General features: G+C 53.3%; 44 protein-coding genes and 1 tRNA gene. 33 read left to right on the forward strand and 12 right to left on the reverse strand.

Annotated elements, in window-relative coordinates:
- Positions 1 to 283 precede the first annotated feature (283 nt).
- The 3 genes from ACEQ15_RS05255 to ACEQ15_RS05265 are packed head-to-tail and all read right to left on the reverse strand — an operon-like array spanning position 284 to position 3,177.
- Complete coding sequence (locus ACEQ15_RS05255) at positions 284 to 949, reverse strand: lactate utilization protein C (RefSeq protein ID WP_370278042.1); 666 nt, start codon at positions 947 to 949, stop codon at positions 284 to 286.
- 12 nt (positions 950 to 961) lie between these two features.
- Positions 962 to 2,365 (reverse strand): LutB/LldF family L-lactate oxidation iron-sulfur protein, encoded by a 1,404-nt coding sequence (locus tag ACEQ15_RS05260; protein ID WP_370278043.1) that lies wholly within the window; start codon positions 2,363 to 2,365, stop codon positions 962 to 964.
- 14 nt (positions 2,366 to 2,379) lie between these two features.
- Positions 2,380 to 3,177, reverse strand: a complete 798-nt coding sequence (locus tag ACEQ15_RS05265; protein ID WP_370278044.1) for a (Fe-S)-binding protein — start codon at positions 3,175 to 3,177, stop codon at positions 2,380 to 2,382.
- Between the two features lie 176 nt (positions 3,178 to 3,353).
- On the opposite strand from ACEQ15_RS05265, the gene ACEQ15_RS05270 reads away from it, so the two are divergent.
- The 3 genes from ACEQ15_RS05270 (at position 3,354) to ACEQ15_RS05280 (ending at position 5,902) form a co-directional block, all read left to right on the forward strand.
- A complete protein-coding gene (locus ACEQ15_RS05270; RefSeq protein ID WP_370278045.1) occupies positions 3,354 to 4,049 on the forward strand; it encodes a FadR/GntR family transcriptional regulator in 696 nt (231 codons plus the stop codon).
- A gap of 25 nt (positions 4,050 to 4,074) precedes the next feature.
- Positions 4,075 to 5,019, forward strand: a complete 945-nt coding sequence (locus ACEQ15_RS05275; RefSeq protein ID WP_370278046.1) for a LysR substrate-binding domain-containing protein — start codon at positions 4,075 to 4,077, stop codon at positions 5,017 to 5,019.
- An 85-nt stretch (positions 5,020 to 5,104) separates the two neighbouring features.
- On the forward strand, positions 5,105 to 5,902 hold the full coding sequence (locus ACEQ15_RS05280; protein WP_370278047.1) for a DUF1338 domain-containing protein: 798 nt from the start codon (positions 5,105 to 5,107) through the stop codon (positions 5,900 to 5,902).
- Between the two features lie 60 nt (positions 5,903 to 5,962).
- Here the strand turns inward: ACEQ15_RS05280 and ACEQ15_RS05285 are convergent, their stop codons facing one another.
- Positions 5,963 to 7,024, reverse strand: coding sequence for an arginine N-succinyltransferase (locus ACEQ15_RS05285; protein ID WP_370278048.1), 1,062 nt, complete (start codon positions 7,022 to 7,024; stop codon positions 5,963 to 5,965).
- 256 nt (positions 7,025 to 7,280) lie between these two features.
- Between ACEQ15_RS05285 and ACEQ15_RS05290 the strand changes: the two genes are divergently transcribed.
- Together ACEQ15_RS05290 and ACEQ15_RS05295 are read left to right on the forward strand one after the other, a co-directional pair.
- Entirely contained in the window at positions 7,281 to 7,757 is a 477-nt protein-coding gene (locus tag ACEQ15_RS05290; protein WP_370278049.1) for an Lrp/AsnC family transcriptional regulator, read from the forward strand.
- A gap of 17 nt (positions 7,758 to 7,774) precedes the next feature.
- A complete protein-coding gene (locus ACEQ15_RS05295; protein WP_370278050.1) occupies positions 7,775 to 8,218 on the forward strand; it encodes an Lrp/AsnC family transcriptional regulator in 444 nt (147 codons plus the stop codon).
- A gap of 14 nt (positions 8,219 to 8,232) precedes the next feature.
- Here the strand turns inward: ACEQ15_RS05295 and ACEQ15_RS05300 are convergent, their stop codons facing one another.
- Together ACEQ15_RS05300 and ACEQ15_RS05305 are read right to left on the reverse strand one after the other, a co-directional pair.
- Positions 8,233 to 9,111 (reverse strand): DMT family transporter, encoded by an 879-nt coding sequence (locus ACEQ15_RS05300; RefSeq protein WP_370278051.1) that lies wholly within the window; start codon positions 9,109 to 9,111, stop codon positions 8,233 to 8,235.
- Positions 9,112 to 9,373: 262 nt separating this feature from the next.
- The gene (locus ACEQ15_RS05305) at positions 9,374 to 10,006 is read right to left on the reverse strand and encodes a LysE family translocator (RefSeq protein ID WP_370278052.1); all 633 of its coding nucleotides are present in this window, start codon (positions 10,004 to 10,006) and stop codon (positions 9,374 to 9,376) included.
- Between the two features lie 202 nt (positions 10,007 to 10,208).
- Between ACEQ15_RS05305 and ACEQ15_RS05310 the strand changes: the two genes are divergently transcribed.
- Positions 10,209 to 10,586, forward strand: coding sequence for a 5-carboxymethyl-2-hydroxymuconate Delta-isomerase (locus ACEQ15_RS05310; protein ID WP_370278053.1), 378 nt, complete (start codon positions 10,209 to 10,211; stop codon positions 10,584 to 10,586).
- Positions 10,587 to 10,898: 312 nt separating this feature from the next.
- Here ACEQ15_RS05310 and astB read toward each other — a convergent pair whose 3' ends face one another.
- The 6 genes from astB to ACEQ15_RS05340 all read right to left on the reverse strand — a co-directional run bounded on the left by astB (position 10,899) and on the right by ACEQ15_RS05340 (position 18,541).
- A complete protein-coding gene (gene astB, locus ACEQ15_RS05315) occupies positions 10,899 to 12,233 on the reverse strand; it encodes an N-succinylarginine dihydrolase (RefSeq protein WP_370278054.1) in 1,335 nt (444 codons plus the stop codon).
- A gap of 12 nt (positions 12,234 to 12,245) precedes the next feature.
- The gene (gene astD / locus ACEQ15_RS05320) at positions 12,246 to 13,715 is read right to left on the reverse strand and encodes a succinylglutamate-semialdehyde dehydrogenase (RefSeq protein ID WP_370278055.1); all 1,470 of its coding nucleotides are present in this window, start codon (positions 13,713 to 13,715) and stop codon (positions 12,246 to 12,248) included.
- Position 13,716: 1 nt separating this feature from the next.
- Positions 13,717 to 14,745: an arginine N-succinyltransferase gene (gene astA / locus ACEQ15_RS05325; protein WP_370278056.1), complete on the reverse strand. Its 1,029-nt coding sequence runs from the start codon at positions 14,743 to 14,745 to the stop codon at positions 13,717 to 13,719.
- A gap of 105 nt (positions 14,746 to 14,850) precedes the next feature.
- The gene (gene astA / locus ACEQ15_RS05330) at positions 14,851 to 15,882 is read right to left on the reverse strand and encodes an arginine N-succinyltransferase (protein ID WP_370278057.1); all 1,032 of its coding nucleotides are present in this window, start codon (positions 15,880 to 15,882) and stop codon (positions 14,851 to 14,853) included.
- Positions 15,873 to 17,114 carry a hydrolase gene (locus ACEQ15_RS05335; protein WP_370278058.1) on the reverse strand — a complete coding sequence of 414 codons (1,242 nt, stop codon included), beginning with the start codon at positions 17,112 to 17,114 and terminating at the stop codon, positions 15,873 to 15,875. Before ACEQ15_RS05335 ends, astA (ACEQ15_RS05330) begins: the two co-directional genes overlap by 10 nt.
- 197 nt (positions 17,115 to 17,311) lie before the next feature.
- Positions 17,312 to 18,541 (reverse strand): aspartate aminotransferase family protein, encoded by a 1,230-nt coding sequence (locus ACEQ15_RS05340; RefSeq protein WP_370278060.1) that lies wholly within the window; start codon positions 18,539 to 18,541, stop codon positions 17,312 to 17,314.
- Positions 18,542 to 18,861: 320 nt separating this feature from the next.
- Here ACEQ15_RS05340 and ACEQ15_RS05345 point away from each other — a divergent pair, with 320 nt between their 5' ends.
- The 27 genes from ACEQ15_RS05345 to ACEQ15_RS05475 all read left to right on the forward strand — a co-directional run bounded on the left by ACEQ15_RS05345 (position 18,862) and on the right by ACEQ15_RS05475 (position 52,600).
- Positions 18,862 to 19,902 (forward strand): GlxA family transcriptional regulator, encoded by a 1,041-nt coding sequence (locus tag ACEQ15_RS05345; RefSeq protein WP_370278061.1) that lies wholly within the window; start codon positions 18,862 to 18,864, stop codon positions 19,900 to 19,902.
- Between the two features lie 284 nt (positions 19,903 to 20,186).
- Complete coding sequence (locus ACEQ15_RS05350; protein ID WP_370278062.1) at positions 20,187 to 20,957, forward strand: ABC transporter ATP-binding protein; 771 nt, start codon at positions 20,187 to 20,189, stop codon at positions 20,955 to 20,957.
- Positions 20,958 to 21,035: 78 nt separating this feature from the next.
- Entirely contained in the window at positions 21,036 to 21,794 is a 759-nt protein-coding gene (locus ACEQ15_RS05355) for an ABC transporter substrate-binding protein (protein WP_370278063.1), read from the forward strand.
- Between the two features lie 130 nt (positions 21,795 to 21,924).
- Complete coding sequence (locus tag ACEQ15_RS05360) at positions 21,925 to 22,614, forward strand: ABC transporter permease (protein ID WP_370278064.1); 690 nt, start codon at positions 21,925 to 21,927, stop codon at positions 22,612 to 22,614.
- Positions 22,614 to 23,312, forward strand: coding sequence for an ABC transporter permease (locus ACEQ15_RS05365; protein ID WP_370278065.1), 699 nt, complete (start codon positions 22,614 to 22,616; stop codon positions 23,310 to 23,312). The genes ACEQ15_RS05360 and ACEQ15_RS05365 overlap by 1 nt, the downstream gene beginning before the upstream one ends.
- A gap of 207 nt (positions 23,313 to 23,519) precedes the next feature.
- Entirely contained in the window at positions 23,520 to 28,343 is a 4,824-nt protein-coding gene (locus tag ACEQ15_RS05370) for an NAD-glutamate dehydrogenase (protein WP_370278066.1), read from the forward strand.
- Between the two features lie 82 nt (positions 28,344 to 28,425).
- Positions 28,426 to 28,641, forward strand: coding sequence for a hypothetical protein (locus ACEQ15_RS05375; protein WP_370278068.1), 216 nt, complete (start codon positions 28,426 to 28,428; stop codon positions 28,639 to 28,641).
- A gap of 204 nt (positions 28,642 to 28,845) precedes the next feature.
- Complete coding sequence (thrS, locus tag ACEQ15_RS05380) at positions 28,846 to 30,762, forward strand: threonine--tRNA ligase (RefSeq protein WP_370278069.1); 1,917 nt, start codon at positions 28,846 to 28,848, stop codon at positions 30,760 to 30,762.
- A gap of 21 nt (positions 30,763 to 30,783) precedes the next feature.
- Positions 30,784 to 31,326 carry a translation initiation factor IF-3 gene (infC, locus tag ACEQ15_RS05385; RefSeq protein WP_370278086.1) on the forward strand — a complete coding sequence of 181 codons (543 nt, stop codon included), beginning with the start codon at positions 30,784 to 30,786 and terminating at the stop codon, positions 31,324 to 31,326.
- 100 nt (positions 31,327 to 31,426) lie between these two features.
- Positions 31,427 to 31,621 carry a 50S ribosomal protein L35 gene (gene rpmI, locus ACEQ15_RS05390; protein WP_282350722.1) on the forward strand — a complete coding sequence of 65 codons (195 nt, stop codon included), beginning with the start codon at positions 31,427 to 31,429 and terminating at the stop codon, positions 31,619 to 31,621.
- 51 nt (positions 31,622 to 31,672) lie between these two features.
- Positions 31,673 to 32,029, forward strand: coding sequence for a 50S ribosomal protein L20 (gene rplT / locus ACEQ15_RS05395; RefSeq protein ID WP_282350724.1), 357 nt, complete (start codon positions 31,673 to 31,675; stop codon positions 32,027 to 32,029).
- Between the two features lie 200 nt (positions 32,030 to 32,229).
- A complete protein-coding gene (gene pheS / locus ACEQ15_RS05400) occupies positions 32,230 to 33,213 on the forward strand; it encodes a phenylalanine--tRNA ligase subunit alpha (RefSeq protein WP_370278071.1) in 984 nt (327 codons plus the stop codon).
- A 52-nt stretch (positions 33,214 to 33,265) separates the two neighbouring features.
- On the forward strand, positions 33,266 to 35,665 hold the full coding sequence (pheT, locus tag ACEQ15_RS05405; protein WP_370278073.1) for a phenylalanine--tRNA ligase subunit beta: 2,400 nt from the start codon (positions 33,266 to 33,268) through the stop codon (positions 35,663 to 35,665).
- Positions 35,666 to 35,683: 18 nt separating this feature from the next.
- Positions 35,684 to 35,989, forward strand: coding sequence for an integration host factor subunit alpha (gene ihfA, locus ACEQ15_RS05410; protein ID WP_282350729.1), 306 nt, complete (start codon positions 35,684 to 35,686; stop codon positions 35,987 to 35,989).
- Positions 35,967 to 36,329 (forward strand): MerR family transcriptional regulator, encoded by a 363-nt coding sequence (locus ACEQ15_RS05415; protein WP_370278074.1) that lies wholly within the window; start codon positions 35,967 to 35,969, stop codon positions 36,327 to 36,329. Before ihfA ends, ACEQ15_RS05415 begins: the two co-directional genes overlap by 23 nt.
- 72 nt (positions 36,330 to 36,401) lie before the next feature.
- Positions 36,402 to 36,478 (forward strand) — tRNA-Pro (locus tag ACEQ15_RS05420).
- A 244-nt stretch (positions 36,479 to 36,722) separates the two neighbouring features.
- The gene (locus ACEQ15_RS05425) at positions 36,723 to 38,225 is read left to right on the forward strand and encodes a sigma 54-interacting transcriptional regulator (protein WP_370278075.1); all 1,503 of its coding nucleotides are present in this window, start codon (positions 36,723 to 36,725) and stop codon (positions 38,223 to 38,225) included.
- 64 nt (positions 38,226 to 38,289) lie between these two features.
- Entirely contained in the window at positions 38,290 to 41,736 is a 3,447-nt protein-coding gene (locus tag ACEQ15_RS05430; protein ID WP_370278076.1) for a DEAD/DEAH box helicase family protein, read from the forward strand.
- A 32-nt stretch (positions 41,737 to 41,768) separates the two neighbouring features.
- A complete protein-coding gene (locus tag ACEQ15_RS05435) occupies positions 41,769 to 43,310 on the forward strand; it encodes an N-6 DNA methylase (protein WP_370278077.1) in 1,542 nt (513 codons plus the stop codon).
- The gene (locus ACEQ15_RS05440) at positions 43,307 to 44,482 is read left to right on the forward strand and encodes a restriction endonuclease subunit S (protein WP_370278078.1); all 1,176 of its coding nucleotides are present in this window, start codon (positions 43,307 to 43,309) and stop codon (positions 44,480 to 44,482) included. Before ACEQ15_RS05435 ends, ACEQ15_RS05440 begins: the two co-directional genes overlap by 4 nt.
- A 57-nt stretch (positions 44,483 to 44,539) precedes the next feature.
- Positions 44,540 to 45,970: a P-loop NTPase fold protein gene (locus tag ACEQ15_RS05445; RefSeq protein ID WP_370278079.1), complete on the forward strand. Its 1,431-nt coding sequence runs from the start codon at positions 44,540 to 44,542 to the stop codon at positions 45,968 to 45,970.
- 36 nt (positions 45,971 to 46,006) lie between these two features.
- On the forward strand, positions 46,007 to 47,083 hold the full coding sequence (locus tag ACEQ15_RS05450; protein WP_370278080.1) for a hypothetical protein: 1,077 nt from the start codon (positions 46,007 to 46,009) through the stop codon (positions 47,081 to 47,083).
- A 148-nt stretch (positions 47,084 to 47,231) separates the two neighbouring features.
- Complete coding sequence (locus ACEQ15_RS05455; protein WP_370278081.1) at positions 47,232 to 48,311, forward strand: ComEC/Rec2 family competence protein; 1,080 nt, start codon at positions 47,232 to 47,234, stop codon at positions 48,309 to 48,311.
- Positions 48,312 to 48,316: 5 nt separating this feature from the next.
- Entirely contained in the window at positions 48,317 to 48,976 is a 660-nt protein-coding gene (locus ACEQ15_RS05460; RefSeq protein ID WP_370278082.1) for a hypothetical protein, read from the forward strand.
- Positions 48,977 to 48,990: 14 nt separating this feature from the next.
- Positions 48,991 to 50,514 (forward strand): AAA family ATPase, encoded by a 1,524-nt coding sequence (locus ACEQ15_RS05465; protein WP_370278083.1) that lies wholly within the window; start codon positions 48,991 to 48,993, stop codon positions 50,512 to 50,514.
- Positions 50,507 to 52,063, forward strand: a complete 1,557-nt coding sequence (locus ACEQ15_RS05470; RefSeq protein WP_370278084.1) for a VWA domain-containing protein — start codon at positions 50,507 to 50,509, stop codon at positions 52,061 to 52,063. The genes ACEQ15_RS05465 and ACEQ15_RS05470 overlap by 8 nt, the downstream gene beginning before the upstream one ends.
- Positions 52,064 to 52,093: 30 nt before the next feature.
- A complete protein-coding gene (locus tag ACEQ15_RS05475) occupies positions 52,094 to 52,600 on the forward strand; it encodes a HEPN domain-containing protein (RefSeq protein ID WP_370278085.1) in 507 nt (168 codons plus the stop codon).
- Positions 52,601 to 52,693: the final 93 nt, after the last annotated feature.

Below are 52,693 nucleotides of genomic sequence, written 5' to 3' on the forward strand. Positions count from 1 at the left end.
AGATAGACATGGAGCCAATCACCGTCCTGGTGATGTGAATCCACGGAAAAACCTTTCCATAGGCAGCTGCTGAAGGCAGAATCCTGAAGCATAAACGACGATTTGGTTTTGATGATTGTTTGGCGACTTCACCATAAACCATTTCGTCGTTTTTTTTGTAGGCTCCACGCTATCCGACGAAGAACCTAAAAAAAGGGGGTCTTTCAGACATAAAAAAGCCGCCAGGAGAGGCGGCTAAAGAGGTTGGAGCGAGGTTGAAAGCTCCACATCAACCAATCAACGATTAATCGTTAACCAGCAGAATCACTAAAGTACGTGGACCGTGTGCACCCATCTGCAGTTTCTGCTCGATATCGGCACTACGGGAAGGTCCGGTGATCATGTTTACGGTACGTGGCATCACGCCGTTGTGCGTGGTACGCAGCTGTTTCCAGGCATCCTCGTACGGCCCCACGATGGTGGAGGCGTGCAACACGACCATGTGAACGTCTGGCAGGAAGTTCAGGGTGGTTGGGCTATCGGAGCTGGAGTGCAGCATCAGGGTACCGGTCTCGGCGATACCGGCGAAGCTGCTGGTGATGCTGGCCATATCGCCTACCTGACCGACACGTTCGCTCAGCTGGATATCACCCAGGGCAGACCAGTCCAAACCTTTCAGCTCTGGGCTGCTGGCTGTAACCAATTCCTGGATATTTGCCTTGTGCAGCCATTCGCTGGCGGCCATCGGCACTTCTGCGATGCTGTCCAGTTCGATGATCTCAGCGGCCGCTTCGATCGCCATATCCTTGAACAGTTTTACCTGTTCCGCCTGCGGCAGCTGCGCGCGCTTAGGAATCAGGTTGTTGTCTTTTGCCGCCAAACGGCTTTCAGCCGCTGTGCGTTGCTTGGCATTTGGTTCACCGCGACCCAGACCGCGGCGGATGTTGCCCAGAATTTCTGCTTTGCTCATCGTTCGCTCCTGTTATCGCTTGCCCTGTTTCCACTGATCCATAAAGGTCTGGCCTTCTGGTGCCGGCATATCACGCCAGTCGGTCCAGCCGCCCGCCAGTGGCAACTTGTTGATACGGCCTTTCTTACCCGCCATCTTCTTCATAAACCAGGCAGAGCTGCGCGATACCCAACGGTAGAGGGCAGGGCGCTTGGCAAAGAAGCCCCAACCGGCAAGGCCGTAACGCACTGATTTTGGACTCAGGTGCTTCTCGAATTCATTTTCACGCCAGTGACGCATCAGTTTCGGCAGCGGGATACGTACCGGACATACTGACTCACACTTACCGCAGGCGGTGGAGGCGTTTGGCAGCAGGCCCGCATTTTCGATACCGATCATCTGTGGGGTCAGGACAGAACCCATCGGGCCCGGGTACACCCACCCGTAGCTGTGACCGCCCACAGCGCCGTATACCGGACAGTGGTTCATGCATGCCGAGCAGCGGATACAACGCAGCATATCCTGCAGTTCGGTACCCACCATATCGGAGCGACCGTTATCGACCAGTACCACGTGGAAGTTTTCCGGACCGTCCTGATCCCCTTCACGGCGCGGGCCGGTGGAAAGGGTGTTGTAGACCGTGAACTCCTGACCGGTTGCAGAACGTGCCAGCAGACGCTGGAACAGGGTCATATCTTCCAGGGTCGGAACCACTTTCTCGATGGAGGTGATCACGATGTGGGTCTTCGGCAGCGTCTGGGTCAGGTCACCGTTACCTTCGTTGGTCACGATGATGGTAGAACCGGTTTCCGCTACACAGAAGTTGGCGCCGGTGATACCTACGTCGGCAGCCACAAACTTCTTACGCAGCATCTCACGCGCTTCCTGCATCAGTACCGCCGGGTCGTCGGACTTCGGGCGGTGGTGGTGCTTGTGGAACGCTTCGGACACATCTTCCAGATTCAGGTGGATCGCTGGAGCGATGATGTGGCTCGGGTGATCCTCACGCAGCTGCAGGATGTACTCACCCAAGTCTGTTTCCACCGGTTCGATGCCGTTCTTTTCCAAGTACTCGTTCAGGTTGACCTCTTCCGACACCATGGACTTACCCTTGGTGACGGTCTTGGCGCCGACCTGCTGGCAGATATCCAGAATGGTCTTGCAGGCGTCCTCGGAGGTGCGTGCCCAGTGCACGTGACCGCCGTTCTCAACCACCTTGGATTCGAACTGCTCCAGGTAGATGTCGAGATTTTCCAGAATGTGGTTTTTCAGGTCGCGGGCCTGATCGCGCAGGTCTTCAAACTCCGGCATGCGCTCAACTGCAGCGGCACGCTTGGTTGGGAAGCCAGCTTTCAGGTTACCCAACGCTTTCTGCAGGCCAACGTCTTTCAGGGCGATGCGGGCGTTTTCTTTAAACTCAGGACTTTTGATTTGCATGTCTGTTTCCCCGCTTAAACCTGTTTCGCCAGTGCGTATTTGTCCGCATCGGCTTCACCGATCGCAGGCTGATCCAGCATACCGGCCAGAATCTCTACCACGTGGCGTGCTTCCACGGTTTTGCCTTCGCGCTTCAGTTTGCCCGCCATATTGAGTAGGCAACCCAGATCGCCACCCACCAGGGTGTCAGCGCCGGATGCGGAGATAAACTCAGACTTGTTGGAGACCATGCGGTTGGAGATGTCTGGGTACTTCACGCAGAAGGTACCGCCGAAACCACAGCAGGTTTCCGCTTCTTCCATCTCTTCCAGCTCTAGGTTGTCCACTTTGCTCAGCAGCTTGCGTGGCTGCTGCTTAACACCCAACTGGCGCAGGCCGGAGCAGGAGTCGTGATAGGTGATGGTGCCGTCGTACTGAGCGCTGATCTTGTCGAAATCCAGCTTATCCACCAGGAAGGAAGTGATCTCAAACGCGCGGGCTTTCAGGTCTTCCGCACGGGCTTTCCAAGGATCACCTTCGTCAAACAGATCGGCGTAGTAATGCAGCATGCCGATGCAGGAACCGGATGGCCCCACCACGTACTCGTAACCATCAAAAGCTTCGATGGTCATCTTGGCAATGTCCTGGGTGGTTTTGCGGTCGCCGGAGTTAAAAGCAGGCTGACCACAGCAGGTCTGTTTCTCAGGGACTTCGACGATACAACCGGCCTGTTCCAGCAGGCGCACGGTTGCAAAAGCAACTGTAGGTCTGAACATGTCGGCCAGACAGGTCACAAACAGGCCAACAAGTGGTTGGTGTTCAGCGTTTGGCATTGGGGCTCACCTTGTCATTGCGGGCCTTGCTCACGTCTGGCCCATTTATTATTCGTTGTGATGCCTGAAAGATAGGTGAGGGCGAGGATAAAATAAATGCTACACTAGTAACTGGTCTGACCAAGGGGCGGCACCGTAATCTGGGGTATTGAACGGGAATAAGAGGGCAGGATAGCGTGTCGGAAGAGCGGTTACTCAGCCAGTCGCTGATGCGGGATCTGCGTGATCAGATACTGTTTGGTGAGATCGTGCCCGGGCAGAAAATTCCCTCCCAGCGTGTGCTCGCATCCGAGCATCAGGTTTCCCGTGCCACCGTGCGTGAAGCCTTCACTATGCTGGAACAGCAGGGCCTGATCGAGACCAGTCAGGGCGCGGCCAGCCGTTGCTGCAATCTGCTCGAACCGCACTTCAAACTGACCCTGGAAGGGGTGGGCGACAACTTTGAATTTCAGCGCCAGGTGATGGAAGCCCGTGCCGCACTGGAAGGTGAAGCCGCTTTTTATGCCGCCCAGCGTGCCAGCGATGATCAATTGCAGAAGCTCGACGAAGAGTTCCATCGTATGCAGGCGCGCAGTGAAGACACCACGTTGGCTAAAGCCAAGGCCGATCTTACCTTCCATATGCAGATCGCCGAATCCAGCCACAACCTGCTGATCATCTCCTTCAGCCAGATCTTCTACAGCCGTTACTTCAACGCGATCTATGGTGTACTGTCGCGCACCCTGAAGAAGTTTGGCCGCTATCCGGATGGGATCTCCAAGCAGCATGCGCAGATCCACAAAGCGCTGATGAACCGCGATGCGGAAACCGCGCGCCGGGTGGCGCAGGACCATATCCTTTATACATTACGATCCCTGGAGAAGACCGAGTGAATAAACCCGCCGTGCGAGAGTGCCTGTGAACAACCGACCGCTGCCACCGCTGCGCAGCCTCAGTGTATTTATGGTTGCCGCCCGTTGTGGCAGCTTTAAGCGTGCCGCCGACGCGCTATGCGTAACGCCGCAGGCCGTCAGCCTGCAGGTGCGCACCCTGGAAGAACAACTTGAACTTGAGCTGTTCCAACGCCTGCCCGCCGGGATCAAACTGACCGCATCCGGCGAGCAACTGCTGGACTACGTGCAGCGGGGTATCGACCTGATCCAGCACGGTATCAAGGATGTGCAGCAGCGCCAGCAACGTCGACAGCTTAAGATCAGCGCCTCGCCCTGGTTTGCGATCCACTGCCTCCTGCCCAGGTTGGATGAGTTTGAGCAGCTGCACCCTGATGTGGATGTGGTGATCAACACCTCCGTTCGTTTTCCTGACTTCACTGCTCAAAGGCTGGATCTGGCGATCCAGTGGGGTTTTGGCCAATGGCCGTTCAGCCACAAACAACTGCTGCTCACCGACGACAAGCTGTTGGTGTGTGCGCCCAGCCTGCTGGAGAAGGACAAGCCGCTTAACGATTACAAGGATCTGGCCCATCACCGCCTGCTCTGTACCGAACTCTCCGTGGAGTTGTGGCGCAAGGTGCTGAACACCCTCGGCGTCGATACGCTGGTGGAACGTCAGGTGCTGCCGCTGGACAGTCAGGCGGGGCAGATCGAAGCCACCGTCAAAGGTCTGGGTGTCGCCCTGATCTCCGTCGACGAAGCGCGTAACGGCTGTGAAGACGGTCGCTTTATAGCGCCGCTGGGGGATTCACTGGTGAGCGAACTGAACCCTGCACTGATGCCGGGCTACTGGCTGGTGGAGCGGGAAGGGGCAGAACGCGATCCACTGCTGGCTGAATTTATCCACTGGATGAAGGGCTGGCTGTCTGAACATCCACGTGCTCACAGGCCAAGTTTTTCTTACCCTTGACACAAAGTTTTATCGTTTGCTCACAGTCATAGCGAAGCGCACACTCCAGCTCTAATTCCAACAAGAACAGAGTGCTGTGACTTCGATGAATACTGAGACTTTTTTTGCTGAACTGTGGCGCGACTACACCTCCATCACCCCGCAGGCTGAGCCGATCAAGCAGATCTTTGCCAAGACCGATGGTGAGGTGATCAACGACCACGTGGCGTTCCGTACCTTCGCCAGCACCCCGTTGCAGCTGGATAACCTGGAACCGCTGATCCTGTCTCTGGGTTACGAGCGCCAGGACAGCTACAACTTTGAAGCCAAGAAGCTGCGTGCCTACAGCTTTATCCACACCGATCCGAAAGCACCGAAGATCTTTGTCTCCGAGCTGCTGACCGATCAGCTGAGCGAAGCGAGCCAGGCAATCATCCACAAATACACCAAACAGATTGAAGCCAAAGCGCTGGATCTGTCCGTGTTCTGGTCAGGCCGTCACTGGCAGATGCCAAGCTTTGAGGAGTACCAGACCCTGATGGCGGAAACCGAATACGGTGCCTGGTTGCTGGCGATCGGTGTACGCGTAAACCACTTCACCGTCAGCGTGAACCACCTGACAAGCAGCGATACCCTCCAGGATGTTCTGCGTCGTGTGAAAGAAGCCGGCTTTGCAGTGAACACTGTAGGTGGTGAAGTGAAAGGCACCCCGGCAGACTTGCTGGAGCAGGGTTCAACCATGGCCGACCGTCAGGCATTTGAGTTTGCTGGGGGCAAAACTCATGAGATCCCAACCTGCTTCTACGAGTTCGCCCTGCGTCATGCTGATATCGAGAAGAATCTGTATCAGGGTTTTATTGCGGCGAATGCGGATAAGATCTTTGAGTCGACCAATGCGGCTTAAGGATTGATGAGATAACAAAAAGCCGGCATCTGCCGGCTTTTTTGCGCGTTTACTATGTACTTAAGCCGCCCGACTGGTTGGCATCGCTTTTTGCGCTTTGCTGTAGGCATGCACGTAACGCAAGGTTTCCCCTTCCCTCACATTCAGTGCTTTGGCTGCTTCCGGTGTGATCAGCAGCTCATCATCCTCACCGATGCGGGCGTGGGTGAGGGCAGAACGGTAGTTCTCCAGCTGGCCGTTGCTGAGCAGCAGCTGTGGATCGTCGTCGCTGATATCGTGCGTCAGTTTGCAGCGGGCCAGACGGCTGTCACGCACCGTGTGGATCTCGCTGGTGGCCGACTGTACGGATGGACCGCCGTCGAACAGGTCGATGTAACCGGTGAACTGAAAACCCTCCTTCTTCAGCATATTCAACGCCGGGGCAGAGGAGTCGTGCGGTTTACCGATCACGTCACGGGCAGCCGCAGGCAGCAGGTCGGTGTAGATCGGGTATTTTGGCATCAGGTCCGAGATAAACTGTGTACCTTTCAGCGCTGCTGTGTTCACCGCGTCCTGGAAATCGATACCGAAGAATGTTCGGCCCAGGTGTTCCCAAAGTGGTGAAGTGCCGTTCTGGTCCTGCCAGCCACGTAGCTCAGCGATCACGAGGTCGTTGAAGCATTGCGGGAAATCGGCCATCAGCAGATAACGGGCACGCGCCAGGAACTGACCCACACCCGGACGGCGGAACTCAGGCAGCACAAACAGCGAACCCACCTCGGTGGTGCCGGTGTAGTCGTTTACCATGCTGAGCACTTTGGTCTGACGGGTCACGTCCAGATCGTTGCTGCTGCTCACCAGTGTGGAGAGTTTGTAGTGATAAAACGGCTTGTTGAGGCCAACACCGGTGTAGATCGCGCTGGTTCCCACAACGCGGCCGGTTTCACTGTCTTCCAACACCATAAAATAGGTGTTGCTCTGGGCTGGATTGCAGCCGTTGGAAAAGGCTTTTTGTGAGGTCTCGATCTTTTCACACCATGCCGCTTCGTCAGCTGGCATTGAGGTCATGCCGTTACCGACAGCATGGGAGATCGTCATCAGGTCGTCGAGATCCTGCAACGCACATGGGCGGATGATCAGCATAGTTTTCCCCTTCTTATCGTTATATTAAGGGGAATTTTAGTGTCGATTATGCAAAATGAGCTGTCGATCTTATTGGGCGAAATCGCATTTTCTGCAGATTTTGATGGGCTGCTCAAAATAAAATTCGGTTTTGTTTTGGCGCTCTTAATCTTTGCTAAAATAAAGGGATTGTGCCTTCGGTGCCCGTCTTTTCTGGGCTTGTGTTGTGGTATATAAACGAGGGTCGTTTTGAAGGGCAGGGCAAGCCGGGATTTATATGCAATTGGACAAGATTAACCGAAAGATTCTTTCGATCCTGCAGCAGGATGCACGGATCACCAATCAGGATCTGGCCGAGCGGGTGAACCTGTCGCCCAGCTCCTGTCTGAACCGGGTACGGAAGCTGGAACAGCAGGGGTTGATTGGGCCGTATCTGGGCGTGGTGGATCTCGCCACGTTGTGCCGCAGCGTCACCGTTATCGCCACGGTCAGCCTGAAAGACCAGAGCACCGATGCCTTTCGTGCGTTCCAGCAGGCGGCGCAGGATATTCCGGAAGTGGTGGAGTGCTATATCGTCAGCGGCACCTTTGATATCTTCCTGCGCATCGTGGCGCCGGACATGAACCGCTACAACGAGATCAATGACCGTTTGCTGGATTTGCAGCCGGGCAAAGTGAATATAAGCAGCCATGTGGTTCTCAACACCGGTAAGCCTTTCAGGGGTTATCCACTCGACCAGCTCATCGACGGATGAGTTTCAGGGACTAAGTAATGATCGACGCAATTAACCGTAAAATCCTCGCTGCCTTGCAGGAGAACGCGCGTATCTCTTTTGCCGAGTTGGGTAAGCGTGTACACCTCACCGCCCCAGCAGTGGCGGAGCGTGTGCGTAAGATGGAAAGTGCAGGCATCATCACCGGTTACGGTGTGAACGTGAACTTGGATAAGGTCGGCTACCCGATTGTGGCGATGGTGCAGTGTAAGGTGTATCGCGCCAAAGAGCGGGAGTTCAAGGAGTTGCTGCTGAGCTACGATGAGGTGATTGAGTGCCTGAACACCACCGGTGAACAGGCCTTTCTGGTGAAGTTGGCGGTGGAGTCGATGTCGCAGCTCGACGAGATTCTGGAAGCTTTCATCGATTTCAGCGACACCAACACCATGATGATTCTGTCGACTCTGGTAGACCGTGAACTACCAGAGACCTTCTTTAAGTAACTTTTGAAGCACTCCTATGCTGCGGCTGTCTGGCGTTTGCGAGATGGCCACTGACTTACCAGCATACCCGCCAACATCAGGCTGCAACCCAGCAGCTCCTTGCTACCGAAGTGCTCGCCCAGCAGCAACCAACCGCCCAGTACTGCAAACACCGCTTCGGTGGATAGGATCAGCGCAGCGACATCCGGCGTCACCTTCTTCTGACCGATCACCTGCAGTGTGCAAGCGATACCGCTGGATGCAACGCCCGCATACAGCAGCGGCAACCATGCAGCCTGGAAATCGGGCAGGGTTGGGGTTTCCAGCATCACTGCCGCCAGTGTCGCCCATACCGCAGCCACCAGGAACTGACAGATCGATAGACTGATCGCATCCACTTTCTTCGACAGGTATCCGATGATAATCACGTGGGCGGTCCAGAACACCGCACCGATCAGCTCCAGCAGGTCACCGTAACCGATAGTCAGATCCGGTCCGATCGACAGGCTGTATAAACCCAGTACCGCCAGGATCACGCCGCTCCAGGTCTGCATGTTGGTGCTCTGGCCCAGCAGAATGCCCGCCACCGGCACCATCACGATGTACATACCGGTAATAAACCCAGCGTTACCTGCAGTGGTGTGGAGCAAGCCGATCTGCTGGAAGGTAAAACCACCAAACATAATGGTGCCCGCGGCCAAACCGCCAATCAGCAGTGTCTTGCCCTGCGGTATACGGTGTTTGGTAAAGATCAGCCACAGCGGTAGCAGCGACAGCGCACCCAGCAGGAAACGGGCCGCGTTAAAACTGTGCGGTGGCAGGTGGTCCATACCGGCGCTCTGGGCGACAAAGGCGAACCCCCAGATAGCAGCAACGCTGATCAACAGCAGATGGGATACAGAGATAAAGCGCATCAAAATAGCTCCACAACAACGTCTAACGAGGTGGCAATTTTACGGCGGAAAAGCCCAGACGAGACAGAACGAAACTAACGAAGATAAGGTGTGATGCTGAATTTTTGTAGGTTTTTGGTGCTTTGCGCTTTCGAATCGAAAGTTGGGCGCTAAGGCTGAGGCTGCCTGAGTGAAATCAGGGGCAAATTGGGGAAAAGAATAGGAGGAAAGGAGCCGCGCGAATGTCGGTTAAGAAGGGCGGAAAGAACAGGCAGAGGGCAGTCTACTGACTGCCCGCTAACTTCACACCAAATCCGATCAGTAGGAAACCGGTAATGCTGTCCATGGTTTTGGATACCTTAGGTGTCTGCAACCACTGGCGTGCACGTGCCACCATCAGTACCAATGTACCCTGCCACACCATACCGATCGTAAAGTGCACCGCTGCCATCATCATGGACTGAGCCACGGCTGAGTGGGCCGGATCGATAAATTGCGGTAGAAACGCCATGTAGAAGATGATCGGTTTCGGATTCAGAACGTTGGAGAGCAAACCTTCGCGCAATGATGTCATTGCAGGAACGGAACACTGTGCGGTTGGTTGCTCCACCTGCAGTGCGCCGCTTTTGAAGGCTGAACGCAGGCTCTGAACACCCAACCAGATCAGGTAGCAGGCACCGGCTATTTTCAGCGCAGTAAAGAGGTGGGCGGAACCGAGTAGAATCACCGACAAGCCCGCTGCTGAAATACTGGCGTGAACAAACAGGCCCATACAGATGCCGAGGCTAGTAAGTAGCCCATCGCGGTTACCACCACGCGCTGCATTGCGCATCACCAGCAGCGTATCAACGCCAGGTGTCAGTGTTAGGGCTGTAATTGCTACCAGAAAGGGCAGCCAGAGGAAACTCTCGAACATCGGTGAACCTAAAACCAGGAAGACTAAGGCGTGAGTGTAAGTGATATGGTCAGGTAGGGGCAATCTAGAATCGTGTGACCGCTTGAGTGCAGATTGCATAGTTTTACAGCAGGGCATCCACTACGCTTTAAATAAGTGTTCGCTTGGCAGATACCTGATCTTGATGTCTGGTGTTTATTAGGACGGACGCAGGAGGATCAAGATGCTCGATTGTATTTTGGAGTTCTCCGACAATATTGCCGAAGACTTCGATAACCGGGAGCTGTTTAACTCGTTGCACCTGCTTTTAGCCCAGAGTGGTCTCTTCGCGCGCGAGCGGATCCAGAGCCGGGCCCATCTGTATCACCGCTATTACCTTGACGATGGCGGCAGCGAACAAGGATTTATCCAACTGACCATAATCACACCACGCCCACTCGATTCCCGGTTCAGGAATAGGCTGGGAGATCAGCTTCTCGCGTTGTTGCAGCAAGAGTTTTACTACTCCCTGCAGCAGCTGAACTGCACACTCACCGTCAAGATCACGCAGGTTGAAACCACGGATTACTGCAAATCCGTCAGTCGATCTGATGTGCGGTAGTGCTTATAAATCATCAATGCCTGCTAAGGCAGCTTTGCAGGTTCCAACACAGAGCAAGGAAACCAGGCTTAATTGACCTGTAGGGTAAGCTTCAGCTTACCGGCAGCATAAATGCTGCCCTACAAAGGGACATAACCATTAGAGCGGAGAGGTTCTGAGTAGTGGCCTGTAGGCTAGGCTCTAGCTTACCGGCAGCATGATCACCTTCGATGACGACGCTGCACTACAGAAAAATGGGCGAATGGACATAAAAAAGGCCCGCCAGAGCATGGAGACGGGCCTAAAGTGAGGATCAATCTTTGACGCGTTGCCTTAACGCTGGAACGGGTACACGGAGCCCAGGTTAAGGATCTGGGTCAGTTCATCCAGTGCGGTACGGGATTCGATCAGCAGCTGTGGGTCGGCCAGATCGGATTCCGCCAGGCGGTCGCGGTAGTGCTTATCAACCCAGCTGTTCAGGGTGGCAAACAGCTGATTGTTCATACGGGTGGACTGGTTGAAGGCGTTCAGTTCCTGCTCGTTCAGCACAACACGCAAGCGCAGGCACGCTGGGCCACCGCCGTTGCTCATACTCTGTTTCAGGTCGAACACTTTCAGCTCGTCGATGGCACTGTCGCCATCGCGCAGCTCACTCAGGTAAGCCCATACCGCCGGGTTGTTCTGGCACTCTTCCGGGATCACTAGCAGGGTGCGACCGTCGGCCATGCTCAACAGCTGGCTGTTGAACAGGTAGCTGGTTACCGCATCCTGTACGGATACACGGTTGCTTGGCACCTCAATCACGTTGAAGTTACCGCCCAGCGCATCGTTCAACTGCTGGTTCACCTCTGCCTGATTCAGGAAGGCCTGCTCGTGGCAGAACATCAGGTTGCGGTTACCCACAGCGATCACGTCGTTGTGGAAGACACCCTGATCGATCACGTCCGGGTTCTGCTGCGCGTACACCACTTTGCCCGGATTCAGGCCGTGTTTGCGAGCGATCGCTTCGGATGCTTCGTAGGTGTGGCGGGCCGGGTAACGCTGCGGCTGCGGCTTGTTACCGTTGAAGGCGTAACGGCCGAAGACAAAAAACTCGACACCGGCATCGCCGTATTCGTGGCAGAAGCGGGTGTGGTTGGCCGCGCCTTCGTCACCGAAGTGTTCCACGCTTGGCAGCACGCTGTGGTGCTCGAAGTGCTGCTCATCGTTGAAGGTGGCACGCAGGATGCGGCCGGTCACTTCGTGTTCGATGGAGCGGTGGAACTTGTTGGTCAGGTTGGCCGGGGTAAAGTGCACCTTGCCGTTGGCGGTATCCGCACTTGGCGATACGGTGGCGGCGTTTGCAGTCCACATGCTGGATGCAGAACAGCAGGCGGCCAGAATACGCGGCGCCTGTTTCGCCGCGGCTGCCAGCACATCGGCATCGCTGCCACCAAAACCCAGTTGGCGCAGGGTATTGATGTCCGGACGCTCCTGAGGCGCCAGTACACCCTGGACCAGACCCAGGTCGTTCAGGGCCTTCATCTTGGTCAGGCCCTGTTTCGCTGCCTGCTTCGGATTGGAGACCTCAGCCTGGTGCTTTTCGGAGGCGACGTTACCGAAGGACAGACCCGCGTAGTTGTGGGTCGGGCCGACCAGACCGTCAAAGTTTGCTTCAAATGCTTTCATTATCGCTCCTGCTTAGCTGAGGTTCAGGCCCGGAGACAGGGTTTCCGGCAGGTCCAGGCTATCGGTTTCGATGCCCGCAACCGGGTATGCACAGTAGTCCGCTGCATAGTAGGCGCTGGCACGGTGGTTGCCGCTGGCACCGACACCACCGAACGGAGCTGCACTGCTGGCGCCGGTGATCTGTTTGTTCCAGTTGACGATACCGGCGCGGATGCGGCGGTAGAACAGGTCGAACTGCGCTTCGTCATCGCTGAACAGACCGGCGGACAAACCGTACTGGGTGTTGTTCGCTTCGGTGATGGCGTCCTCAAATTCAGCATAGCGGATCACCTGCAGCAGTGGGCCAAAATACTCTTCATCCGGCAGTGCATCGATCGCGGTAACGTCGATCAGGCCCGGGGAGAGCAGGCCTGTGCCCGGTTTCAGTTTTTCCAGCGCCAGCAGCGGGGTTGCACCCAGCTCGATCAGGCGGGCCTGCGCAGCCACCATACCGTCCGCTGCCGCTTCGGAGATCAGGCTGCCCATGAATGGCGCTTCTTCGTCGAACTGACCGCCCACGCGGATCTGGCTCACGGCTTTCTGCAGCTGCGCGACAAACTCGTCACCCGCGGCACCGGTTGGTACAAACAGACGACGGGCGCAGGTGCAGCGCTGGCCGGAGGTGATGTACGCGGACTGGATGGTTTCGTGGACCGCGGCCTTGATGTCGCTGATCTGGCCGATGATCAGTGGATTGTTGCCACCCATCTCCAGCGCCAGGATCTTGCCCGGGTGGCCGGCAAACTGTTCGTGCAGCAGGTGACCGGTGCGGGAGCTGCCGGTGAATAACAAGCCGTCCAGATCCGGGTGAGACGCCAGTGCGATACCGGTCTCTTTCTCGCCCTGTACCAGGTTCAAAACGCCTGCCGGCAGACCGGCTTCGTGCCACAGCTCAACCATCTTTTCGGCGACTTTTGGCGTCAGCTCGCTTGGCTTCAGCACAACGGTGTTGCCCGCCAGCAGCGCCGGTACGATGTGACCGTTAGGCAGGTGGCCTGGGAAGTTGTATGGGCCAAATACCGCAACCACGCCGTGTGGCTTGTGGCGCAGTACGGCGCGGGCACCGGCCATGTCGCTGCTGCGCTCGCCGGTGCGTTCGTTGTACGCCTTGATGGAGATCTCAATCTTACCCACCATCGCACCTGCTTCGGTACGGGTTTCCCACAGCGGTTTGCCGGTCTCTTCAGCGATGGTCACGGCGATCTGTTCTTTGTGTTCGCCCAGCAGTTCACCGTAACGGCGGATGATTGCGATACGCGCTTCCAGACCCAGATCGGCCCACGCGATGCTGGCGTCACGGGCTGCAGTCACGGCGTCTTTTACCTGTGCTGCGTCAGCTGCGCCTGCGTGCCAGATGCTTTCGCCGGTAGTTGGGTTGAGGGAATCAAATGCCGGGCCGTTGCCTTCCAGCCACGCGCCGTTGATGTAGATAGATGCGGTCATATCAGAATCTCCGTCCAGAAGAGAGAGGTACTACACGAACGGTACTTCCCTCGGTGATGTTCAGTGCTTCAGCAACGTCAGGGGTTACGGTTACTACGTGTTTGCCTACGGAAGTGAGGGCGGTCATACAGCAGCGGAAATCTTCAAAGCCGTTGGTGCTGACCATGTACAGTTCACCTTCCGGTTTGATGTCGGCGATGTGTACTTTTACGTAGTGACTGTCCTGAATTGCGCGGATGTCGTTGGTACGCGCTTCCAGCGTTGGGCCACCGTCGAAGATGTCGATGTACCCGGTAAAACGCATGCCTTCGTTTTCCAACAGACGGCGCGCCGGGGTGGTGGCGTTATGGGTTTTGCCAATTGCGTCCTGTGCCTCTTGGGGCAGCAGGTTGGTGTAGATGGCGTTCTTCGGCATCAGCTCGGCGATAAACACCTTGTCCATGGAGGAGAGCTGGTCCGCCTCGGAGAAGTCGAGGGAGAAGAAATGACGACCCAGGCCTTCCCAGAACGGGGAGATGCCGTTTTCGTCGGAGTAACCACGCATCTCGGCGATCAGGTGATCGCTGAACAGCTGCGGGAACTCGGCCATAAACATAAAACGGGATTTGGAGAGCAGGGAGCCGTTCTTGCTGTGACGGGCATCCGGTGCCAGGAACAGGGTGCACAGCTCGGAGTAACCGGTGTGGTCGTTGGTGATGGTCAGGGTGTTGAGCTGGTTGTATACCTTAAGCTCGCGGGACGCATGCACCAGGGTCCCCACACGGTAGTTGTACCAGGGTTCGGTCAGGCCAACGGCAGATTCGATGCCGCTTACGCCAACCACTTCACCGGTCTCGGTGTCTTCCATCACAAACAGGAACAGCGCTTCGTCACCGCGGGTAGCAGGATCGTAGGCCTTCAGCGCGTTCTCCATCTTTGCCGCAACCTGTTGGTCGTTGTCCTGCAATGAGGTGAAACCCGGGCCGGTTTTGCTGGCCAGCTCGCGTAGCGCTGTGTGATCGTCTGCCTTGATCGGGCGAACTATCATCATGGTCTGTGGACTCCGTATTTGGGCTGAGCGCAGGCGTAGCCGCCCCTATAGAGGAGGGCGCTCAGTCGTTTCTAGTTATTGTGGTGTTTCGATCTTGGGGCTTATTCAGCCAAGCTCTGCTTCTTCAAGCATCAGCACGCGGATGTCATCACCCTCTTCAACCTGCAGCAGGTTTGCCTGTTCGGCGCTGATCACTGGTTGCGCCGGGTCGATTCGGGTCATCAGACAGCGGTAGTTTTCCAGGCTGGTGTTGCTGATCAGGGCAGGGCGCAGGGTTGCTTCGTCGCTGCTCTCACCGATGTGTGCCACGGTCTGTTGGTTCTGACGAACAGAACGGACGTTGTCGGTGCGCGCTTCCAGAGTTGGACCGGCATCAAAGATGTCCACGTAACCCCGGTAGTTGAAACCTTCGTTTTCCAGCAGGGCCATCACCTCTTCCATATCCGGGCGTGGTTTACCCAGAACTGCCTGTGCTTCAGGTGTCAGCAGTGGGACGTAGACCGGATAGTGCGGCATCAGGTCGGCGATAAAACCTTTGTTGTTGATACCGGTGAGGTAGTTGGCTTTGGTGAAATCCATATTGAAGAAGTGGCGACCCAGGCACTCCCAGAATGGGGAGCGGTGCTCCTCGTCGGCTACACCCTGCAGCTCGACAATCAGGCGTGGTGCAAAGCGCTCAGGGAACTGGGCGATCAGCAGCATGCGGGCACGGGAGAGCAGGTGCAGGTTGTTCTGGCTGCGGTGGGCGCTGTCCAGGAACAGGGTGCACAGACGTGCCGCGCCGGTGTAGTCCTGACACAGGTGCAGGGCCGGTACACGGTTGTGAATTTGCAACTCACTGGAGGCGTGTACCACCTCTTCCATACGGTATGAGTAGAAAGGCGTGCTGATACCTACCGCTGCGTCGATACCGGACACGCCGAGGATCTCGCCGCTGTCGGTATCTTCCAGTACAAAGTGGTAGCTTTCACTGCCGGGACGTTCCACCGCCTTGCGCAGCGACTGCTGGGTGCTGTTGATCAGCTCGCCCAGGTGGTCGCGGTTCGCCGGAAGGGTGGTCATGCTGCCGCCGGAGATTACCGCCAGACGTTCCAGGCCCTGGATATCGGTGAAGTTCAGGGGACGTACTAACAGCATTGGTTTTCCTCCAGCCAGCTCAGATCGTCGCTGGCAGCCAGTTTCATAAGCATCAGCGCACTCAGCTTAGCGCGTTCGGTGAGGCTTTTCACTTTCAGGTACTCGTCGCTGGAGTGGATCTTGCCACCCTGTACTCCAAGGGTATCGATATTAGGGATACCGGCGGCCGCCAGGTTGTTGCCGTCGCAACAGCCGCCGGTAGGTAACCACTGCAGTTCCATGCCCAGGGTGTGGCCGCATTCGCGCGCCAGTTCAAACAGTTTCTTGTTGGCGCCGCTCAGTACTTTTGGTTTGCGGCCGAAACCGCCCAGCAGTTCGATGCTGATGCCGTCGCGGTCGTTGATCATCGCCACCAGTTCATTCAGTCGGTCCAGACACCACTGCTCATCTTCCGGACGCTCCAGGCGGATGTTGAAGCGGGAGATGCAGAGATCCGGCACGATGTTTACGGCGCCGCCGCCTTCGATAAAGCCCGGGTTGATGGTCACACCGTCGCGCTGACCGTTGAGGTCGTCCAGTGCGGCAACAAAGTCACACATGGCACGTACCGCGTTACGACCCAGATGGTGTTCGCGGCCCGCATGTGCGGCCTTACCGGTGACTTTGACGCTGAAGTTGCCGCTGCCTTTGCGCTCGCCCGCCAGGTTGCCGTCTGGGAAGCTGGGTTCATAGATCATGCCCAGGTGCACACGTTTGGCTGCATCTTCGATCAGAGGGGCAGAGCCCGGGGAGCCGATCTCTTCATCCGGGTTAAACAGGATCTCCCAGCCGATCTGCTCGGCATACGGGCTGCGCTCCAGCGCCTGCAATGCCTTGATCATCACCAGAATGCCGCCTTTCAGGTCGGCTACACCCGGACCGTTCAGAGTCTCGTCATCCAGCCACTTCACCTGCTGGAACGGGTGATCGATGGCAAAGACGGTATCCATGTGGCCGCAGAAGAAGATCTGCAACGGGGCTTCGGGGCGCTTACGGATGCGCAGGGCGTCACCCAGCGGGAAGGTTTCAATTTCACCGTTGCTGCCCAGGTGTTCGTAAGGCGCAACCGGAACCACTTCCACCTCACCATCCAGCACCTGGCAATATTCGGTCAACAGCTCACGCACCTTATTCACGCCGTCGGCGTTGAGGGTGCCAGAGTTGATCTCTGCCAGTTCGATGGTCTTGGCCAGCATCTCGTCGTACTGGGCGTCAAGCCATTCGATCCAGGGGGTAAAGTTGGTCGTGGTCATCGCTGGGTTCCTTCTATTCCGTTCTAACCATTATTGGAGATCGGCGCGATAGAATCTGTCAGTGATGCGACCCGAACTTCAGAAATTAGGGCACGTTTGAGGGTGGATTTTAGAAGAGGGGATGCGCAGCAAACCGCCCTGAAGACGGCCGCTGCGCGGGGAGAAAAGGTCGAACTTATTCGATGGGCTATGCGGGATTAGGCTTCGGCAGTTTCTGTTTCCAGAACGTGCGAGATTGCCTGGTCCAGACGCGCCATGCCTTCACGGATGTCCGCTTCCGGGATGATCAGTGAAGGAGTCATACGCAGTACGTTAGGACCCGCGACCAGAATCATCACACCGGCATCACGGGCTGCGGCCAGGAACTTGGCTGCCTTGCCGTGCCATACGTCGATCAGTTCGGCACCGATCAGCAGGCCTTCACCACGAATCTCTTTGAAGATCTGATGCTTGGCATTGATCTTCTCCAGCTCCTCTACAAAGATCGCACGCTTGTCGGCTACGCCGGACAGCACTTCCGGCGTGTTGATGGTGTCGATCGCTGCTTCCGCTACGGCACACGCCAATGGATTGCCGCCGTAGGTGCTGCCGTGGGTACCAAAGCCCAGGCTTGGCGCTACTTTGTCGGTGCACAGCATGGCGCCAACCGGGAAGCCGCCGCCCAGCGCTTTGGCGGTGGTCATGATGTCTGGCGTCACACCCAGACCTTCGTATGCGTACAGGTGACCGGTACGGCCAACGCCAGTCTGAACTTCATCGTATACCAGCACGGCGTTGTGCTCGTCACACAGCTCGCGTACCGCACGGGCAAACTCAGGATCAGCCGGGATGATGCCGCCTTCACCCTGGATCGGTTCCATCACCACTGCGCAGGTTTTGTCGGAGATCGCTGCTTTCAGGGCTTCGATATCGTTGAACGGTACGTGGCTGATGCCGCCTGGTACCGGCTCGAAACCTTCACGGTATTTCTGCTGACCACCGACGGATACAGTGAACAAGGTACGGCCGTGGAACGCCTGGGTGAAGGCGATGATTTCGTGTTTCTCTGGACCGAAGTTGTCGTACGCGTATTTACGCGCCAGCTTGAACGCCGCTTCGTTGGCTTCGCCGCCGGAGCTGCAGAAGAACACCTTGTCTGCAAAAGTCGCGTCGGTCAGTTTCTTCGCCAGGCGCAGCGCCGGTTCGTTGGTGCAGGTGTTGCTCAGGTGCCACAGCTTGTCAGCCTGGTCTTTCAGAGCAGCAACCAGAGCAGGGTGCGCGTGACCCAGTGCGTTTACCGCGATACCACCGGCAAAGTCGACGTATTCACGATCGTCCTGATCCCACACGCGGGAACCTTCGCCACGTACCGGCACGAACTGCTGTGGGTTGTAGTTAGGGACCATTACATCATCAAAAAGCGCGCGGGTTACTGGCACTGTAGTCATAGCGATTTACCTCATTTCCGGCCGCTGACGATAACGGCGGCCTGGTGAACTCTGTTCTAATGTTTGTTTTGAGCTCTGTAACATCAACCCCTGGGTTGGTCAGGGTTGTTGCACGGGAGCGACTGCATAAGCGTCTATATTTAGTATCAGCAAAAGGGATCGCCTAGTGCCAGATGGAGAATTTCTATAGGGCGACATGAACTTGCACTAAGTTGACATTTAGGTCGGCTGAAGAAGTCAGTGACCTGGAATATCAGTATCCTGCACACTCCGAAATCTAACTTGCTCGAACCATTATTTACCCGGAGGAAAACGTTTTAGTGGGTAATCCGTTGTCAAACGACAGTTCTCAGCGCAAACCGCACCGTTTTGGTTTCCTGTTGCTGCCCAACTTCTCCTTGATCGCCTTCTCCTCGGCGATTGAGCCGTTGCGTATGGCCAACTGGGTGACCGGCGAAGATTGCTACGAGACCGTGCTGATCAGCCATGATGGCGAGGCGGTATCGAGCAGCTTTGGTGTGCAGACGCTGGTGGATTGCAGTCTGAAGGATATTCCCCCACTGGACGCGATCTTTGTCTGTGGTGCCAGTCCGATTGCCCGCACCGGCAATGAAGCGGTAATTGGCTGGTTGCGCCGCCAGGGGCAGGCCAATGTGGCGCTGGGGGGTATCGGTACCGGGTCTTATCTGCTGGCGTGTGCCGGTTTGCTGAATGACTACCGGGCGACGATCCACTGGTGGGATCTGGATGCGTTGCGCGAAGAGTTTCCGGGTACCCAGGTGACCAACAATCTCTACGAGATCGACGGTAACCGTTACACCTGCAGCGGCGGCACGGCATCTATGGACATGATGCTATTCCTGATCGGCCAGCACTACGACATGAACCTGGCCGCTAAAATCTCCGAGCAGTTTATCTGCGAGCGTATGCGCACCAGCGATGACCAGCAGCGTATCCCGCTCAAGGCACGTATCGGTGCCAGTCAGCCGAAGCTGATCGAGGCGGTGACCCTGATGGAAGCCAATATCGAGGAGCCATTGAGCACCGACGATCTGGCATTTCATGTGGGAGTATCCCGCCGTCATCTGGAGCGCCTGTTTAAGAAACACCTGCAAACCGTACCGTCCAAGTACTACCTGGAATTGCGTTTGGAGAAAGCACGCCAGATGCTGCGCCAGAGTGACAAACCCGCGCTGCAGGTGGGATTGGCCTGTGGCTTCTCCAGTGCCTCCTATTTCAGTACCGCCTACCGCAACCACTACGGTGTGACGCCACGTGAAGAGCGCAAGCGTGCCGCTGAGACTGAAGAGCGACAGCCAGCAGGCACCCAGTTCGGGCGCTCGACCTTGATAAGTAACTGATCACCCAGAACTTTTTTCTGAAAAGCGGCGTGTTTTCCACCGTTTCTCCAGTGTTTACATCTTTCGGCCAAGTCGCGATGACTGAAATTGGTGGCCGAATTTCAAAATATCGACCTCCTGCAATTTGTTACCTTCAAAATGCGCGCTATGGCCTGTGGCAAAACACGTTCAGATGGGTGGTGTTTTGCAGCGTACGGCTCACATAGCAGCGTTCCCCGGTTAGCCCTAAGCAGGCTGGATCAGAGAGCCGGGTAATTAACCTGGCAATATAGAGAACAATAAAAATGCCTGAGAATTCTGCTATCTATCTGAAGAACATTCACAAGTCGTTCGGCGATCTCGAAGTCCTGAAAGGGATCGATCTGCAAGCCCATGAACACGATGTGATTTCGATCATCGGCTCCAGTGGCTCAGGTAAAAGTACCTTCCTGCGTTGCATCAACCTGCTGGAAACCCCAACCGAAGGGGAGATCTACATCACCGGCGAAAAACTGAACCTCAAGCGCAATAAACAGGGTGACCTGGATGCCTCTGACGCCCGTCAGCTGGCGGCGATGCGCTCCCGTGTAGGTTTCGTATTCCAGAACTTCAACCTGTGGCCACACAAGACGCTGATCGAGAACGTAATCGAAGGTCCGATCCAGGTGCTGGGTAAGACGCGTGATGAAGCGATTGCTCACGCTGAAGAGCTGCTGGGTAAGGTGGGTCTGTTGGAGCGTAAGGATTTCTATCCAAACCAGCTGTCCGGTGGGCAGCAGCAGCGTGTAGCAATCGCCCGTACCCTGGCGATGGACCCACAGGTGTTGCTGTTTGACGAGCCGACCTCTGCACTGGACCCGGAACTGGTGGGTGAAGTACTGAACGTTATGCGTGACCTGGCGGCAGAAGGTCGTACCATGCTGATCGTAACCCACGAGATGACCTTCGCCCGCGAAGTCTCCAACAAGGTGATGTTCCTGCATCAGGGACAGGTGGAGGAGTTTGGTCCTCCCGAGCAAGTTTTTGAAAACCCGACATCCGAACGGTGTCGTGAGTTTATCTCCAGTATTTTCTGATGCCCAGCATCTGAGAATCTCCAACGCCCATCCTTGGGCTACTCCTGCAATTCAAAAAAATAAGAAAGGAAGTGCAAGATGAAACTGAAAACGACTCTGGTTGGTGGTCTGCTGGCTGCTGCAATGTCTCTGAGCGCGGGCCTAGCACAGGCTGGCGACAAAATTCGTATCGCAACTGAAGGTGCTTACGCACCGTTCAACATGGTGGATGCCAGCGGTCAGCTGCAGGGCTTTGACGTGGATATCGCCAAAGCACTGTGTGCAGAGATGAAAGCAGACTGCGATATCGTGGCTCAGGACTGGGATGGCATCATTCCGGGTCTGCGTGCGAAGAAATACGACGCGATCATCGCTTCCATGTCGATCACCAAAGAGCGCCAGCGTGTCGTGGACTTCACCGACGCGTACTACTCCAACGTACTGGCGTTTGTAGCGGCGAAAGGCAAATCCCTGGAAACCACCAAAGACGGCCTGAAAGGTCTGGTGGTTGGTGCGCAGCGTGCGACTATCGCCGGTCAGCACCTGGAAGACCAACTGGGTGATGTGGTTACCGTAAAACTGTACGACACCCAGGATAACGCATACCTGGACCTGGAAGCAGGTCGTCTGGACGCACTGCTGTCCGACAAATTCCCAGCCTATGACTGGCTGAGCACCGATGCGGGCCAGAAGTTTGAGTTCAAAGGCAGCGACATCGACATCAACGACAAGATCGGCATCGCGGTCCGTAAAAACGATCCGCTGACCGACAAGTTCAACCGCGCTCTGAAAGCGATCGTGGATAACGGTAAATACGCCGAGATCAACGCCCGCTACTTCCCGTTCTCTATCTATTAAGAAAAACGAACAGGTCCGACTCTGTTCAGGCTCTCAGAAACATTTCGGACCTGTTCCCCGCTCTTATAGTGAACGACTTCCCGCCAGCGCTCCGTTGGCGGGCTGCTCCATCTCCCGTTGAGGATTACCGATGTTTGATATCAGAGGATTCGGCGACCAGCTGTGGGCTGGTACGTTAGTCACCATCGAGCTGGCGTTGGCCAGTCTGTTACTGGGCCTGGTGCTGGGCCTGTTGGGTGCGACGGCCCGACTATCGGGTAACCGCGTTGCCCGTGCGATCTCCACCGCCTATACCACCGTCATCCGTGGCATTCCCGAGCTGCTGACGGTTCTGATCATCTACTTCGGTGCAACAACGGTCCTGATGAGTGTGGCCAGCATGTTTGGCTACGACGAATATATCGAAGTGGGTCCGTTTGCTGCCGGTGTGGTGGCACTGGGCCTGACCTTTGGTGCCTATGCCAGTGAAGTGTTCCGTGGCGCAATTCAGGCGATCCCAAAAGGCCAGCAGGAAGCAGGTCTGGCGATCGGTATGAGCCCACTGAAAATCTTCTGGCGTATCACCATGCCACAGTTGTGGCGTCTGGCCCTGCCGGGGCTGGGCAACCTGTTCCTGGTGCTACTGAAAGATACCGCGCTGGTGTCCGTGGTGGGTTTGCACGACATCATGCTGAAAACCCGCGACGCGGTGAGTTACACCAAAGAACCGTTCCTGTTTTATATGGCCGCAGCGTTTATCTACCTGACGCTGACCATTATCTCCATGGTGTTTATCCACTACATGGAAAAACGTAACAACCGCTGGGTGGGGAGAGCGTAATGGATTTTTCTGTTGTTATTGAGTATTTCCCACGCCTCCTGCAGGGGGCATTGACCACCCTTGAGCTGGTACTGATCTCCGGTGTTATCGGCTCTGCTTTGGCGTTGCCAATTGGTCTGGCGCGTCATTCACACCGCCTGTGGCTGCGTGCGATCCCGTATTGCTACATCTTTTTCTTCCGTGGCACACCGCTGCTGGTGCAGATCTTCCTGGTGTATTACGGCCTGGCCCAGTTTGACGGTATCAAAGAGAGTGCGCTCTGGCCGTACCTGCGCGAGCCGTACTGGTGCGCGATTATCGCTTTCTCCCTGAACACCGCCGCCTATACCGCAGAGATCCTGCGTGGTGCGCTGGGTGCGGTACCCAAAGGTGAGATCGAGGCAGCCAAAACCATCGGTATGCGCCAGGTGCAGTTGTACCGCCGCATTATGCTGCCACGTGCGTTTGGCATGATCATGCCTGCGTACGGTAATGAAGTGATCCTGATGCTGAAGGGCAGTGCCTTGGCATCCACCATTACCCTGCTGGATCTGACCGGCATGGCGCGCACAATTATCGCCCGTACCTACACCCCAATCGAGATCTTCCTGGCAGCCGGTGGTATCTACCTGGTAATCAGTATGGTGATCATCATGCTGTTCCGTCAGCTGGAGCGTCGCCAAAATCGTCACCTGCAACCGATTGCAGTGCGGGGGTAGATCGCGGTAGGTTAGGACATAGTGAATGTTCAGGTCGAATTGGTGCTTTTGTCGCGTATCACCCCTGCAAACGTACCGATTCGACTATGATTGATCTTTGAGGCCAGAGCGACTGCTCGGCGCATTCGCAGGTGTCTTGATCGTGCAGCGGTAAGTTTATTTCAGGCAGGAGCCACACCGCGGCTCCGAATGGAGAATAAATACAAGATGTCCAACCATTGCAGCCGTAAAGAAAAACTTCTCAACCAACTGGCAGAGCAGGTCAACAACAACCTGCCTGCGGATGTTGCCACCAAACTCAACACCTTCTCCGAACTTTATTACCACGTCTCCCCCGACGAAGAACTGTCAGCGCGTCCGCTGGAGCAACTGTATGACGCGACACTCTCCTGTTGGGAATTTATTCAGGATTACGACTTCGAAGCGCCGAAAGTACGCGTCTTCAACCCGGACCTGGAAAAGCACGGTTGGCACAGCAACCACACGGTGATTCAGATCCTGTTCCCGGATATGCCGTTCCTGGTGGATTCGGTGCGTATGGAGCTGAACCGCCGTGAGGTGTCGATCCATGCGATCCACAACGCGGTGCTGCAAGTCGAGCGTGACGGCGACAAGCTAAAGGGCTTCTCCCACGAAGGGCGGAACGAATCTTTCATTTATCTGGAAGTGGACCGTCACAGCGACCAGGAGTGGATCAAGTCTACCTACGATGCGCTGGTTGAAGTGCACCGTATCGTCGAAAGCGCAGTGCATGATTACAAACCGATGCAGGCCCGTGCTCAGGAGATGGTGTCAGAGCTGCGTGCTGCAGAGCATGTGCGTGATCGTGCCGAAGCGGAAGAGGCGGCCGAGTTTATCGCCTGGCTGCTGGATGATCACTTTACCTTCCTAGCCTATGACGAACTGGATTTTGAGCTGGGTGAAGACAGCTTCAGCGCATCGCTGAAGCAGGGCAGTGTACTTGGTACCCTGCGCCTGGAAAATACCTCAGCGTTGGCGAAGCGTTACGCAGCGCTGAGCGCGGATGAAGAATGTTCCATGCAGGATAATGCGCCGCTGCTGCTGGCCAAATACAGCCAGCGTGCCCGTGTACACCGTCCGGCGTACATGGACCTGATCGTGGTAAAACGTTTTGACGATGAGGGTCGGGTGGTCGGCGAACGTCGTTTCTATGGCCTGTACACCTCACCGGTGTACCATGAACGTCTCAACCGTATCCCACTGATCCGCCGCAAGGTCGAGCATGCCATGCATGCCAGTGGCTTTGCCCGCAACGGTTATAGCGGTAAGGCACTGTTTACGATCCTCAACGATATGCCGCGGGATGAGTTGTTCCTGTCAACCGACAGTGAGCTGCTGGATCTGGCGATGGGAATCCTGAACCTGCAGGAGCGGCGCAAGGCTCGCCTGCTGATGCGTCGCGACCGTTGCGGCAAGTTCTGTACCTTCCTCTACTACGTACCGCGTGATGTATTTGGTACCGCACTGCGTTTGCAGGTGCAGGACATCATTGCCGGTGCCCTGAAAGCGACCGATTCCGAGTTCACCACCACGTTTAGCGAGTCCGTGCTGGCCCGTGTGTACTATGTAATGCGCATCGATCCAGCGGAAGACTCGGAGATCGACTTTGATGCAATCGAAGCGGAAGTGGTGCAGGCGTCCCGTTCCTGGGATGACGACCTTCACCACTCGCTGGTGGAAACCTGTGGTGAAGAGCTGGGTAACCGCTACGCCAACCAGTACCGCCATGCCTTTACCTCCGCGTACCGTGAGCATTTCTCTCCGGCCAGCGCGGTGTATGACATCCAGCGTATTGAGGCCTTGGGAGACGACAATCCAGTCACAATGAGTTTTTACCGGGTGTTGGAACAGACCCAGGATTTGTTGCGCTTTAAGCTGTTTAATGCCGGTAATCCGCTGATCCTCTCCGATGTGATCCCGGTGCTGGAAAACCTGGGAATGCAGGTGCTCGGTGAACACCCGTACGAGGTGCACAGCGGCGATGGCAACGTGTACTGGATTCACGACTTTACTCTGATCTACCACCACGGCGAGACCGTGGTGCTGGAAGATGTGAAGCAGGTGTTCCAGGAAGCCTTTGCCAGTATCTGGAACGGTCGCGCGGAAAACGACGAGTTCAACAAACTGGTTATCGGCGGCAACCTGAGCTGGCGTGAAGTAGCGATGCTGCGTGCCTATGCCCGCTATAACCAGCAGATCCGCTTTGGTTTCTCCCAGCCGTATATTGCCGATACCCTGGCCCGTCACCTGCAAGTCACCAAGCTGCTGGTGGCCTTGTTCCGTGCCCGCTTTGAGCCAAGCCGTCAGGACAGCGATAAAGTAGAAGCCCTGGCCGGTCGTATTGAATCCAGCATCGTGGACGCTCTGGATAAAGTAGATAACCTCAATGACGACCAGATCCTGCGCCGTTACCTGGAGCTGATCAAAGCGACCCTGCGAACTAACTATTTCCAGAAAAATGCCCAGGGCGAGTTGAAGGATTACTTCTCCTTCAAACTGAGCCCGCACGCGATTGCCGACATTCCACTGCCACGCCCAATGTTCGAGGTGTTTGTGTACTCTGCACGTGTGGAAGGTGTGCACCTGCGTGGCGGCAAGGTGGCCCGTGGTGGTCTTCGCTGGTCTGATCGACTGGAGGATTACCGCACCGAAGTGCTGGGACTGGTAAAAGCCCAGCAGGTGAAAAACGCAGTCATCGTGCCGGTCGGCGCCAAAGGTGGCTTTGTCGCCAAGCAGTTGCCGGAACGTGGCAGTCGTGAGGAGATTCAGGCGGAAGGTATCGCCAGCTACCAGACCTTTATTAGTGCATTGCTGGATATCACCGATGACCTGAAATCGGGTGAAGTTGTGCCGCCGGTGGATGTGGTACGTCACGATGAAGACGATCCGTACTTCGTAGTGGCGGCCGACAAAGGCACCGCGACCTTCTCCGACATCGCCAACGAGATCGCCGAAAGCCGTGACTTCTGGCTGGGCGATGCATTTGCCTCCGGTGGCTCCCAGGGCTACGACCACAAAGGTATGGGGATCACCGCCCGTGGTGCCTGGGAATCCGTGAAACTGCACTTCCGTGAGTTGGGAGTGGATACTCAGAGTGAGGAGTTCACCGTCATAGGTATCGGTGATATGGCCGGTGACGTGTTCGGTAACGGCATGCTGCTGTCTGAACATATCCAGCTCTGCGCGGCGTTCAACCACATGCATATCTTTATCGATCCAAACCCGGATGCGGCCAGCAGCTACGTTGAGCGTCAGCGCATGTTCGAGATGCCTCGCTCCAGCTGGGAGGACTACAACAAGTCGTTGATCTCCGCCGGTGGTGGCATCTTCTCCCGTGCGGCGAAATGGATCGAGATCAGCCAGGAGATGAAAGCGCGCTTTGATATCAAAGAAGATCGCCTGTCGCCAAATGACCTGCTGCGTGCACTGCTGAAAGCACCGGTAGACCTGATCTGGAACGGTGGTATCGGTACGTACGTAAAAGGCTCCGGTGAAACCCACGCCGATGTCGGCGACAAAGCTAACGACAGCCTGCGTATCAATGGTAATGAGCTGCGCTGTAAGGTTTTGGGCGAGGGCGGCAACCTGGGCTTCACCCAGCTGGGCCGTGTTGAGTTCTGTGCCAACGGCGGTAAATCCAATACTGACTTTATCGATAACGCCGGTGGCGTGGACTGCTCCGACCACGAGGTGAACATCAAGATCCTGCTTAACGAGGTGGTGGCGAACGGTGATATGACCGTGAAGCAGCGTAACGCCCTGTTGCGTGAGATGACCGACGAAGTGGCTGATCTGGTGTTGCAGAACAACTACCACCAGGCACAGGCGATCAGTGTGGCGGAAGGCCATGCCCGCAACTCCATCGATGACTACATCCATCTGATCGACCGTCTGGAGGACGAGGGCAAACTGAACCGTGCTCTGGAGTTTATCCCGGCCGATGACGATCTGCAGGAACGCAAAGCGCGGCAACTGGGGCTTACCCGCCCAGAACTGTCGGTGCTGATCTCCTACGTGAAGGCGGAGCTGAAAGAGAAACTGATCGATTCCTGGATTACCGCTGATGACTACCTGAGTAACGAGATCCTGACCGCGTTCCCGCAACGCCTGGTGAGCGACTTCGAGCAGGAGATCCGTCAGCACCGTCTGTACCGTGAGATTATCGCGACCCAGACTGCCAACGGCATGGTGAATACCATGGGGATCACCTTCGTGGAGCGTCTGCGTCAGAGCAGTGGAGCGGGCTTGTCTGCAATCTCTGCCGCCTACGTGATCGCCCGGGATGTGTTTGATATCCAGCAGCTGTGGGCGGATATCGAAGCCCTGGATAATCAGGTGCCGTCGGCGTTGCAGCAGAAGATGATGGCCGACATGATCCGTCTGGTGCGCCGTGCGACCCTGTGGTTCCTGCGTAACCGTCACCAGGAAACAACGGTGAGCGACATGGTTGCCGAGTTCCGTCCGGGCGTGCGCACCGTGCGCAACATGATGGCTGAGCTGATCAAGGGTGATCCGCGCGAAAGCTGGCAGCAGAAACACGATGCACTGGTGGATGCCGGGGTACCGCAGGATCTAGCCGCCGTGGTGGCCGGTTCCGACAGCCTCTATTCACTGCTGGGCATCATCAAAGCGGTGGAGGAGACCGGTCAGCCGCTGGAGCGTGTGGCGCAGATCTACTTCGATCTGGGCGAGCGTCTGGAGCTGCACTGGTTCGACCAGCAGCTTAAGGAGATCGAGGTCAGCAACCTGTGGCAGACCATGGCTCGTGACGGTTGCCGTGAAGACCTGACCAGTCACCAGCAGGCGATCACCGTGTCGCTGATCAACGCTGCCCAGGCATCCGGTACCGAGGACAGTGAACTCTGTGCCGAACAGTGGCTGAGCAAACGCGAAGCGCTGTTGCGTCGTTGGCAGCGTTTCCTCTCCGAGATTCGTGGCAGCAGTAGCAACGACTTCTCTATCTTCAGTGTGGCAACCCGCGAGTTGCTCGAATTGGCACAGGCGCGGTAATCCCGCGCTCTTGCCTCCTGATTAACAAAAATAATAATCCCGGACCGGTTATCCATCGGTCCGGTTTATCGCGAGATTATCCATGACCGCAATTCACTCCTTTGCTCCAATCCGCACCGCATACCGTATCCATAAGGCCGCCGCCGACAGCTGGTGGGTGTACCACCACGATGTGGGTAAAAACGGAAACCTGAGCCTCGCTTCCCGTGTAGTGTTCTTCGGTAACAGCCAGTCTCAGGTTAAGGAGTGGCTGCAGCGTCGTGACGACCAGCAGGTGTTCCTGTTGGGTGAAGTCTGATCCTGTCTCTGTGTCTCTAAGGGCGGGTGGAAAATGTCCGCTAAAAAACAGGCAAATTTCTTAGTCCTTGTTCTGGGTTATCCAGTGGCTTTGCGTTAAAATGTCGCCCCCTTGTCGGTAGCTCCGACTAGAATTTATTTAACACTCAAACGCAAAGTACTTATGTGGCCTGTCGTAGGGGCCACCACTGAGCAAGGATTAAAAATGCCTGTAATTACCCTCCCTGACGGAAGTAAACGTGAGTTCGAACAGTCAGTTACTGTCTTTGACGTAGCCGCCGATATTGGCGCTGGTCTGGCAAAAGCGACGCTGGCTGGCAAAGTAAACGGTGAATTGGTTGACGCAGGTTACACCATCACCGAAGACAGCGAACTTTCGATTGTCACGGCTCGCGATGAAGAAGGTCTGGAAGTGATCCGTCACTCCTGTGCCCACCTGATGGCGATGGCTGTGCAGGAACTGTTCCCGGGTGCACAGGTAACCATCGGTCCGGTTATCGAAGACGGCTTCTACTATGACTTCGCTTACGAGCGTCCGTTTACCCCGGAAGACCTGACTGCGATTGAGAAGAAAATGGGCGAACTGGCCAAGCAGAACCTGCCGGTAAGCCGTTCTCTGATGAACCGTGACGAAGCGGTTGCGATGTTCGAGAAGATGGGTGAGAACTACAAGGTAGAATTGCTGCAGGCGATTCCGGACGATCGGGACCTGTCTTTCTACTCCCAGGGCGACTTTATCGACCTGTGCCGTGGACCACACGTACCGTCCACCGGTCACATTAAAGCGTTCAAACTGATGAAGGTTGCTGGTGCATACTGGCGTGGTGATTCCAACAACGAGATGCTGCAGCGTATCTACGGCACCGCGTGGGGTGACAAGAAAGCGCTGAAAGCGTACTTGCACCGTCTGGAAGAAGCAGAGAAACGTGACCACCGTAAACTGGGTAAGCAGCTGAACCTGTTCCACCTGCAGGAAGAAGCACCGGGTATGGTGTTCTGGCACCCGCACGGCTGGACCCTGTATCAGGGTATCGAGCAGTACATGCGTGGCAAGCTGCGTCGCCGTAACTACGTTGAGGTGAAAACGCCTCAGGTTGTAGAACGCACCCTGTGGGAAAAATCCGGTCACTGGGAGAAATTCTCCGAGGAGATGTTTACCACTCACTCCGAGAGCCGTGATTTCGCTGTTAAGCCGATGAACTGCCCATGTCACGTTCAGGTGTTCAACCAGGGTCTGCGTTCTTACCGTGACCTGCCATTGCGTATGGCTGAGTTTGGTTCTTGTCACCGTAATGAGCCGTCCGGTGCACTGCACGGTATCATGCGTGTACGTGGCTTCGTACAGGATGATGGCCATATCTTCTGTGCAGAGGACAGCATCCAGAGCGAAGTGTCCGAATTTATCGACTTCCTGCACGAAGTGTACGCAGACTTCGGCTTCACCGAGATTCAGTACAAGCTGTCTACCCGTCCTGAGAAGCGCGTGGGTAGCGATGAAGTATGGGATAAGGCCGAGAAGGCGCTGGCCGATGCGCTGGACAATGCGGGTCTGAAATACGACTTGCTGCCGGGTGAGGGCGCATTCTATGGACCTAAGATCGAATTCTCCCTGAAAGACTGCCTGGGCCGTGTATGGCAGTGCGGTACTATTCAGGTGGACTTCTCTATGCCGGGACGTCTGGATGCACAGTTTGTAAACGAAGAAGGTAACCGTGAAACTCCGGTTATGCTGCACCGTGCGATCCTGGGCTCCTTTGAACGTTTCATCGGTATTCTGATTGAAAACTCTGCAGGTGCACTGCCAACTTGGTTGGCTCCGGTGCAGGCTGTGGTGATGAATATTACCGACAAACAGGGCGAATATTGCGAAAAAGTTGCTCAACGTCTTGAAGATGCTGGCTTTAGAGCACAAGCGGACTTGAGAAATGAGAAGATCGGCTTTAAAATTCGCGAGCGCACTTTACAGAAGGTGCCGTTCCTACTAGTTGTAGGTGATAAGGAAGTAGAGTCTGGATCCGTAGCCGTGCGTACTCGGACGGGTGAGGACCTCGGGACCTTATCCGTAGACGAGTTTATTGCCCTACTTGGCAAAGAAGTTGCCAAGAAAGGCCGCCAGGAATAAATCTGATCAGGAGATAGTACCATCAGGCGCGATAACAGAAGGAACCCTCGCCGCGAGCAGGGTCCAATGATCAACGATAATATCCGAGCAAAAGAGTGCCGACTGATTGGTCCAGACGGTAGCCAGATTGGTATCGTACCGTTTAAAGATGCTCTTGAGGCAGCTCAAGATGCAGGACTTGACCTAGTACAGATCGCTGATTCCGATCCCATCGTATGTAAAGTGATGGATTACGGTAAGCACCTGTACGAACAGAAGAAGCAGGCTGCTGAAGCGAAGAAGAAGCAGCACCAGATTCAGGTCAAGGAAGTGAAATTCCGTCCTAACACGGAAGAAGGGGATTATCAGGTAAAACTACGCAACCTGGTACGTTTCCTTGAAGCCGGAGACAAAGCGAAGGTAACCCTGCGTTACCGTGGTCGTGAGATGGCCCACCAGGAGCTGGGTATGCAGCTAATGCGTCGGATCGAAGAAGATCTGATCGAGCTGGGTACCGTTGAACAGCGTCCTAAGATGGAAGGCCGTCAACTGACCATGATGATTGCTCCGAAGAAGAAAAAGTAACCTGTATTTCAGCATACCCGTAACTGCTTCCTAAAGGAGCGGCTGCGGGTTTTGTTGTTTGTCAGGCGAAAGATAACTAACGAATGCGTGGAGATTAGTAATGCCTAAAATTAAATCTTGCCGCGGTGCGGCTAAGCGTTTCAAGAAAACTGCCAACGGCTTCAAGCACAAGCAGTCTTTCACTAGCCACATTCTGACTAAGAAATCTACCAAGCGTAAGCGTCAGCTGCGTCCTATGATGCAGGTTCACGCTGCTGATCAGGCTCTGATCAAGCGCATGCTGCCATACATCTAAGTATTGGTTTTTATTTTTTAGTTTAAGAATTTGTAAAGAAGGAAGATTGTCATGGCTCGCGTTAAACGTGGTGTGATTGCACGTCGTCGTCATAAGAAAGTCCTGAAGCAGGCAAAAGGTTACTACGGTGCTCGTTCTCGAGTATTCCGCGTAGCTAAACAGGCAGTTATCAAAGCTGGTCAGTATGCATACCGTGACCGTCGTCAGCGTAAGCGTCAGTTCCGCGCTCTGTGGATTGCACGTATCAACGCTGCTGCACGTATCAACGGCATGTCTTACAGCCGTTTCATTGCTGGCCTGAAAAAAGCCAACATCGAAATCGACCGTAAGGTTCTGGCTGACCTGGCTGTATACGAGCAGGCTGGTTTTGCTGCTGTTGTAGAGAAAGCGAAAGCTGCTCTGGCATAAGCGACCCACCTCTTGTAGGTAATTGATTATTTGAATAGGGGAAGGGCGCAAGCTCTTCCCTTATTTTTTGGGAACTCTGATGAGCCTGTTTGGCAACTCATATCAGAGAAATAAAGCCAAGTTGGCTGAGCAGAGTTTCCTGGAACACGCTGCACGTATATATCTGAAGCAGCATTCCATCCCAGAATTTGGAGCCGGAAATGGAAAACATCGAAACCCTTTTGGCAGAAGGTATTGCAGCCGCAGAGAAGGCTGAAAATGCGCAGGATCTGGATCAGGTCCGCGTTGAATATTTGGGTAAAAAAGGCGCACTTAGTCAGCTGCGTAAAGGTCTGGGTAAACTGTCTCCGGAAGAACGTCCGGCAGCGGGTGCCCGCATCAACGAAGTGATTCAGGCGGTAACCGCTAAGCTGAATGCGCGTAAAGCAGAGTTTGACGCTGCTGCACTGGAAGCAAAACTGGCATCCGAAACGATCGACGTTTCCCTGCCGGGTCGTGGTGAAGAGCTGGGTGGTCTGCACCCGGTAACCAAAACCATGGCACGTATCGAAGAGTTCTTCTCGGGTATCGGTTACAGCGTAGCGGAAGGCCCGGAGATCGAAGACGATTACCACAACTTCGAAGCTCTGAATATTCCTGCACACCACCCGGCACGTGCCATGCACGATACCTTCTATTTCGATGCTCACACCCTGCTGCGTACCCACACCTCTGGCGTCCAGATCCGTACCATGGAAAACCAGAAGCCACCGGTACGTATCGTCTGCCCGGGCCGTGTTTACCGTTGCGACTACGATCAGACCCACTCTCCGATGTTCCACCAGGTGGAAGGTCTGCTGGTCGACAAAGATGTGAGCTTTGCCGACTTGAAGGGTACGCTGGAACAGTTCCTGCGTGAGTTCTTCGAAGAGGACGTAAAAGTCCGTTTCCGTCCTTCCTACTTCCCGTTCACCGAGCCATCCATCGAAGTGGATATCGACCGTGGCGACGGCAAGTGGATGGAAGTACTGGGCTGCGGCATGGTACATCCGAAAGTCTTTGAATCTGTTGGTATCGATCCTGAGGAATACACCGGTTTTGCCTTCGGCATGGGTGTAGAGCGTCTGGCGATGCTGCGTTACGGCGTAAACGACCTGCGCCTGTTCTTTGAGAACGACCTGAAATTCCTGCGTCAGTTTTCGTAAGCAGGTCAGGACACACGATAGCGGTTAACAACAGAATTCCCAGGAAAGATAGATGAAATTCAGCGAACAGTGGTTGCGCGAGCTGGTAAACCCAGCGGTAGATACAGATGAACTGGCCCACCAGGTTACCATGGCCGGTCTGGAAGTGGACGACGTCGAATCAGTTGCCAAAGATTTCTCCGGTGTGGTTGTCGGTGAGATCCTGACGGCAGAGCAGCACCCGAATGCGGACAAGCTGCAGGTTTGTAAAGTTTCCAACGGCTCCGAAGAGTTTCAGGTGGTATGTGGTGCACCAAACGCCCGTGCCGGTCTGAAAACGGCTTTTGCAATGGTTGGTGCAAAACTGCCAACGCCGGAAGGTGACACATTCAAGATCAAGAAGGCCAAGCTGCGTCACGTAGAGTCCTTCGGCATGCTGTGTGCGGAAGATGAGCTGGGTCTGTCTGAAGACCACGGCGGCATCATGGAACTGGCTGCCGATGCACCGGTTGGTACCGATCTGCGCGAATACCTGAACCTGGATGACAAGATCATCGACGTAGACCTGACGCCTAACCGCGCAGACTGCCTGAGCATCAGCGGTATCGCACGTGAAGTGGGTGTACTGTTTAAAGCGCCGGTGACGTTCGTTGAGTCTAAAGCTACTGAAGCAGTGATCAATGACACCTTCCCGGTTGCGCTGGAAGCACCACAGCAGTGCCCACGTTTTGTCGGTCGTGTGGTTCGCAACGTTAACGTACAGGCTCAGTCGCCGCTGTGGATGGTTGAGAAACTGCGTCGTGCGGGCGTGCGTTCCATCGATCCGGTTGTGGATATTACCAACTACGTGCTGCAGGAGCTGGGTCAGCCGATGCACGCGTACGATCTGGACAAGCTGACCGGTAGCATCGTTGCACGTATGGCTGATCAGGGCGAAAAACTGACCCTGCTGGACGGCCAGGAGATTGAGCTGAATAACGACACGCTGGTTATTGCCGACCAGAACGGTCCGCTGGGTATCGCGGGCATCATGGGCGGAGAAGCATCCGGTGTAAACGCTGAAACCAAGGACGTGTTCCTGGAAGCAGCGTTCTTCAACCCAATCGCTATTGCGGGCCGTGCGCGTTCTTACGGTCTGCACACCGATTCCTCCCACCGTTTCGAGCGTGGTGTGGACTGGCAGCTGCAGGCGAAAGCAATGGAGCGTGCAACCGAACTGCTGATCGAGATCTGCGGCGGTGAAGCCGGTCCTGTGATTGAAGTGGCCAGCGAAGAGAACCTGCCAAAGGTTGAGAAAGTACGTCTGCGTCACGCCAAAGTGAACAGCTACCTGTCTTTCGACATGCCGGTGGAAGAGATCGAAGAGATCCTGATTCGTCTGGGTATGTCCATAACTAAAGATGGCGACGATGCGTGGCTGGTGGACGTTCCATCCTACCGTTTCGATATCAGCATCGAAGTAGACCTGATCGAAGAGCTGGCACGTGTATACGGCTACAACAACCTGCCGGTACGTGTACCTAAAGCATCCCTGCCGTTCAAAGCGGACGTTGAAGCCAACATCGGCCTGACCCACATCCGCCGCACTCTGGTGGCACGTGGTTACCAGGAAGCGATCACCTACAGCTTCATTGAAGCGGGTCTGCAGGAAAAATTCGATAACGAAAACAAAGCGGTAGCGCTGGCTAACCCGATCTCTGCGGAGATGGCGGTAATGCGCACAACCGTATGGCCGGGTCTGGTGAAAGCGGTTCAGTACAACCAGAACCGTCAGCAGAGCCGTGTACGCCTGTTCGAAACCGGTCAGCGCTTCCTGCCTCGTGGCGAGAACATGGCTGACATGCTGCAGGAGAACGTGGTGTCCGGTGTTGTGACTGGTGCACGTCACCCTGAAGGCTGGACTTCAGGTAACGAATCTGTAGATTTCTTCGACGTTAAAGGCGACGTGGAAGCGCTGCTGGCACTGGGTGGTGCCGCGGATGAGTTTGCCTTCGTTGCAGATCGCCACGTTGCATTGCACCCGGGTCAGACTGCACGCATCGAGCGCAATGGCGAAACCATCGGTTACATGGGTGCGATTCACCCAAGTCTGGCGAAGGATCTGGGCCTGAACGGCGCGGTATACCTGTTTGAACTGAGCATGGACGCAATTACTGCGGGTCGTCTGCCACGCTACGCAGAATTGTCCAAATTCCCTGAGTCCCGTCGTGACCTGGCACTGATCGTTGATGAGAAAGTTGCCTTCGAAGATCTGCGTCAGGGTGCACTGGAAAATGCCGGCGAATACCTGAAAAACGTCACCCTATTTGACGTTTATCAGGGCCAAGGTATTGAAGTTGGACGAAAAAGTGTCGCCTTGGGCTTGACCTGGCAGCATCCATCGCGCACTCTTAATGATGATGAAATTAATGGAGCAGTGGACTCCGTTATCACTGCGCTGAAAGAAAAGTTCGGTGCATCATTACGAGAGTAAACGACAAGGGTGACTGTCATGGGCTCGTTGACTAAAGCAGATATGGCCGAGCGTCTTTTTGAAGAACTTGGTTTGAATAAACGTGAAGCCAAAGATATGGTTGAGTCGTTTTTCGATGAGATTCGCGAAAGTCTGGCGACCAATGAACAAGTGAAGTTGTCGGGTTTCGGCAACTTCGATCTGCGGGATAAAGGTCAGCGTCCTGGCCGTAATCCGAAGACGGGTGAAGAGGTGCCGATCTCGGCGCGCCGGGTTGTCACCTTCCGTCCTGGGCAGAAACTTAAGGATCGTGTAGAGGCTTATGCGGGACAGCGAGAACAGTAACGCTCTAGATTCTGTTCCTATTCCCAATAAGCGATACTTTACGATTGGTGAGGTTGGCAAACTCTGTGACCTGAAGCCGCACGTATTGCGCTACTGGGAACAGGAGTTTGAACAGATTGAGCCGGTCAAACGGAACAACCGTCGCTACTATCAGCGGCAGGATGTTCTGCTTATCCGTCAGATCAAAGGCCTGCTGCACGAGCAAGGCTACACCATCAGTGGTGCCCGTCAGTACCTGGCAGGGGACAACAACGGTGACGATCAGACCAAGTACAAACAACTGCTCAGACAGACCATCACTGAACTGGAAGACCTGCTCGTGGCCCTGAAGCAGGTCTGATACCTTCCCTGAATCAAACTCTTAAGCTAGTATTTCTAGCTCCAGCAGAGCAGTTCTTGCTCTGGCCACAGTCGGGATGTAGCGCAGCTTGGTAGCGCACCTGCATGGGGTGCAGGGGGTCGAAGGTTCAAATCCTTTCATCCCGACCATTAAAATCAATAAGTTAGACGTTTGTGTTTGGTGTTGGTTTTATCTTTCTTTCCTTTTTTCTTTCCCGGTTGCCAATTCGTTGCCAATTGATACTGTCTAAACCCTCATTGCCAACATTAAGCGGGCCTGATGGATTGTATCAGTAGGATCTTCTTTCGTTTTTGACAAAGCCTTGTATCAATAGATCCGAGTAAATCCTTGTGGTAATTTTATTTACAAAAATACATAAGGATTTGTATCGAGATGAAAAGGACGTTGCTCCTCACATGGCTTGGCAAACACGACCTGGATGCGGAGCGTAACCAAGAACTCGGTGCCATCGGGTCAATCCTGATGGAAACACCACTTCCATTTGATGAAGTGCATATCCTGGTTCAGAACTGGAAGGAACAGGCCCACCAGTATGAACCTTGGTTGAAGCAGACACTTCGAAAACAATCCCGAAATACAAGAATAGTTCTTAAGCCCGTTGAGCTCAGTAGTCCTATTGATTACGAGGCTATCTATGAGATTGCTCATAACCAGCTGAGCGATCTAACGAGTGGTGACTTTAGAGTCACACTGAATCTAACCTCTGGGACGCCAGCGATGACCGCTATCTGGGTTTTGCTGGGTAAAGGGGTGTTTGATTGTCAGTTAGCCCAAACTTCACGTCAGGACGGTGCTTCAAAGGTTGAGCTTCCTTTTGATGTCTCTATTGCCTATCAACAGCACCAGGACGCTAGGCTTGGCTCAATTGCTTCAGCATTGCCCTCCACCAACAGTGAGTTTTCCCGCATTCAGGCAAACTCTGCTGCAATGAAAGAATGTGTCTCTTTGGCGCAACGTATTGCTCAGCGAGACATTCCCGTCATCATTCATGGCGAAACAGGCTCTGGCAAAGAGGTGATGGCAAACGCTATTCACAGCGGCTCGTTGCGGGCTGAAAAGCCATTTGTGGCGGTGAACTGCGGTGCGATTCCCGAAAGTCTCATAGATTCTCATCTGTTTGGTCATAAAAAAGGCGCTTTTACGGGAGCGGTTGCCGACAGCCAAGGGTACTTTGAGGTGGCAAGCGGTGGCACATTGTTTCTTGATGAAGTTGGGGAGTTGCCCCTGGATGCTCAGGCCAAGCTACTTAGAGCGCTGCAGCAACAGGAGATAATGCCTGTGGGTGGTAGTAAGCCAGTACAGGTGGATGTTCGCATTGTTGCTGCGACACACCGAAATCTCTTATCGATGATCGAGGACGGTTTGTTTCGTGAGGATCTGTTTTACCGGTTGGCGGTGGGAGTGATTGGCTTGCCTCCATTGCGGGAGCGAAAAGAAGATATTGAGTCCCTTGTTTCGGTATTGATCGATAATCTGAACGACGAAGCAAAGAGTCAGCCCGGATATGTTGGTAAAAAAATTTCCAAAGAAGGAATGGAATTTATTAAATCCCAAAGCTGGCCCGGAAATATTCGAGAGCTTTGGAATACGCTAGTTCGTGCGTCCATATGGAGTGATGGAGCGATATTGGACGTTGAGCACCTAGAAAGGGCGCTGATCCAGCGGCCTAAAAAAGGAGCTCAAGCAGGGCTGGAGTTTGATATTGCCAGTGGTATCGATATCAATGAAGTTTTAGAAAAAACAAAGAGATACGCAATTGAGCAAGCACTAAAAATAACTGCTGGCCAAAAAGGAAAAGCTGCTAGACTGATAGGTCTCAGTAATCATCAGACGCTTTCGAACTGGATGAAGCAGTTAGAAATACCAGATCAATAGAAAGCGCATTTCGCCAAATTGGCACGATATCTGAAGTACAGGAAGTAACTAAAGGCTACATGACATGAAGTCCATGAATTTTGAACACCTCCGAAACAATTGGCCAGCACTCGCAGACTTAGGGGCATATGCCGAAACCTATGCCTGCTCAGACCCACAAAGTGCCCTAGTTAAGCTGCGTTGCTTCGTCGAGAAGCTGGTGGGCGAGATCTATAAAGATCTGAAGCTCCCAATTCAGCCAAACTCCACCTTCATGGATCGCTTGAACAATGACGGTTTTACCTCTGTTGTTCCTCGCGTCATTCTCGACAAGCTACATGCGGTTCGTATCCATGGGAACAAAGCTGCCCATGAAGGTGATGTTTCTGTATCGACTGCAGTGTGGTTGGTTGAGGAGGCTTATTACCTTGGGTGCTGGTTATTTGTAGCGCAAGGAGAAGGTAGTCGCGAAACTTGTCCGGATTATCAGGCTCCGAAGCTCGATTCATCAGGAGGTGTAAAGGCCGAGTTCAAGAAAAAGAACAAAGCGCTCCAGGAGCAACTAGCCAGCCAATCTGCTCAGTTGGATGCTGCACTGAAGGAGCTGGAGGAAGCCAAGCAGTCTGAGCTCGAAGCGCAGCAGCAAGCTACAAAGCTAAAAGCACAGATTGATGAAGCCAAGGCTCAGAAGTTTAGTGAGGGCAGCAAGAAAGCGACTCAGACTCTCAACTTTAACGAAGCGGAGACTCGTCGTCGCTTAATCGACAGTGAACTGCGTTTGGCGGGTTGGGATGTAGCGGTGGATGGTAGCGATACCGAACAAGTCACGCTAGAGCACGAAGTCGACGGCCAGCCTACGAAGTCAGGTATCGGATATTGCGATTATGTTCTCTGGGATGATAACGGCAAACCGTTGGCGGTAGTTGAAGCTAAGCGTGCACGTGAAAATCCAGAGAAGGGGCGGCAACAGGCCAAGCTATATGCTGATGCGCTGGAGAAGAAACATCAGCAGCGTCCAGTGATCTTCTACACCAATGGATACGATATCTGGCTCTGGGATGATGTGTTGGATACCGTACCGCGCAAGTTGTACGGCTATTACAGCAAAGACAGTCTGCAGTACCTAATTGGCCAGCGTCAGCTTCGTAAAGACCTGAACAGCACACCTATCGATACGAATATTGCCGGTCGTCTCTACCAGATGGAGTCGATCACCCGCGTCAGTGAGCGCTTCAGCGACGGTCATCGTAAAGCGCTGATTGTTCAGGCGACGGGTACCGGTAAAACCCGAGTTTCCATCGCATTGACCAAACGCCTGCTGGATGCAGGGTGGGCTAAGCGCGTACTTTTCTTGTGCGACCGCAAAGAGCTGCGTAAGCAAGCAAAAAACGCCTATAGCGAATTTGTGAAAGAGCCGCTTTACGTAGTGGGGCGAAGCAAAAAGGAAGATCAGCATAACGCACGTATCTACATTGCGACCTATCCGGGAATGATGGGGATCTACGAGCAGTTTGATGTGGGGTACTTTGACCTGATCATTGCAGATGAATCTCATCGTTCGGTCTACAACGTCTTCGGCGATCTGTTTAAGTACTTCGACGCTCGCCAGGTGGGGTTGACCGCCACGCCGGTTGAGATGGTGAGTCGATCTACCTGTAAGCTGTTTGGTTGTGACTACAAAATGCCTACAGCCAACTACCCGCTAGAACAGGCTGTTGAAGAGGGCAACCTGGTACCTTTTAAGGTTGTAACCCACACCACACAGTTCTTGCGTGAAGGTATCAAAGGCCACACGCTGTCTGATGAGCAAATCGCAGAGTTAGAAGATCAAGGCTTCGATCCGAACGAGATGGATTTCGATGTACCGGACGTGGATAAAGCGGTATTTAACAAAGATACCAACCGCGCCATCTTGCGTAACTTGATGGAGCGGGGGCTGCGCGATGTGGATGGGCAGCTACCAGGGAAGAGTATTATCTTTGCGCGTAGTATTCAGCATGCTGAGCTATTAGCTGAACTGTTTGGCCAAATGTATCCCCAGCATGGCGGCAACTTCTGTCGAGTGATTCACTCCAAATACGAGCGCGCCGAAGAGCTGATTGACGACTTTAAGAAAACCGATGGCTCAGCGGACCAGATTACCATCGCCGTATCTGTCGATATGTTGGATACCGGGATTGATGTACCGGAAGTGGTTAACCTGGTTTTTGCCAAGCCGGTTAAATCCAAGGTTAAATTCTGGCAGATGGTGGGGCGCGGTACCCGTTTGTGTGAGCATCTCTATGGCATAGGAAATCATAAAACTCACTTCCTGATCTTCGATCATTGGGCCAACTTCGATTACTTCGAGATGGACCCTCCAGAAGATGATGGTCGCACTGGTAAATCACTCTGTGAAAAGCTATTTGAAACGCGGATTGAGTTGGCAGAAACTGCGCTTCAAAAGGCTGAAATGGAGCTGTTTAAGCAAATCCTCGCGCTTGTTAAAGAGGATATTGAGGCACTGGAGAATCGTTGTATTGCCGTGCGTGATAAGTGGCAACTGAAAGCGCAGCTGGCCGATGCGAAACAACTCGATCAATTTGCTCCGGATACACGGCACTTATTGCGCGCAGAAATGGCACCGTTGATGCAATGGCGTGATATTCGGGGAGAAGCGGAAGCGTTGCGTTGGGATCAGCAGATAACCGAGCTTCAGCAGATCCTGCTGACAAAGCCTTCTCAAATGGATGTGGCTAAATTAGCGGCGTTGACCAAAGTTGCTCAGCTCTCTATGCATCTGAATCCGGTACGCGCCAAAGCCGAGGATATCAAAGAGATTCAGCAGGATGCTTTCTGGCAAAGCCTTACCTTTGATGCACTTGAGCAGAAACGTATGGCACTGCGTGGCATTATCCACTTGCGGGATAAAGGGTCTCTGCCACCTGCAGAACCATTGCCGGTGATAGATATAAAGGAGGATCAGGGGGGATATCATATCGCTGAGCGTCCGACCACTATTGTCACAGTTGATTACCAGATATTCCGTCAGGAAGTAGAGCAGACCTTGGCTCCACTGTTTGATACTGATCCTGTCTTGCAGAAGATCCGCAACGGAGAACCGGTCTCTGATGCTGAATTGCAACAGTTGAACGCATTGGTACACGTACAGAATCCTAACCTGGATCTGGATACGCTTACGGAGTTTTTCCCGGAGTCCGGTGCCAGCCTTGATCAGATGCTGCGCACCCTGATCGGAATGGATGCAAAAGCGGTTGAGGCTGCCTTTACCGACTTTGTACAATCACACCACATCAACCTGAACGCTCAGCAGCAGCGTTTTATTGCGCTGCTAAAAAACCATCTCTGCAAATACGGCACTATCAACGTTGCCCAGCTGTACGATCCCCCATTTACCGCCATTCACCACGATGGCCTGGATGGCATCTTCAACCGTGAAGAGCAGGCTGATGCGCTGGTGGCTCTTGTAAAACAGTTTGGCGTCGAGCTGGGTCTACGTCGGGAATCAACCACACGTACCGTTGACCGTTAATCGCAGAATAGAAGAAGTATTGAGAACACGAAATGATCACAGGCGACTTGAAAAGCAAGATCGATAAACTTTGGGAGGAGTTCTGGACGGGGGGTATTACCAATCCGCTGACCGTGATTGAACAGATCACTTTCCTGATGTACGCCCGTATGCTGGATATGAACGAGCGTCGCGATGAAAAACGTGCTGAACGCACCGGTAAAACCTTCAATCGCCGCTTCACTCCACCTGAGCAGCATCTGCGCTGGGAAGCGTTCCGTCACATGCCTGCAGAGCAGATGTTTGAGCTGATGAGGGACGAAGTGTTCCCGCACTTTAAGGACCTCGCAGGTGAAGGCACGCTGTTCGCTGAATTTATGAAAGATGCTCAGCTGATGATCCAGAAGCCGAGTCTATTGGTGAAAGCGGTCAATATGGTGAATGAACTGCCGTTGGAAAAAAGTGATACAAAGGGTGATCTCTACGAATACCTACTTTCCAAACTGACTACTGCAGGTATCAACGGCCAGTTCCGTACTCCACGTCATGTGATCCGCGCGATGGTCGAGATGCTGGAGCCAGAAGCAAAACATCGTATTGCTGATCCTGCCTGTGGAACAGCAGGCTTCCTCTCAGTCTGCTATGAGTACCTGTTGGAGAAATACAGCTCGCCCGAGGGTGTGGTTACAGAGATGGTGACCAATGAAAAAGGTGAAGAGGAGGAGAACAAAATCTTCACCGGCGACCTGCTATATGACCACCGTAAGCATGTGGATACCGATATGTTCCACGGCTTCGACTTCGATGCCACCATGCTGCGTATCGCCGCAATGAACTTGGTGATGCATGGCGTGGCTGAGCCGGATATTCACTATCAGGATACCTTGAGCCAGCGCTTCTCAGAGCGTTTCCCCAAGGCCGCAGAGGAAGGCTTTGACCTGATCCTTGCGAATCCTCCGTTCAAAGGTAGTCTGGATGAAGAGGACGTAGATCCAGCGCTATTGCGGGTGGTGAAAACCAAAAAGACCGAACTGCTGTTTGTGGCGCTAATAATGCGCATGCTGCGTGTGGGTGGTCGTAGCTCCACGATTGTGCCGGACGGTGTTCTATTTAATTCTTCAAAGGCACACCTGCAGCTGCGTAAACATCTGGTGGATGATAACCAGCTGGAAGCGGTGATCAGCCTGCCAAGTGGTGTTTTTAAGCCGTACGCTGGCGTATCGACAGCCATTCTGATCTTTACCAAAGGTGGCGTAACCGACCATGTATGGTTTTACGATGTAAAGAATGATGGTTTCTCGCTGGATGATAGACGTCAACCAAAAGGTGAGAACGACCTGCCTGATCTAGTCGCAAAGTTTAAAGCACGTGACAAGGTGATTGCGGAAACGGAGGGGAATGACCGCACCGCTAAGGCGTTCTGGGTCAGCCGTGATGAGATCGAGTCTAATAAGTACGACCTGTCGCTGAACCGTTATAAGGAGCAGGAGTACGAAGTGGAGCAGTACGACCCGCCCAAGGAGATTTTGGCGCGACTGAAGGCGCTTGAGGTGGATATTCAGCGGGATCTGGATGAGCTGGAGGGGATGTTGTGAGCTGGCCTCTTGTTGCCATAAAAGACGTCGCCAAGGTCGTAACTGGTAAGACTCCGTCGAAGAAGAACCCCGAGTTTTTTGGGGGGAGTATTCCTTTTGTCACGCCCGCAGAAATTGGTGTAAATACTGTTGTCTCAGACGCTCCGCAAACACTAACGGAGCGCGGGGCGGATAAGGTTAAACTTGTCCCAGAGGGGGCTGTACTAGTTTGTTGTATTGGCTCTCTGGGTAAGACCTCGATTGCTGGTAGGGAATTAGCGACAAACCAGCAAATCAATAGCGTTGTATTTGACCCGAGAAAAGTAGATTCCAGGTATGGGTACTATGCGTGTAAGCGCTTAAAGCCCAAGTTAGAATTAATGGCCCCTGCGACCACTGTTTCTATCGTGAATAAAAGCAACTTTGAGTCGCTAGAGATACCTCTTCCACCCCTGGCTGAGCAGCAGCGCATAGCTGCTATCCTCGACAAGACCGACACCCTGCGCCGAAAACGCCAGCAAGCTATTGACCTCGCCGACCAGTTCCTACGTAGTGTGTTTCTGGAAATGTTCGGCGACCCGGTCATCAATCCGAAGGAGTGGGAAACCCGCAAGCTAGGAGACTTGATTTTAAGTGGTCCCTCTAATGGCTTGTACAAGCCCGCCAAGGATTACGGTGAAGGTACAAGAATTTTGCGAATTGATGGCTTTTATAACGGTGCGCTAGAAGCTCAAAGTAAGCTTAAAAGAGTCAGATTGTCCGAAAAGGAAGTTGAAAAGTACGAGCTGGAAGAGAATTCAATAGTCATCAATCGAGTGAATAGCAGAGAATATTTGGGGAAGTGCGCTCTGATCGAAGGGGTGGAAGAGCGGACAGTTTTCGAATCCAACATGATGAATTTCACCGTTGACCAAAGTTTGGCTCAACCGGGTTTTATTGTGGATCAGCTATGCACTCCCTACGTAAAGGGGCAGATTCTTAAGTCGTGTAAGGATGCTGTTAACCAATCCAGCATCAACCAGCAAGATGTGAAGTCGTTGGAGCTTCGTATCCCTCCACTGGAGCTTCAGAAAAAATATCTGGGCCTTGTCGGTAAAACTCGTGGTTCGATCAAGTCTATGCAAAGCCTTTTGGATGAGAGTACAAACCTCAGTGCGTCGTTAAGCCAACAAGCTTTTAGCGGTGAGCTATGAAGTACCGGTCCACCGCGACTCAACCCTATATGAACCACCTATCACACGGATGTCATCATGCCAGACAGCTCAATAAACCCGAATAGTGCTGCATCACTCGTGCTACGTCTCAAGGAACCACTGTTCACTGAGGGCGAATGGCCTTGCGCCACCGACTTGCTGGGGCGCCACTCCGAGATTGAAAACCTATCGCCTGTGTTGCTTAATGCACAGGCTCCACTTGTCTTTGCCATTGATGCCCCCTGGGGTGGCGGTAAAACCACTTTTATCCGTCTATGGCAACACTACCTCCAGCAGCAGGAGCAAGTCTGCCTCTACCTGAATGCTTGGGAAAGCGATTTCGCTGACGATCCACTACTTCCAATGCTTTCCACATTGGATGAGTGGCTTCGCGAGCAGCAGGATGATTCCACTCCTAAAAAAGCTTGGAACAAAGCAAAGGAGTACGCCCCAGGTGTACTTAAATCCACAGCTGTTGCGGCGGCAAAAGTCGCAACCTTTGGAGCACTGGATGTCGAGAAAGAGTATGAGAAAATTGCTGCGGATCTGGCTGGTGGAGCTATAGAAGGGGTCGTTGACAGTTTTAATGTGCAGAAGCTGGCGTTAGAGCAGTTCAAAATCCAGCTCAGCGCGGCGTTAGATGCGTTACCAGAAGGTCAGCAAAATCTGCTCGTGTTTGTTGACGAGCTAGACCGATGCAAACCCACCTATGCAATTGAGTTACTGGAACGAATCAAGCACCTATTCGATATAGAGCGTTTGGTATTTGTTCTGGCAGTCAATCGAGACCAGCTCAGTAAGAGCCTGCAGGGCGTATATGGTCCGTCGTTTAATGGTCTGCACTACCTGAAGCGCTTTATAGATCTGGATTATCAACTGAAAGTTCCAGATAAGGCTTCTTATATCCAGGCAGTTTTGAAGCAACCGGACATGCTCGCTTATTTCCAAAGTCGATCTAGAGATAGCAATCTAGTGAGGACCATCTCTGATCTGCTGGATTGGTTAACTAATCGCTTCGATTATAGTTTGCGGGATATCGATCAGCTTGTAATGAGATTGCGGCTTATCGTAAGGGCAATCCCTAGCAACCAAGAGATGGATGTTCCGCTACTGGTGTGTCTATTGGTGTTGAGGCAAGAGAATGGAAAACTGTATCAGCAGTTTGTTGATGATATTACTTATGTGAATGAAGTTATCGATTTTCTCTTGGGTGATAAGTTCGAAAGCTCTCGATTACCGAAACCATTTGCTAAGGTTGCTGGTTGGTTGATTCAATCAGGTTACGATGCGTATGAAGATCTTGATCTCGAACCAGTGATTGAACCATGGCAGCAGCGATACGATCAGATGGAAGACGACGATGAACGTAAGTCAGATCTGAGTAGCCTACTGCGTATAGCAAGACATAATGATGGAGGCTGGAATAGGAGTGGTGTCAGAAAGCTTGCGTATTCAAGAATAGAGCTTGTGAGCCAGATAACCATTTAACAGTAATTGCTATTAGCTGAAGTTGTAGGAAACTCAATGGCCGTCCAACACGGAATGTGGAAAATCGGTGAGCGCCCCAAAGCGCTTGCTCCTGTCAAACTGGATACTGAAGAGCTGTTGGAAGAACAGATCTTTCAGGATATCTCCATCCTAAACAGTAATTGGCTGCTGATCGGTCGTCAGGTCTATACCGACTTCGGAAAATACATCGACCTGTTAGCGATTGATGCCTTTGGCTCGGTAATCGTCATTGAACTGAAGAAACATAAAACCCCTCGGGATGTGGTGGCGCAAACCATCGATTACGCTTCCTGGGTGGAAGCACTGCCTACTGAACGAGTCAGTCAGATCTACCACAAGTTTGCCACCAGCTACGGTTTGGAAATCACTAATTTTGATGATGCGTTTCAGGCTAAGTTTGGTGTGAAACCATCTGAAGATGAGGTGAACAGTTCACACCAAATGGTGATTGTTGCTGCTGAGCTTGATGCAAGTACCGAACGGATTATCAACTATCTCAATAGTAAGGCGGGTATCGCGGTTAATGCGGTGTTCTTTACTGTATTCCAGGATGGTAAAAGTCAGTACCTCAGTCGTGCATGGATGATCGATCCGGTTGAAACCGAAGATAAAGCGGTCAGTGATAGCAGTAAAGGGGAGTGGAACGGTGAGTACTATGCTTCCTTTGGTGTCGCTCATGACAGTCGCAATTGGCAGGATGCCCAGCGCTACGGCTTTATCTCTGCGGGTGGTGGGCGCTGGTACAGTAAAACTCTTTTCAAACTTGCTCCTGGTGATCGTGTTTGGGTGAACATTCCAAAGACCGGTTATGTAGGCGTTGCCAAAGTGGCTGGTACAGCGTTGGTCGCAGATGAGTTCATTCAGGACGATATGCACCTGGTGGGTAGCTATGGTACTGAGGCCGAACATGGAGAGGATAATGCAGAGTACTTTGTACCGGTTGAGTGGCTTCATGCGGTGGGTGAGAGCGAAGCGGTGAACGAAGTGGGTTTGTTCGGAAACCAGAACTCTGTTGCTCAGCCAAAAACATCAAAGTGGGACTATACCGTTGAGCGGTTGAAAGAGGTTTGGACAACTGCTTTGGACCCGTAAAAAATTTTACTGTTGTGTAAGTGGTTGATCTGCATATGAGTGGCTCTGTCTCTGCGTGACTTTGTAACTGTTTGAAAATTAATAGATTTAAGGAATTGGTACAGCCCCTGCTTTAACAGAAGTGTTATTCATTCTGTTGGAGAACCAAATGGGCTACGAAGTTGACTTCATTGGTGTAGGAAAAGAATCAAAAAGCGGCGACGCGATTGCTATCCGCTTTGGCAACCTTTACGGTGGCCGAGATGAGCAAACCGTTGTCGTGATTGACGGTGGTTTTAAGGATGTTGGTGCTGAGGTGGTTTCACACATCAAGCAGCACTTTGGGACAGATCGGGTGGACCTGGTTATCAGCACTCATCCTGATCAGGACCATATCAATGGATTGGAAACCGTTTTGATGGAACTTACGGTAAACGAGTTATGGATGCACCTCCCCTGGACGCACAATCAGGGCTTGGCAGATAAGTTTAAGGACGGACGTGTTACCGATAACAGTATCGGTGAGCGTCTGAAAGACAGCCTTGAAAAAGCCTGGTCTCTTTTCTGTTTGGCAGAAGAGAAAAACATTCCGGTGTATGAACCGTTCACCGGACTGTCTCATACCTCTGGTCACATCTGTATTTTGGGGCCTTCCGAATCCTATTACGAAGAGTTGATCCCGCAGTTTGATGGCATGCCCGCTGCCAAGGAGCAGGTTGAAGCGAGTTTTTTGGATAAGGTCGCCAGCCAGCTCAAGCAGATCTTTGCATTCTGGGGAGAAGACAAGATCTACGACGACGGTGTCACCTCACCTAAGAACAATTCCAGTGTTATTACTCAGTTGATCGTTGATGGCAAGCGCATGATCTTTACCGGTGATGCGGGTATTGAAGCGCTGAGCCATGCGGCAGATCAATTCGAACAATGTGTGGATCCAGCCCCCCTCCGTATTGTGCAAATTCCTCATCATGGCAGTCGTCGCAATGTAGGTCCGACGGTGCTCAACCGTTTGCTTGGGGAGCCACTAAGTGAAGGAGAAGAGCGGGAGTTGCTTGCGGTTGCGTCTACGGCTATGCAAGGCGAGCCAAAACATCCACGTAAAGCTGTACTGAATGCCTTTACTCATCGTGGTGCACGCGTGCTCGTAACACGTGGAAGCGGAATTTGTAGTAGCTCTGAAGCACCTCAGCGAAGTGGTTGGAGTCCAGTGAATCCTGAACCCTATCATTACACCTGGGAAGAGGAGTAAGTAAGATGTTGAAAACTCTTAAATCCCAAAACGCGCCGCAGCTAGGGGGCCTAATTATGGCTGCGTTGTTTATCGCGTACGCGGTGTCGAACGGTGTTGAGTCGTTGCTGAACTTCAACAACTTGTTGACCGATTTGGGGGGCGCTGCGGCGCTCTCCATCGTGTGTGTGTGGTTTGCTTATCTATTGCCTGCGGAATGGAAGCATTGTCTGGTTTATTTGCGGTTGAAGCATTCTCTTCCTGCACATCGCTTTTTGACGCTCCTTAATCGTGATGCACGAATCTCTAAAACCAAGTTCCGGGATGCGTTTCCAGAGCTGGATGAAGCGCTTGTAAAGGGCGCAGAGCAAAATGCATTCTGGTATCAACGCGTATACCTGCCAGTACGTGACACAGATGTTGTAAAGGCTGTACACAAGTCGTTTCTTCTATATCGCGATGCGATGGCTTCAATGTTAATCACGAGCTTGGTGCTGTCGGGTTTGTACCATTGGGGAGGAGGGCTAGCGATCGATCTTACTCAGATAAACGGTGTGTTTGTCACTATTGTTTGGGTTGAGGTTGTGTTGTTTGGTCTTGCTGCCCACAACTGTGGGAAGCGGTTTGTAACTACGGCAATCGCTGAACGTTTGAATGTAGAAGTCGTTTCTTCGAGCTCATGTTAAGGAGGGTATAAACCATGGAAAACACGCTCGTAACTACTCCTGATCGGAAGTCTAAATTAAAGCAGCTGTTGTTGAAGATGCAGCAAGGGCTGTTGGAGCGAGAACCTCAAACCAAACTGATTTTGTTGGCGGCTCTGGCAGGTGAGCATGTGTTGCTTCTTGGTCCTCCCGGAACCGCCAAAAGTGAGCTGGCCAAGCGCCTGAAAAACATCTTTGTTGAAGCGAATTACTTTGAGAGGTTGTTGACACGCTTTTCGGTACCGGAAGAGTTGTTTGGTCCGTTATCGATACGAGCGTTAGAGGAGGATCGCTATAACCGCCTTACCAGTGGTTATCTTCCCGAGGCATCGGTGGCGTTTATTGATGAAATCTTTAAAGCCAACAGTGCCATCCTCAACAGCCTTTTGACGCTTTTGAATGAACGCCAATTTGATAACGGAAATCGACGGCACGAGGTGCCGTTGATCTCCGTTATTGCTGCTAGTAATGAGCTGCCCGAAGGGGAGGAGCTAACTGCTCTCTATGATCGCTTCATGTTGCGCAGCTTTGTAGAACCGGTTTCTGACAATGCGTTTAGATCACTGCTCTGCTTGGAAAATGAAGAATGTGATCCTGATTTAGCTACTCGTTTGAGAGTGGATGAGCTTAAGGAGGTACAAGCTCTTTCAGCGAAGGTGACACTGCCATCGGATGTGTTGGCGTTGTGTGAAGCGTTTCGGAAATACCTGGTCCAGGAGAAAATTTACGTATCAGACCGCCGTTGGCGAAAGATCATCAAGCTGCTGCAGGTTTCTGCATTTACCAACAACCAGACCGAGGTGTCTGTTTACGACGCATGGCTTCTACCGCACTGCCTGTGGGAAAAGCCAGATCAGCTGGAAGGGCTGATTAAACTCTACAAGACCAACATCGCGATAGATGGCGATTTTCAGCCAAAACGGTCGACTAACATGTTGGCCGCTTGGGAAGATAGATTAGAAGAAGATAGAAACAAAAAATGCCAGGCGACCAATGAAAAAGGTGAGCTGCTCTACATAGATAAAAGTGGTAAGCAGGTTGTTTCCAAGACGAGTAAACAACAAAAGCGCGATGGCGATGGAGATGTACTTTACTACGACGAGTACAACCAGCGCGAAACGAAGAACACTCGTGGTAGCTACGGAAAAAATGAGCCTGTCATGGTTGATATCCCCAATGATCCGTATGTTGAAGCCATCTCATATTCCTCTGTTCATATTGAGGAGCGGGTACGCCAAGTCAGCCAGCTGAAAGGAGATATATCTCAGTTCTTGGCATCTCTTCTTCAACAGCAATCTTTAGCGAAAGAAGCGCTATACAACCACCTTTGGGCAGACAGCTCCATTTTTCCAGAACTAAGTGAAAGCCTTCAGACTGCTATTCAGCAGACAGAGAGGTTGCTTGAACGTGCGGATAAAGTGATCAAGGGCTTCAGCGAACTGCCTCGGGAGAGTGAAGATTTAGAGCCTTTTGATGATCCTCAGGAACCTGAAGTAATCGAAGGTGAACTCTGTGACTGAGACAAGCAGTACGGAGTCGAGTCCGGGTGATCTGTTGGTGTTGTCGCGATTTGACGATGCTTACTCTCAGCTGGATCTCTTACCAGAGGCCCTGCTTCCAACCGTGGTGACTCATCCGCATGGAGAGCTTCAAAGCAGGGTAGAAGGTGTTCTTCAGCTTAGACACGCGTTATTGCTGGGAAAGCTGCCCGCTGAGTCATTGGCTTGGCCAGCAGTGCCCATTCAGCAGCAGCTGAATAAAACGTTACACCAGCTAGACGTACCAAGGTTTTGTCGAGAAAACGAAGCCGTTGTTGATGCCTTGCTGGCTGATGTTCTTTTGGTGATAGAAGAGTATCAGCCATCGTTTCTCAAGACTAAGGCAGTGCTTGCACTGGAGTACCAAAAAGCGGAACTGAATCGTCTGAAGGAAGAGCTGTCTTCCCGGAAGCGTAAACGTCGTAAGCAACCAAGCGTCAAAATATCCACCGAGAAGCTCGCGGAGTTAGATGCTTTATCCGAAGTAAATGGCTGGATCAGTGTCTTGTCCGCTGAAGGATTGAGGGTCCCTGATGTTTGGCACGAACGTTTAAGCATTTGGGGTGAACTAGAGGCTGTTTTTCGTGATCTGCAGTTGGTGACGAGTCTGGGCTTTGATTTGTCAAAGGGGCTTTTCCAAAGTCATGGCTGGCTCAATCTGGTGAAGCTAAGAGAAGTCCTCAAAACACTGCCTCAGCTGCAAGATGTTATTTGTACGATTGGGCGAATGAAAAGTGCCGAGGGAGCCCCCATCGTCGAATCAATCCTGCAGGCAATACGTGTAAGCCGAATGCGGGAGCGAGAGATAAAAAGCCCCCTTATCCCCATGGAAACACGTGGTGTCACCCGTTCAGATTCTATAAGCCGGATGCTGCCCCAGGAAGCTGCGTACTTGGGGCACCCAGTCTTAAAGGGACTATGGCATGCGAGAAGAGCTGAACATGCGCTTTTGAGTTATGCGGTGGAAGGTACTGAACTCGAAGCCGTTGAAGAAGAACAAGAAGTGTTATCGGAAGTACAGCGAGCAGGAAAGAAGCGAAATGAAGAGCGCGGGCCGATGATTATCTGTCTGGATACCTCCGGCTCTATGCGTGGCACACCAGAGAACATTGCGAAGGCACTCGTGCTTGAGTGCTTGAGTGTCTCCGCTCAAGAAAAACGAGGGTGTTATGTCTATCTGTTTGGTAGCCGAAATGAAGTCAAAGAGCTTGAGCTAAGCCCTAACGAGCAAGGGCTCGAGCGCCTGATAAGTTTTCTTTCAATGTCATTCGGTGGCGGGACTGATGTAGAAGGTCCATTGCAGATGGCACTGGAGAAGTGCAAACAAACGCAGTGGGCGCGTGCTGATGTATTGCTTGTAACCGATGGTGAGTTTGCCTGCCCTGACAACCTGGTTTCTAAAATTAAAAGACGTAAGAAAAGCCATGCACTTGCAGTGCATGGAGTGCTTATTGGTGAACATAGCCGGGCGATGGAGAGGCTATGTGATGCACTGCATATGTTTTCTGACTGGCTGGAGTTAGCTCCTTAATGGGAGCAAGAGAAAAAGGATATTTTGACAATGTCTGTAGCGTACGAAAATTTCAAAATCTCAATTTTGGATTCTGAACGGATCTTAGAAGCGTATGACCTCCTAAATAAGGACAGAGCTGGTGGCCGTGAACCAGAAGAGCTTAAGCGAGCAGCGCTAATTATGACCCTGACCGCCTGGGAAACCTATGTTGAAGACCGCGTGAAAGAAGAGGTGGATTCTCGTTTACGTGCCTTAGATGGGAGTCAGGTCGCCAACTATATTCGAAAGCAGCTGGAGAACGATCTGAAGTTCTTCCATAACCCTAACTCTAAGAAGACGAAGCATATCTTCGAAGACTTTGTTGGTCTGGACGTCACTGAGCACTGGAAATGGGACAACATGGATCAAGAGGCTGTACGTACTAAGTTGAATAAGTGGATCCAGAAAAGAGGAGATGCAGTGCACCGATCTGTCACGGATAAACAGTCAAGTCATTTAGTAAGTCGAGAACCTGAATCAGTGAATTCATCTGCTATTGCCGTGCCACCGCATTGAATATAACCACATTCTTTAACACCGCTCGATCTTATCCGGATTCTGCCGCCGCATCTGCGCTACTGCAGCATCATTCACCGTCTTCTCCGACGT

Source organism: Pontibacterium sp. (assembly GCF_964228735.1).
Classification (GTDB): Bacteria; Pseudomonadota; Gammaproteobacteria; order Pseudomonadales; family Balneatricaceae; genus Pontibacterium.

What these genes read in the sequence shown, in the direction of transcription:
- ACEQ15_RS05255 (WP_370278042.1), bottom strand. Translation starts at nt 949, where the DNA reads ATGAGCAAAGCAGAAATTCTGGGCAACATCCGCCGCGGTCTGGGTCGC.
- ACEQ15_RS05260 (WP_370278043.1), bottom strand. Translation starts at nt 2,365, where the DNA reads ATGCAAATCAAAAGTCCTGAGTTTAAAGAAAACGCCCGCATCGCCCTG.
- ACEQ15_RS05265 (WP_370278044.1), bottom strand. Translation starts at nt 3,177, where the DNA reads ATGCCAAACGCTGAACACCAACCACTTGTTGGCCTGTTTGTGACCTGT.
- ACEQ15_RS05280 (WP_370278047.1), top strand. Translation starts at nt 5,105, where the DNA reads ATGAATACTGAGACTTTTTTTGCTGAACTGTGGCGCGACTACACCTCC.
- ACEQ15_RS05285 (WP_370278048.1), bottom strand. Translation starts at nt 7,024, where the DNA reads ATGCTGATCATCCGCCCATGTGCGTTGCAGGATCTCGACGACCTGATG.
- ACEQ15_RS05290 (WP_370278049.1), top strand. Translation starts at nt 7,281, where the DNA reads ATGCAATTGGACAAGATTAACCGAAAGATTCTTTCGATCCTGCAGCAG.
- ACEQ15_RS05295 (WP_370278050.1), top strand. Translation starts at nt 7,775, where the DNA reads ATGATCGACGCAATTAACCGTAAAATCCTCGCTGCCTTGCAGGAGAAC.
- ACEQ15_RS05300 (WP_370278051.1), bottom strand. Translation starts at nt 9,111, where the DNA reads ATGCGCTTTATCTCTGTATCCCATCTGCTGTTGATCAGCGTTGCTGCT.
- ACEQ15_RS05305 (WP_370278052.1), bottom strand. Translation starts at nt 10,006, where the DNA reads ATGTTCGAGAGTTTCCTCTGGCTGCCCTTTCTGGTAGCAATTACAGCC.
- ACEQ15_RS05310 (WP_370278053.1), top strand. Translation starts at nt 10,209, where the DNA reads ATGCTCGATTGTATTTTGGAGTTCTCCGACAATATTGCCGAAGACTTC.
- astB (WP_370278054.1), bottom strand. Translation starts at nt 12,233, where the DNA reads ATGAAAGCATTTGAAGCAAACTTTGACGGTCTGGTCGGCCCGACCCAC.
- astD (WP_370278055.1), bottom strand. Translation starts at nt 13,715, where the DNA reads ATGACCGCATCTATCTACATCAACGGCGCGTGGCTGGAAGGCAACGGC.
- astA (WP_370278056.1), bottom strand. Translation starts at nt 14,745, where the DNA reads ATGATGATAGTTCGCCCGATCAAGGCAGACGATCACACAGCGCTACGC.
- astA (WP_370278057.1), bottom strand. Translation starts at nt 15,882, where the DNA reads ATGCTGTTAGTACGTCCCCTGAACTTCACCGATATCCAGGGCCTGGAA.
- ACEQ15_RS05335 (WP_370278058.1), bottom strand. Translation starts at nt 17,114, where the DNA reads ATGACCACGACCAACTTTACCCCCTGGATCGAATGGCTTGACGCCCAG.
- ACEQ15_RS05340 (WP_370278060.1), bottom strand. Translation starts at nt 18,541, where the DNA reads ATGACTACAGTGCCAGTAACCCGCGCGCTTTTTGATGATGTAATGGTC.
- ACEQ15_RS05350 (WP_370278062.1), top strand. Translation starts at nt 20,187, where the DNA reads ATGCCTGAGAATTCTGCTATCTATCTGAAGAACATTCACAAGTCGTTC.
- ACEQ15_RS05355 (WP_370278063.1), top strand. Translation starts at nt 21,036, where the DNA reads ATGAAACTGAAAACGACTCTGGTTGGTGGTCTGCTGGCTGCTGCAATG.
- ACEQ15_RS05360 (WP_370278064.1), top strand. Translation starts at nt 21,925, where the DNA reads ATGTTTGATATCAGAGGATTCGGCGACCAGCTGTGGGCTGGTACGTTA.
- ACEQ15_RS05365 (WP_370278065.1), top strand. Translation starts at nt 22,614, where the DNA reads ATGGATTTTTCTGTTGTTATTGAGTATTTCCCACGCCTCCTGCAGGGG.
- ACEQ15_RS05370 (WP_370278066.1), top strand. Translation starts at nt 23,520, where the DNA reads ATGTCCAACCATTGCAGCCGTAAAGAAAAACTTCTCAACCAACTGGCA.
- ACEQ15_RS05375 (WP_370278068.1), top strand. Translation starts at nt 28,426, where the DNA reads ATGACCGCAATTCACTCCTTTGCTCCAATCCGCACCGCATACCGTATC.
- thrS (WP_370278069.1), top strand. Translation starts at nt 28,846, where the DNA reads ATGCCTGTAATTACCCTCCCTGACGGAAGTAAACGTGAGTTCGAACAG.
- rpmI (WP_282350722.1), top strand. Translation starts at nt 31,427, where the DNA reads ATGCCTAAAATTAAATCTTGCCGCGGTGCGGCTAAGCGTTTCAAGAAA.
- rplT (WP_282350724.1), top strand. Translation starts at nt 31,673, where the DNA reads ATGGCTCGCGTTAAACGTGGTGTGATTGCACGTCGTCGTCATAAGAAA.
- pheS (WP_370278071.1), top strand. Translation starts at nt 32,230, where the DNA reads ATGGAAAACATCGAAACCCTTTTGGCAGAAGGTATTGCAGCCGCAGAG.
- pheT (WP_370278073.1), top strand. Translation starts at nt 33,266, where the DNA reads ATGAAATTCAGCGAACAGTGGTTGCGCGAGCTGGTAAACCCAGCGGTA.
- ihfA (WP_282350729.1), top strand. Translation starts at nt 35,684, where the DNA reads ATGGGCTCGTTGACTAAAGCAGATATGGCCGAGCGTCTTTTTGAAGAA.
- ACEQ15_RS05415 (WP_370278074.1), top strand. Translation starts at nt 35,967, where the DNA reads ATGCGGGACAGCGAGAACAGTAACGCTCTAGATTCTGTTCCTATTCCC.
- ACEQ15_RS05425 (WP_370278075.1), top strand. Translation starts at nt 36,723, where the DNA reads ATGAAAAGGACGTTGCTCCTCACATGGCTTGGCAAACACGACCTGGAT.
- ACEQ15_RS05430 (WP_370278076.1), top strand. Translation starts at nt 38,290, where the DNA reads ATGAAGTCCATGAATTTTGAACACCTCCGAAACAATTGGCCAGCACTC.
- ACEQ15_RS05435 (WP_370278077.1), top strand. Translation starts at nt 41,769, where the DNA reads ATGATCACAGGCGACTTGAAAAGCAAGATCGATAAACTTTGGGAGGAG.
- ACEQ15_RS05445 (WP_370278079.1), top strand. Translation starts at nt 44,540, where the DNA reads ATGCCAGACAGCTCAATAAACCCGAATAGTGCTGCATCACTCGTGCTA.
- ACEQ15_RS05450 (WP_370278080.1), top strand. Translation starts at nt 46,007, where the DNA reads ATGGCCGTCCAACACGGAATGTGGAAAATCGGTGAGCGCCCCAAAGCG.
- ACEQ15_RS05455 (WP_370278081.1), top strand. Translation starts at nt 47,232, where the DNA reads ATGGGCTACGAAGTTGACTTCATTGGTGTAGGAAAAGAATCAAAAAGC.
- ACEQ15_RS05460 (WP_370278082.1), top strand. Translation starts at nt 48,317, where the DNA reads ATGTTGAAAACTCTTAAATCCCAAAACGCGCCGCAGCTAGGGGGCCTA.
- ACEQ15_RS05465 (WP_370278083.1), top strand. Translation starts at nt 48,991, where the DNA reads ATGGAAAACACGCTCGTAACTACTCCTGATCGGAAGTCTAAATTAAAG.
- ACEQ15_RS05475 (WP_370278085.1), top strand. Translation starts at nt 52,094, where the DNA reads ATGTCTGTAGCGTACGAAAATTTCAAAATCTCAATTTTGGATTCTGAA.